The organism is Dyella sp. A6, assembly GCF_036320485.1.
In the GTDB taxonomy this organism is placed as follows: domain Bacteria; phylum Pseudomonadota; class Gammaproteobacteria; order Xanthomonadales; family Rhodanobacteraceae; genus Rhodanobacter_A; species Rhodanobacter_A aluminiiresistens.
On sequence record NZ_CP132911.1, the window covers coordinates 1,087,911 to 1,142,967 of the forward strand.

A 55,057-nucleotide genomic window follows, 5' to 3' on the forward strand; every position below is an offset into this window, starting at 1 on the left:
GCCGGCCAGCTGGCGGCCGAGGTGCTGGCGCTGCTCAAGGAACACGTCAAGCCGGGCGTCACCACCGAGGAGCTGGACCGCATCGCCTACGAGCACATCGTCAATGTGCAGAAGGCGATTCCCGCCAACGTGGGCTACCACGGGTTCCCCAAGACGCTGTGCACCTCGGTCAATCACGTGATCTGCCACGGGATTCCGACCCCGGGCAAGGTGCTCAAGGACGGCGACATCATCAACCTCGACGTCACTGTCATCAAGGACGGCTGGCACGGGGACACCAGCCGCATGTATTTCGTCGGCACCCCGTCGGTGCTGGCCAAGCGGCTGGTCGAGACCACCCACGAGGCGATGATGCGCGGCATCCAGGCAGTACGCCCCGGCGCGACCCTGGGCGACGTCGGGCATGCCATCCAGAAGCACGCCGAAGCGGCGGGTTTCTCGGTGGTGCGCGAGTACTGCGGGCACGGCATCGGCAAGGTCTACCACGACGAGCCGCAGGTGCTGCATTACGGCAAGCCGGGTGCGGGTATCGAGCTGAAGAAGGGCATGACCTTCACCATCGAGCCGATGATCAACGCCGGCAAGGCGCAGACCAAGCAGCTGCCGGACGGCTGGACCGTAGTGACCAAGGATCACTCGCTGTCGGCGCAGTGGGAGCACACCCTGGCAGTCACCGACGACGGATTCGAGATCCTCACCCCGTGGCCGGACGCCTGAGGTCGCACGCGTGGCCCTGCCGCGGGTGACGTCATGAGCGTCGTGCTTGTGGTCTCCATGGCGCTGATCGCGCTCTGCATCCTGTGGCTGCCGACCTATTCGATGGCCCTGCTGCTGCGCGGTCTGGGCGTGGCCGGCTCCTTCGCCGGCCTGCGGGTGATCATGCCGCTGCAGCTGCTGGCCGTCGTCGTCACGGGCTGGCTGGCCCATCAGTTGGGACTCGCCAACCCCGCCGGCTACGTGCTGGCGATCCTGCTGGCCTCCAGTTTCGTCGGCGTCTTCATCGTGTGGCGTCGTCGGCATCGGGGCGTTTGATTCGCGGCCAAGCCGTGCTGTACTGGTCGGCATGACGACCGAAACTGCCCGACTGCGTTTGCCTCCCTTGCCGCGCCTGCCCACGGCGGTGCCGCGCTCCGGTGTGTCCGTCGATGCCCGTCGTGCCCTGCGGCAATTGCTGGGGGACGTCGATCGGCAGCTGGCTAACGCCTTCCGCGATGGCATGGATGCTGGTGCGCTTGCCAAGCGGCGTGCCGAGTCGGTGACGCGCATCGTGGCGCATGTCTGGCATGCCTGCCTGGGCGAAGTGTCCGGCGCCGCGCTGTTCGCGGTCGGCGGCTTCGGCCGCGGCATGCTGTTTCCCTGTTCCGATGTCGACCTGCTGGTGCTGGCCGAACATCCCGAGCCCTCGCGGCTGCGTGCACTCGAACAGTGTTTCGCGACCTTGTGGGACATCGGCCTCAAGGTCGGTCATGCGGTGCGCGAGCCGGCCCAGTGCCGCGCCCTGGCGGCCGAGGATGTGAGCGTTTTCACCAGCCTGCTGGACGCGCGGCGACTGGCCGGCGACCCGGCATTGGACGCCGTTCTGCGGGATATCGTCGATGATCCTGCGCTGTGGCCGCCGCGTGAGTATCTGGCAGCGCGGCTGGCCGAACGCGATGCGCGGCATGCGCGTTTCGACGACACCGCCTACAACCTTGAGCCCAACCTCAAGGACGGTCCCGGCGGTCTGCGCACGCTCGATTCGCTGCGCTGGCTGGGGCGTCGCCTTGCGCATGCGGGCGGTTTTGGCGACATGCAGCTGGAGGGGCTGCTGGACCCGGCCGAGCGCGAAAGCCTGTGCGAAGCCGAGGAAACCCTGCGGCGCTACCGGTTCGCCCTGCATCTCGAGGCCGGGCGGCCGGAGGAACGGCTGCTGTTCGACTACCAGCGGGCACTGGCGGCACGGCTCGGTTTCGAGGACGAGCACGAGAAGAACCTGGGTGTCGAACAGTTCATGCAGGGCTACTACCGCGCGGCCAGCCAGGTCGAGCGGCTTGGCGTGCAGATTGCCGAGCGTTTCGTCGAAATGCTGGAGCCGCCGCAAGTGGCGCAGCCGGTCGGTGACGACTTCGTGCGTTACGGATCGCGTGTGGCGGCCCGCGATCCGGAGCTTTTCATGCGCCGGCCGGCGGCACTGGTCGAGATCTTCATCGCACGGCTCGACGAACCCGGACTGATCGGTTTCACCGCCGACACCATGCGGCGCATCCATCAGGCCACCGCCGTGCATGGTGCCACGCTGGGCGAGGACCCGCAGGCGCTGGACGCTTTCCTGCGCCTGCTGCGGCGTGGCGCGCGGGCGGTCGATGCGCTGTGGAGCATGAACCGGCATGGCCTGCTGGCGGCGGTGCTGCCGGCCTTTGGCACCGTGTTCGGACGCATGCAGTACGACCTGTTCCATGTCTATACGGTCGACGAGCACACCCTGCGCGTGCTGCACAACATGGCACGCTTCGCCGACCCGGAGGCACGCCGCGACTTTCCGATCGGCTGCGAAATCTGGCCCACTCTGGACAAGCCCGAGCTGATGCTGCTGGCGGGCCTGTTCCACGACATTGCCAAGGGGCGGGGCGGCGATCACTCGGTGCTGGGCGAGGACGACGCGCGGGCGTTCTGCGGCAAGCTGGGGCTGCCGGAGGAAGACGTCGAACTGGTTGCCTGGCTGGTGCGCTGGCACCTGCTGATGAGCGCGACCGCGCAGCGCCAGGACATCACCGATCCGGCCGTGGTGCAGCGTTTTGCCGACCAGGTCGGCGACTGGGCGCGGCTCGATCACCTGTACCTGATGACCGTGTCCGACATCATCGGTACCAGCCCGCGCCTGTGGAATGCCTGGAAGGATCGCCTGCTGGCCGACCTCTACACCTCGACGCGCTATGCGCTGCGCAGCGACGTGCAGCTGCCCATGCATGCCTCGGCACGCGTGCGTGAATGCCGCGAACGTGCCTTGAGTCTGCTGCGTGCCGAAGGCGTCGGAAGCGATGCGATCGCCACAATATGGGCCGACTTCCCCGACCTCAGCTTCCTGCGTCACCGGCCCGAGCAGATTGCCTGGCAGACCATGGCGATCTTGCGCGCAGGCGGAGCCACGACCCTGGTCGAGGTACATCCGTTCTCGGTGCGCGGCAGCACCGAGCTGTTCGTCTATGCGCCCGACCGCGACGGTCTGTTCGCCACTGTCACGGCCATGCTCGACCGCATGCGCTTCTCGGTGGTCGAGGCGCGGATTCTCAGTTCGCACACCGGGCGCGCGCTGGACACCTTCCTGCTGCTGGAATCGGAAACGCAGGAACCGGCCAGCCTGCCGCGTGCCGAGGAACTGCGCCAGCGCATGCAACGGGCGCTGGCCCAGGCCGCGCCGGTAGCGCCGGCCAAACGCAGCATGTCGCGGCACCTGAAGCATTTCCAGATGCCGCCGAAGATCGTGTTCAGCGCGGCCGGCGATCGCACCCAGCTGGCCCTGGTCTGCACGGATCGACCCGGCCTGCTGGCCGCGGCGGCGCAGGCCATGCTGGAAGCGGGTGTGCGCGTGCACGACGCGCGCATCGCCACCTTCGGCGAGCGGGTGGAAGATTTCTTCGAGGTGACCGATCGACATGACGCGCCGCTGTCGCCGCTGCTGCAGGACCGGCTTCTGCAGGCACTGGTGACGCGCGTCGGCAACGCCAAGGCCAGCGCCTGACGCTGTCTTGCTGTCACATGGGTGTTCGTGCCGGCAGCGATCCGGTTAGCATGCGTCCCCCTTTTTTCATGCATGCCGATAGCGCCGCACCGATGCGGCACCGCGCATGCCGATATCCCCGACTGGAGTATTTCATGACCCGTGTTCTGCTTGTCTGCTCACTGCTGGCCAGCATCCTGGCATTCGTGCCGGCCGCGCGTGCCACCAGCGTCGCATTGGGTGGCGGCGACGGTTCGTTCGCCGTGCATGCGGATACGGCGCTGCTGCCGACGCTGCATGCGGATCTCGACTATCTGCGCACGGGCAGCGGCCATGGCAATGCCGATATTTACGGCATCGGCCTGATGGTCTCGCCGCCCACGCCGCTGGTGCATTGGGCGATCGGTGCGCGCTACCAGTACCAGAGCACCCGCTACGGCAATGGCGGTGGCGTCGAGCTGGGTGCCTCGCTGTTCTTCGATACGCCGCTGCCGCTGCTGCGCGTGGGCGGCTACGGTTTCTACATGCCTTCGGGTGCGGCGAGCGGCGACATCCGCCACAGCGCCGACTATGGTGCACAGCTCCGGCTGGGGCTGACCCGTTCGATCTATGCCTATGCCGGCTATCGCTACCTGCGCACGGCGTTCGACGGAACGGGGACGCATGTGGTCTACCGCGGGCCGGCGATCGGTGTCAGCGTCGGTTTCTGATGACATCGAGGCCACTCGTCGGGCGGCAAGGTTTCGCACGGGCCCGGTCGCAGGCACAATGAGCCTGTTTTTCGTTTTCCATTTGGACGTCCATCCGCCATGCAGAACATCGAATCCCTGATCGACGACGCGTTCGAGCGTCGCAGCGAACTTTCCCAGAACGAGATCGAATCCCGGCTGCGCCCCGCGGTGGAGCACGCGCTCGGCCTGCTCGAGTCCGGCGAGCGTCGCGTGGCCGAACCGGACGGACAGGGCGGCTGGGTGGTCAACCAGTGGCTGAAGAAGGCGGTGCTGCTGTACTTCCGCATCAACGGTAACCACGTGGTGGACGGCGGTCCCGCACAGGCCTTCGACAAGGTGCCGCTGCGCTTCGCCCATGGCAACGACGCTGAACTGCAGCAGCTTGGCGCGCGGGTGGTGCCCGGTGCGCTGGTGCGCCGTGGCGCGCACATCGCGAAGGACGCGGTGCTGATGCCGAGCTACGTCAACATCGGCGCCTACGTGGGTGCCGGCACGATGGTCGATACCTGGGCCACGGTCGGTTCCTGTGCGCAGATCGGCGCGGGCGTGCACCTGTCCGGCGGCGTCGGCATCGGCGGCGTGCTGGAGCCGCTGCAGGCCGGCCCGACCATCATCGAGGACCATTGCTTCATCGGCGCGCGCTCGGAAGTGGTCGAGGGCGTGGTGGTGGAGATAGGAAGCGTGATCGGCATGGGCGTGTTCCTGGGCCAGTCCACCCGTATCTACAACCGCGCCACCGGCGAGGTCAGCTATGGCCGCATCCCTGCCGGCAGTGTGGTGGTGGCCGGCAGCCTGCCGGCCAAGGACGGTTCGCACAGCCTGTACGCCGCGGTGATCGTGAAGCAGGTTGACGAAAGGACCCGTGCCAAGACGGGTATCAACGAACTCTTGCGGAGCGCCGAATGAGCGTCGTGCTGTACGGCCTGAAGACCTGCGACACTTGCCGCAAGGCGCGCAACTGGCTGGACCGCTTCGAGCAGCCGTACAGCTTCGTCGATTACCGCGAATCTCCGGTGCCGGCAGCCACGTTGAAGGACTGGGCACAGCAGCTCGGCGGCTGGGAGAAACTGATCAACAAGTCGTCCACCACCTGGCGCAGCCTGCTGCCGCAGCGCAAGAACCCGGGTTCCGACCCGGAGTGGACCTTGCTGCTGAAGGAATACCCCGCGCTGGTCCGCCGGCCGGTGGTGGTGCAGGACGATGGCTCGGTCAGCGTGGGCTTCAGCGACAACGGCTTCAAGAAGCTGTTCGGGCACTAACCACCGTGATGGCCATGCCGCTGGCGGGAATCACACGCCGGCAACAGTGTGGTCTTGCAACCATGACATGATGGCCTTCGGCCGGTGGCGAAGGGGATCCATTCCAGCCGCGCGCCGGGCCTGGCCAACGCACGGCTGGTGATGCTGGCGCGAACCGGCCGGCGTGACGAAGAACTGGACGATTGACGGTGTACCCATGACCAAGCGTCACATCCGCCGCTACCGCGACAATCTGCGCATCGAGCGCGACAACGCGTCGCTGTACGACATGCTGGCCACGCTGACGGACGACGCGCGCCTGTCGATGGCCTATCGGCGCATCGCCGATGGCGAGCGGACCAACGCCCATTTCTGGGAGTCGCGCCTGCACGAGGCGGGTGCGACGGTACCGTCGCCGCGGGTCGGTCTGCGCGTGCGCGTGCTGGGCGTGTTCGCGCGCGCCTTCGGTACCGGGTTCGTGATGCCGACGGTGGTGCGACGCGAGCATGCCGATCATGCCGCCACGCCGGTGGACCGCGAGGCGCATCGCGATCATTTCGCAGGACCCGACGTCGCTGAGTCGACGCACCGGCATCGCGTGCAGAGCGGCAATACGCTGCGCGCCGCGGTGCTGGGTGCCAACGATGGCCTGGTTTCCAACGCCAGCCTGGTGATGGGTATGGCCGGTGCGGCCACCAGCGATCGCGCGATACTGCTGGCCGGTCTGGCCGGAATGGTCGCAGGCGCCTGTTCGATGGCGCTGGGCGAATGGTTGAGCGTCAACAGCTCGCGCGAGTTCTATCAAGCCAGGATCACCGAACGTGCCGAACGGCTGGCGGTGTCGCCGGAGGACGGCGCGCACCATATCGCCACCATCTACCGTGACAAGGGCATGGCGCCCGAAGCGGCCGAACACCTGGCCGGTCACCTGGCCGAAAGCCCGCGCACCGCGCTGGACACGCTGGTGCGCGAGGACCTGGGCATCGACCCCGCCGAACTGGGCGGTTCCGCCTGGGGCGCCGCGGTATCGTCGTTCTGCCTGTTCGCTTCCGGCGCGCTGTTCCCGGCGGCGCCCTACCTGTTCCTGAAGGGGCATGCCGCGCTGCTGGGCTGCATGGTGACCACGGCCTGCGGGCTGGCGCTGATCGGTGCCGGTACCTCGCTGTTCACTGGCCGCCGCATGTCCTTTTCCATCGCCCGGCAGTTCGCCATCACCCTGGTGGCGGTGGCGATCACCTATGGCATCGGACACGTGCTTGGAACGCTCGTCACCGGCTGAGTGGGCCGTTGACGCTTGCTATGCTGGCGGTCCCGAATCGCTGCGGTTGCCTGTGCCATGTCCGATGTCCTCGATCTTGCCTGTGACCTGATCCGTCGTCGTTCGGTGACGCCCGACGATGCCGGTTGCCAGGCCGCCATCGCGGCGCGGCTCGCCGCAGCGGGCTTCCGCATCGAGCACATGCGCCATGGCGAGGTGGGCAATCTGTGGGCGGTGCATGGCGAAAGCGGCCCGACACTGGCGTTCCTTGGGCACACCGACGTGGTGCCGAGTGGCCCGGAGGCGGCCTGGCATAGTCCGCCGTTCGAACCGACGGTCATTGATGGCCGTCTATACGGCCGTGGTGCCGCGGACATGAAGGGCGGGGTGGCGGCCATGGTGGTGGCGCTGGAGCGCTTCGTGGCAGAGCATCCCGGGCACGCAGGGCGCGTGGCGCTGCTGCTCACCAGCGACGAGGAGGGGCCGACCAATCTGGACGGCGTGCGCCGTGTGGCCGAGCAATTCCGGCTTGCCGGCGAGCGGGTCGACTGGTGCGTGGTGGGCGAGCCGTCGGCGAAAGAGCGACTTGGCGACCTGATCCGTGTGGGTCGCAGGGGCTCGCTGTCCGGCACGCTGGTGGTGCGCGGCGTGCAGGGGCATGTGGCTTATCCGGAAAAGGCGCTGAATCCGATCCATGCTTTCGCGCCGGCACTGGCCGAACTGGCTGCCGAGCGCTGGGACGAGGGCAACGCGGACTTTCCGCCGACCTCGTTCCAGGTCTCCAACCTCAACGCGGGCACCGGTGCCAGCAACGTGATCCCGGGCGAGCTGACCGCGCTGATCAACTTCCGCTACTGCACCGCCAGCCGGGCGGAGGACCTGCGCGCGCGCGCTGAGGCCATCCTGCAGCGGCACGGGCTGGACTTCACGCTGGACTGGAACCTGTCCGGCGAGCCGTTCCTGACGCCCCCGGGTGGGCGTCTGCGCGAGACCGTGGCGGCGGTATGCCGCGAACTCTGCGGCATCGAGCCGGAGCAGAGCACCGGCGGCGGCACCTCGGACGGCCGCTTCATCGCGCCGCTGGGTGCCGAAGTGGTCGAGCTGGGCGTGGTCAATGCCACCATCCACAAGGTGGACGAGTGCGTGGCCGTCGCTGATTTGGAGCGTCTTCCTGCTCTCTACGAGGCTGTCTGTCGCCGATTGTTTCTCTGAAGTATCCATTAGTGTGACATGAGTCACACTTCATTCTGCGCCGGCGTATGCTTATGGGTCTTCGCTTTTTGGCGAAGCCCTTCGCGTTGCGGAGAGAGTTTGGGGCCCTATTCCACATCTAGTGCAGGGCGTTCAGCCCTGGAGGGAGACTCTCATGAAACGCATCACCGCATGGCTGGCCTTTTTCGCCGGCGTGTTCTGTGTTCTGGGTGTACAGGCTGCCGACAAGGACGGTCCCAACATCATACGCAGCTACACCGATTGGGTGGCACCGGCCGACCAGCAGGCCTACGAGAGCGGCATCAAGGCGTACAACAAGTGCCTGGGTGCGCACGGTTTCAAGTACGCGTGGGTCGCGTTGAACCGCGAGACCGGCAACGTCTATGCCTATTCCTACGTCAGCGATCCGCTCAGCTGGGCGGATTTCGACGCGATGCGCGAGGCCGGAAAGGCTTGCGATACTTCCTTCCGCCAGAACGTGAATCCGCATCTGAAGGGCGAAAGCAGCGGCTTCATGAAGCGCGAAACGGCGATGAGCCACATGCCCAAGGGAGCAAGTCTTGGCGAAGGCTACTTCAGTGTCGTGCTGTTCACGCTCAAGCCCGGGCATGAGATGTACAAGAGCTTCGGCGATACCGTCAAGAAGCTCGCGGCGGCAGCGGACAAGTCGAACTGGCCCGGCCGCTGGCAGATGATGCGCGTGATTGCCAGCGGTAGCGATGCCCCGGATTACGTGATGGTCGACCCGTCGAAGGATTGGGCCGACTTCGGCACCCACATCAATCCCACCTTCTGGAAGATGGTGTCCAACGTCTATGGTGACGCGGAAGCCCAGGCGCTGCGCAAGTCGCTCGACGCCAGCCTCAAACACGTGTCCTCGCACGTGGACCATTACAACGCCGGGCTGACCTATCGCCCCGGCAAGTAATCCGCGCCTCGCGCGTTTCCCCGCGGCCCGCATTCGCGGGCCTCTTTTTGCCCGGCGGCTTCACGTGTCGCCGCCGGCCTGCACGGTGGCTTTGCGCTCCTGCTTGCCCCAGGCCACCGACGGTCCGCGGAGCGCCGTCCACACCGAGCGCACCACCACGTAGTACATCAGCTGGCGGTAGCCGAAGCGTTGCAGCACCAGCCACCACAGCAGGCTCCACTGTTCGCGCTTCTCCATCACGAAGGCGAGCACGCTGGCGGCCAGGTCCACGGCCATGAAGATGGCGTAGAAGATACCCATCTTCACCAGGTTGTCGTAGTTGAAGTGGCCGCGATGCTGCAGGTAGTCCAGGCCGGTGGAGAACAACTGCCAGACCATCAGCAGGTCGACCAGCGGCGAGACCACCGAGAACACGATCTGGAACAGCCATACCTGCGGCAGCGCGATCATGCCGAGCGCACCGTAACGCGGGTTGAAGGTGGCGCGGCGGTGTTTCCACAGGCACTGCAGCGTGCCGAAGGACCAGCGGAAACGCTGCTTGGCCAGGCCGCGGGCGGTATCCGGCGCCTCGGTCCAGGCGATCGCGCTGGCGTCAAACAGCGCGCGGTAGCCGGCCCGCTGCACGGCCAGGGTCAGGTCCTGGTCCTCGGCCAGGGTGTCGCCGGGGAAACCGCCCAGCTGTTCCAGCGCGCTGCGGCGCCAGGCACCGACCGCACCGGGCACCACGGTGATGGTGTCGAGCGCGGCCAGCGCGCGGCGTTCCAGGTTCTGCGCGGTGATGTATTCCAGCGCCTGCCACATGGTGATCAGGTTGATGCGGTTGCCGACCTTGGCATTGCCCGCCACGGCACCGACCTTCGGGTCGGCGAACCAGCGCACCAGGCGCGGAATGGTCTCGGGCTCGAACTGGGTATCGGCATCCAGCGCCACCACCACCTCGCCGTGCGAGGCGCGCAGCGCGGTGTTCACCGCATTGGCCTTGCCGCCGTTGGGAATGCGGATCAGCTGGACACGCGGCTCGTCGGCGTAATGCTCCGTCACCACCTGTGCGGTGGCATCGGTGGAGCCGTCGTCCACCACGATGACCTCGATATGGCCGTGCCGGCTCTTGAGGATGCGCCGGATCGAGCTGGCGATCACCTTTTCCTCGTTGTAGGCGGGAATCAGCACCGACACCAGCGGTTCGCCCTGCATCGGCACCGGCTGGCGCCGGCGGTCGCGGAACCAGTTGACGATGGCCAGCCCGCCCAGCACCAGCAGCCGCGCCACGCCCAGGCACACCGCGGTGATGAACAGCCAGCGCAGGAAGTGGCCGAACCAGCCCACGGTGAGGAACACCGAGCGGTCGGCCCAGCGAGCCAGCGAGCCGGGCGGCAGCGGCGGCATCACCTGGTCGCGGCTGAGCCCGGCCAGCTGGCCGACGGTGACGAAGTGGTAACCCTGCGCGCGCAGCCCGTCGATGATCCGTGGCAATGCCAGCACCGTCTGCTCGCGGTTGCCGCCGCCGTCGTGCAGCAGCACCACGCGGCTCTGCCGGTCGGGGCTCTGGTGCGCCACCTGGGTCAGCACGCTGTCGACGATCTGGTCGGCCGGCGGGCGCTTCCAGTCGTCCGGGTCGATGTGCAGCCCGACCGAGATGTAACCCATCTTCTGCGCGATCTGGATCGGCACCAGTTCGTCGGCCGTGGTCGGCTCGGCGTCACCGAAATAGGGCGCGCGGAACAGCCGCATCGAGCGACCGGTCAGCGCCTCGAACAGACGTTGCGTCGCGTTGAGTTCCAGCGTCACGATGCCGGGCGGGATGTTGCCCATGTTCGGATGGGTGAAGCTGTGGTTGCCGACATCGTTGCCCTCGGCCACCTCACGCTGCACCAGCCCCGGCGACATCTCGGCCTGCTCGCCGATGATGAAGAATGTGGCCGGCACGTGCTTGGCCTTCAGGATGTCGAGGATCTTCGGCGTCCACTCCGGGTCCGGACCGTCGTCGAAGGTCAGCGCGATCTCGTGCGGCGCGGTGCCCACGCGCTGGATCACGTAGGAACTGGGGAACGCGGTGTAGTGCTCGTCGTCGATCAGGCCGTTGCTCTTGTCGACGGCATAGGTGCGCGCACCGGACGAGGGTGTGCTGGCGATCTGCAGGATCTCGCCCTGGTTCTCGATGTCGATGTCCTCGCCCTGGCCGATGGTGTGCAGGCTGTCCGGCGGTGGTGCGCCATAGGGCTTGCCGACCAGTGACCACACCGAGGGGTCTTCCGAGCCCAGGCGCCACACGGCGTAGCCCCAGGGCTTGTAGCTGTCGGCGACGTGGATCTCGTTGTAGGCGGTCACGCTGTCCAGGAACCACACCTGGTGCACGGTGCCGTCGTCCTCGCTGTACGAGTAATGCGGATTCTCCGTGTCGTGGTCGAACGAAACGTCGGCCTGCGCGTCGCTGGCGCGGTCCATGGCGTCCTGGAAAGTCAGCGTCTCGGCGTTCTGGCCCTGCGCCCAGTCATAGCCGTAGCTGCCCAGCGCGATGATGGTCTGGTCCGGGTCCAGTTCCTTCATGCGCTTGTCCAGCGTCTGCTCGAACCATGACTGGCCGGCGATGCTGCCCGGGTCCTTGCCGGCCCAGTGTTCGTCGTAGGCCATCAGCAGTTCGAAATCGACGATGTCGGCGTAGCCCTTGTAGTCCCAGTCCGGATCGTCGAACGGCACCGACAGCACGATGCCCCAGCCGTGTGGGCTGAACGCGTCGGACAGCTCGCCGAGGAAGCTCTTCAGGTCGGCTTGCGCGGTGTCCGGCACTTCCTCGAAATCCACCGTGAGGCCCTGGAAGTTGTGCGCGGCGATGAAGCCGACCAGCTCGCTGACCAGCGCCTTGCGTCGCTGCGGATCGGCCAGCAGGCGGGCCAGGCCGGGGCCGTCCCAGTTGCCGTCGGCGGCGTTCTGCAGCAGCGGCAGGATCGGCGTCGACGGCTTGCGCCGGCGGATCAGGTCCAGCGCCTTGCTGTCGATGTCTTCGTGCAGCGCCATGTCCGGGCCGCTCAGGCGCAGCCAGGTGGGAATCACCCAGTCCAGTGAGGGCAGCGCCCGCTTCAGTGCGGGATAGCTGTTGTCGTCCCAGTTGACGTAGAAGCCGATCGCCAGCGGCCGGCCCTTGGGGCGGTCCAGCGACGGCGGCGGCGTGCGCGTGTTGCCGTTGCGCATGGCGGGCGTGGCCGGTCGCAGTTGCCGCTGTCGCGCACGCACTTCCGCGGCCAGCCGTTCGGCCGGCCGCAGCAGTTGCGGTTCGGCCGCCTTGACCTTGGCCAGGGCATGCAGGCCGTGGTTGCGGTGCCACAACTGCACGGCTTCCAGGTTCGGCGCCACGAACAGGCTGATCGCGCACGCCACCGCGAACAGGGTGCTGACCACGGCAATGGCCAGCCCCAGCCGCGAGACGCGGCTTGCGCGTCGGCCCGAGGGGTCGAAGAAGATCGGTTTCTTGTGCATGCGCGTCTGGAGGGTGGAAGCCGGCAGCGCGGATTGTCGCCGTTCCCGGGCCGGCTGTGTCGGTTCCGCAGACGTCTGGACGGCTTTTTGCGTGCGGTCGTTGCCGGCGAGTCAGCTAGCCGGTTGGCGTGCCGGGTGCGCCGCAGTAGGCGGCGCGCTCTTCCATCAGGCACTGCTCGCGGGCATTGGCGGTCAGCCGGGCCGCTTCGCGGAAGGCCGCAGCGGCTTCATCCAGACGGCCGAGCTTCTGCAGCAGGTCGCCGCGAACGGCAGGCAGCAGGTGGTAGCGCGCCAGGGCCGGCGCCTCGCACAGCGCGTCGACCAGGGGCAGTGCGGCCGCGGGGCCTTCGGCCATACCGACGGCGACGGCGCGGTTCAGTTCGATCACCGGCGAGGGAGTGACCCGGGCCAGTTCGGCATACAGGGCGGCGATGCGCGCCCAGTCGGTGTCCCCGGCGCGCAGGGCGCGCGCGTGGCAGGCGGCAATCGCGGCCTGCAGCGCATAGGGTTCGGCAGCGCCGCCCAGTCGTTGCGTAAGCTCCAGTTCGGCCAGGCCTCGCTGGATCAGCAGCCGGTCCCAGCGCGCCCGGTTCTGCGCCATCAGCAGCACCGGGGTGCCGTCGTCGGCGATGCGTGCCGGCATCCGCGACGCCTGCATCTCCATCAGCGCGAGCAGCCCGTGTACCTCGGTTTCGTGAGGCATCAGCGCGGCCAGGGTGCGCCCCAGGCGGAGGGCTTCCTGGCACAGCGCGGGGCGCATCCAGTCGTCGCCGGAGGTGGCGGCATAGCCTTCGTTGAAGATCAGGTAGATCACGCCGAGCACGGCGGCAAGGCGCTCGGCCAGCGCCTCGCCGCGCGGCACCTCGTACGCCACCTTTGCGCTGGCGAGGGTGCGCTTGGCGCGCACGATGCGCTGGGCGATGGTGGGTTCGGCGGCAAGGAACGCGCGCGCGATCTCTTCGGTGGTCAGGCCGCCGAGCAGGCGCAGGGTGAGCGCCATCTGCGCCTCGGCCGACAAGGCCGGGTGACAGGCGGTGAAGATCAGCCGCAGCAGATCGTCGCCGATGTCGTCATCGAGGGAATCGAAGTCGGGCATGACGAACGCTTCGTGCTCCGGATCGCTGCCCAGCACAGCGTGCTTGCGCTCGATCAGCTGGCGCCGGCGCAGCTGGTCGATACCCCGGCGCTTGGCGGCAGTCATCAGCCAGGCGCCGGGGTTGTCCGGCACGCCATCCGAGGGCCAGTGCTCCAGCGCGGCGACCAGCGCGTCCTGCGCCAGCTCCTCGGCCAGGTCGATATCGCGGACCACGCGTACCAAGGCACCGATCAGCCTGGGCGCCTCGAGGCGCCAGACCGTGTCGATGCGACGGCGGATCTCGTCGTGTTCCATGGGCCGGATCAGAGCACCGCCGACGCTGGACGGCAAGCACGATCATGGACAAGGCGGACGGGGGCGGAACATCGCTCCCCGGCTCGTGGCCGATGCATGCCGATGCGCAGGGTCACGGGGTGGGCCGCGCGAGGTGCTCGCGCAGCGCCGTTTCCGAGGCACGTGTCTCCGGCGTCATGGCATCGCCGAAGTCCTCCATTTCGTAAAGCGGCCGGATCTCGATCTCGCATTCGCCCGCGAACGGTGCCGGGCAGCGATGCGCCCATTCCAGCGCCTCGTCCATCGAACGCACCTGCCACAGCCAGAAGCCCGCGATCAGCTCCCGGGTCTCGGTAAACGGGCCGTCGATCACCAGGCGGCTCGTCCCGGCAAAACGCATGCGCTTGCCGTCACGGCTGGGCCTGAGGCCCTCACCGGCCAGCAGCACGCCGGCTTTTGCCAGCGCCTCGTTGAAGCGGCCCATCGCCGCCATGATCTTGGTGTCGATGGTGTCCGCCGTCTGCGTTTCGGACTCGGCCGTGGCCCGGACCATTACCATGCATCGCATCGTCGTCTCTCCGTGGATGGACTGCCGCAAGGGCATCGTTGTCATGACGACGAACTGGCAAGCGCCAGATCGACATGGCCGTCGGTTGCTGACGCAAGCAACGACATAAGTGATCATTCAAAGTCGCTCGGAGCGCTGGTCTGTATGGGCAGGGTGTGGACTGGCTTGATCGTCAGCTTTCTCCTGCTGGTGCCTGACTTCATTTACATTGCTTCCAGCGCGACGTAACCGAGGTTCGCCTTCCGACCCGGAAGGGACGTTCACAGGCCCGGCTCTCCGCACGGCTATACGCTTGGTTGTTAGCCGGACCAGGCAAAGATAAGCTCTCTTCAGAACAATGGGTTGCGTCAGAATTTCTTGACGCGAGCGTGTATGTATATCCGGACCCACGGGTCCGCATATTCAGTAGTTATACGTGAGGGTCTATGCATCGCGCGATCGCGCTCGTCTTCTGCATCATTGGTTTGGCTGGCTGCCAAATGAGCCAGCCGTGCCAAGACATGCGATTCGAGCGGCTAAAGCAAACCGACCAGATAAAGATCACTGACGCAAGCAATACAACGCTTCGAACCATCACTGACAAGAGCGAAATCAGAAGGTTTACTGCCTTTGCCATGACGCACGATGCCGATTGGAGCACTCCCGTAACGGGAACGCCCGTAGCCATGGTCAGAGCCAATTTCTATGCGGCAGGAAAGTTTATCGGTGATCTAGGAGTGGGCAGTAATTTCCTCACGGCACAGGGCTGTGGCTACTTCCAAAGCAGAAGCGTCACTACGAAAGACCGCCAGATCATCATGGAGCTTTTTGGCGTCAAAGACCCGTATGTCAGCGAGTAGTGCTGCGTATAACTACTCATTCAAGCGGACGGCGCCGCCGCTTAACTCCAGCGTTAGGCTGCGGACCTTGCCATGACCGAACTCACCGATGGCACCCACGATGATCTCGACTACATCGCAGTCTCTCGCGAAGCTCACCAACTCGCGACGTCCCTGGGTAATCGGGCCCGCTTTTCGGCGTTAGGCTTGGCGGAAAAGGCCAAAGAAGCGGAAGATGCTGAGGCCGCAAAATTTTGGCGCGCGGTGTATGACGCACTTCGTCCGAGATAACTTTCCGCAAGTTGCTTGCCCGGGGCATCGACTGTTGTCGCCGCCTAACATCGTTCCAGCGGACGCCGTACCGCCGCCGCTAAATTCAAGCGTTGACCGTCCGCTTCTGGCCGATCTCTGCCCGTGACGTTAGCTTGATCGAGGTGCTGGCAAGCTGATCGTGGCAAATTGCTATAGACGATCCATCATGCCGGTTGCGCACCGGGTTCCGGGGCCGGTCGCGCCAGACTGTCAATTGGCCTGATTGCGGTGATCGATGGCCACACCGGCGTTCGGCATGTTGTGTTTGCGTTCGCCCGTCGTGTCCTTGTGGTTGAATGGCGCTACTTCAGGCGACCCGGGTGCACGGTTCACACGGCACGGCGGGCCACCATCCACGGAGACCGAAGCGATGTTGGCCAAGGGCATGTTCGAGGTGAAGCTGGAGCCGCAGGCATCCGCACCGAGTCTGGTCAAAACCGGGCTGGGCCGGATGACCATCGACAAGGTGTACGAGGGCGACCTGGTCGCGCATAGTCTGGGCGAGATGCTGGCCTTTCGTACCGCGACCGATGGTTCCGCCGGTTATGTGGCGCTGGAGCGGGTAAGCGGCAACCTGCATGGGCGGCACGGCAGTTTCGTGCTGCAACACGACGGCAGTATGGAACGCGGCCATGCCGGCCTGTCGGTCAGGGTGGTGCCCGACTCGGGCACGGAGGAACTGGCAGGCTTGCGCGGCTCGATGACGATCGAGATCGAGGGCGGCCAGCACTTCTACGCGTTCGAATACACGGTGTCCTGACGGAAATCGCGGGCGCGATCAGTGCAGCGGCGCCAGCGTCAGCGTGTGCTGGGTCTGCCCGGGGAGCAGCGGGGTCGGACGGCCGTGTACCCAGTCTTCCTGGCCGGCACCGTAATAGGGCGACAACGGGTTGTCGCTCTGGCCACCGGGCATTTCCAGGATGCCGTGCGCTTCGTGGCCGGGCTCCACGTCGAATCGCTCCGAGGCGCCGAAATCGGGCGACGCCACGCGCGGCATGTCACGGTCGCCGGGCAGCGGCTCGTGCGGCATGTCGAGGAAGTGGGCCAGGAAGCCGGGCAGGGCGCGCGACAGCGGGTGATCGATCTGCGCGCGGTTGACTTCGCCCCAGGTGCGCGCGGCCAGCCCGCCCGGCTCGCGCCCCAGGGTCACCGCCACATGCCGGGCGGCGGTGACCAGCAAGGCATGCCAGCTGGAGTAGCGCGGGTTGAGCAGGTTCGCCGGTTGCCGCTGGATCATGCTCCACACCGCGGCTTCCGGATCGACCAGGTGCGGCCATGCGAAATCGGGGAAGCGCTGCTGCACGCGCGCCACGAACGGGGCCAGCGCATAAGCGACGACCTGGTCGTGGAAGGCTCGCACCAGCCGGTAATCCACACTGTCGGGGGCGGCCTGTTCGTGCCAGGTCGCGGTGAGCTGGCGTAGCTTGGCCAGTGCCGGATCGCGGGTGCCGGCCAGGGTCCGCTGCAGCACGCCTTGCCAGCGGGTCAGGAATACGGCGCGATCGTCCAGCTGGATGTCGAGCAGGTTGCCGGGACCGAAGCCTAGCCGCGCATGCAGGTCGGCGCGGATCTGCTGCGCGCGGGCGCCGAGGTCGTAGCCGCCGTTGCCGAGCAGGGCCAGCGCCTTGCCGCCGACGGTGCGGTTGTTGGCGGTCCACAGGCGCGCGTCGGCGGGGTCTTCGATACGCGGGTACTGCGCGGCGGCGGCCCAGCCGGTCCAGCCGGTGCCGGGCGTCGACCAGTCGGCCGGCCGTTGCGGATCGAAGCCATGGCGCAGCGGAATCGCATTGCCGGCGATGGTCCAGCCGATGTGCCCGGCGCTGTCGGCTACCAGCAGGTTCTGCGGCGGTATGCCGAAGTCCGGCGCCAGGTCGAGCGCGGCCTTGACCGTTTGCGCGTGCTCCAGCCGCATCAGCTGCAGGTTGTAGGCGTGCGGATGCTGGGCGATCCAGTCCAGCGCGAGCGGCGTGCCGTCGACGTCGGTGCCCATGATCGGACCCCAGCGGGTGTCTTCCACCTTCAGCGTATAGGGCTTGGCACCCTTGATGCGGATGATCTCGTCGTGGACGTGCAGGTTGGCCCAGCCGCCGGGCGCCTTGTAGCGCGACGGGTCGTACGGGTCGCGCTGCACGCGCACCCAGTCCAGCCAGTCGCCGTAGCTGTTGGTGAAGCCCCAGGCGATCTGGCCGTTGGAGCCGACCACCATCGCCGGCGTACCGGGCAGGCTCACGCCAACCACGTCGCGCTGACCGTTCGGCGCTGTCGGGTCGGGGTAGCGCAGCTGTGTGCGAAACCAGATGTCGGGCACGCGCAGGGTCAGGTGCATGTCGTTGGCGAGTGCCGCCGCGCCGCTCTGGGTGAGCCGTCCGCCGACGGCGAAGTTGTTGCTGCCGGGGCGGTTGGTGTTTACCGCCGGAGCCAGTGCCGCGGCAAGCTCGGTCATCTGTGCCGATGTCGTATGTGCCGGTGTCGTGGTGTGGTGCAGGTCGAACACGCTGGCCGAGGCCGGGTAGGGTGGAATGGACAGGCCGCCCTGCAGTGGTGCTTCCCAGGTGGGGTCGGGTGCGGTCAGGAAATCGACCACGCTGGCGGGCAGCACGGCGCGCATCTGGGCGATGCGCAGCTCGCGCAGGTCGCGGCCGTCGCTGTTGAGGTCGAGATACATCGCGGCGATCACCAGCAGGCTGTCTACCGGCTTCCACGGGCGTGGCTTCGTGCGCAGCAGCAGGTATTCCCATGGCCGCACGCGCAATGCGGCAAGCCCCGCGTTCACGCCCGCGCTGTAGAGCTGTAGGGCGCGCTGGCTGGCCGGAGGCAACCTGGCGTAGGCGGCTTCGGCCACGGCGCGTAGGCGGTGGCGGCGGTGGTCGATGTCCACCTTCAGGGCGGCCGGGCCGAGCAGTGCGGAAAGTTCGCCGGCGGCGAGCCGCCGCATCAGGTCCATCTCGAAGAAGCGTTCCTGCGCGTGGACGTAACCCAGCGCGAAATCGAGATCGTCGCGTGACTGTCCGGTGAGCGTGGCGGTGCCCAGGGCATCGCGCTGGATCGTCACCGCATGCGTCAGCGCGGCGACGTGCCGGGTGCCGTCCAGCTGCGCGCGACTGCCGGAAAGCAGCCACCAGCCGCCAGCCAGCAGCGCGAGCAGCACGGTCACCACGATCAGCGCCAGCCGGCGCAGCCAACGGAAACGTCGGGCGGCAGCCATCACCGCGAGAAGACCGCGAAGATGCCGGCATAGGGCTTCACCAGAAAACCCGGTGTGCCGGCGTAACCCTGGCCGGCCACGTAGATCTGCGAGATGCTGCCGTCCAGGTACAGTGCATCGCGGCAGCCCAGCTTGTCGCGGAACAGTTGCGCGAAGTCGTGGAAATTCACCGGCGATTCGCTCACCGCGAACACCGCTTCGTGCGGTGACGGCGCGCACACGCCGCTGCGCCATTTCAGGCTGGTGGAGGTGCCGTCGAAGTGCGGATTGATGTGGCCGTCGATGACCAGCATCGGCCCCGATTGGGTAGCCCACTGCGCGGCCTTGCCGTCGTGCTTGAAGTCGTTGCTGGCGCGCACCGCGGCGTGGCCGTCGGGATAGATCGCGAACACGCCATTGGGCAGCAGCGAGAAATTGCCCGCGGCCGGGTTGCCGTGCGCCAGGTTCAGCGGCACCAGGGTGTGGCCGTTCTCGACATACAGGCCCAGCGGAGCGTTGGCATGGTCGTAGATGCCGGCGTTGGCGGCGAACAGCAGCCGTCGGCCATGTGCCTGGCCCCACTGGCGCAGCGTGTCGATGTCGCCGAATGGCTTGCCGGTAGAGGGGTCGCGCCAGTACAGCCCCAGCGACTGGTGGCGCAGGTCGATGTGCACCACGCGGAAGCTCACGCCGTGCAGCTGGATTTCATGGCTGTCCACCGCACCGGCAGGCGAGGAACAGCCGGCTAGCGCGCATGCGGCCAGCAGGGAAACGGCCGCACCACGCAGGAGACGGACGATGGACGTGCGAACAGGCATCCGCCGATGGTCGCCGCCCGGGACGGTCGGATGCAACCCCGTCACGGGACATCGCGCCGGCGGGTGCTTAAAATGAGACTTTTGGCCCGCATCGAATCATGCCCTACACGCCGATAGTCGCCACGCTCGGGTACGTGCTCTCGCCGGATCGCAGCCAGGTGCTGATGATCCATCGCAATGCGCGCCCCGATGACCAGCACCTGGGCAAGTACAACGGCCTCGGCGGCAAGATGGAGCCGGGCGAGGACATCGCCGCCTGCATGCGTCGCGAGATCCTCGAGGAGGCCGGCATCGAATGCGGGGCGATGCGCCTGCGCGGGACGCTCAACTGGCCCGGTTTCGGCAAGCAGGGCGAAGACTGGCTGGGTTTCATCTTCATCATCGACAGCTTCAGCGGCGAGCCGCACGGCGGCAATCACGAAGGCACCCTGGAATGGGTACCGCGCGAGAAGCTGATGGACCTGCCGATGTGGGAAGGCGACCGTCATTTCCTGCCGCTGGTGTTCGACGAAGACCCGCGTCCGTTCCACGGCGTGATGCCGTACCAGGGCGGACGCATGCAGTCGTGGTCGTACACCCGACTGTGAGCGCCGCGCCTCGCGTCCGTATCGTCGCGGCGGTGATCCGCGATGCGCAGGGACGTTCGCTACTGGTGCGCAAGCACGGTTCAACGGTGTTCCAGCAGCCCGGCGGCAAGCGCGATGCGGGCGACGCCGACGACCTGCACACGCTGGCGCGCGAGTTGCGCGAGGAGTTGGGCTGCGAGCTGGTGCAAGGCTCGTCGCGCTTCCTCTGTCATGCCTCCGCGCCGGCCGCGAACGAGCAGGGTCACGTGGTCGAGGCCGAGGTCTACGAAGTCGCGATCCGCGGTACGCCATGCGCCCGGGCGGAAATCGCTGAACTGTACTGGGTCGATCCGGCCCGGCCGGGCGAGCTGTCGATCGCACGGCTGAGCCGCGAGCACATCTTGCCTTTGCTGCTGCCCGGCGCGTGACACCGGCTCAGTGGCCGTGGAAGTGCCCGTTGCTGGCACCGATCGAAATGCTGATGCCGCCTTCGGGGTCGTCGCAGCTGCCGAATGCCTTGCTGATGTTGACCATGCCGCTCTGGTAATTGCCGCTCATGTGGTTGCCGGCCACCACGCCTGCGCCCACGCTGCCGTGCATCTGGGTCTGGTTGTAGGTGGAGTCGTCGCAGGCTGGGCGCGAGCGTGCGGTTTCGCCGGTATTGCCCATGCGGCCACTGGTGTCGCCGTAGTAGACGCCCGGTGCGCGGCTGGCCGGTGCGGCAGCGACGCTGCCGGCATGGGCCGGGGCCGCGGCCGTGCTGCTGCTGGCAGGCAGGGTCTCGGGCGGCAGCTTGAGGTTCAGCGGCTTGCCGTCGCTGGAGGTCTGGGCGAGCACCGGCGCGGCAAGCAGGGCGGCGGCGAGAACGAGGGCTGGACGCAGGGGCATGGGGAAGGCTCCGGAACTTGGTGTATGGAACGCACAGGCGGCGCCGGCGTGCACACAATCCACTTGGAAAACCCGTGCCGGGCGAAGTTCCGGACGGCACGCCGTCGGCGGCGCTCCGTCCGGCACCGGCCGTGCCGTCAGCCGGTGGTCTCGATCCGTTCGACCCGGCGCAGGCCGCGCGGCAACAGGCCGCCGCGGCTGGCGCGGTTGCCGCCGTATTCGACCAGGTCGGCCCACTTCAGGGTGAGCTTGCGCTGGCCCGCATACAGTGTCACCTCGCCCTTGCCCTCGGTGACCACAGCGATGCCAGCCACGCGTTCGTCGCCGCTGGTCAGCCTGGCCTTGGGAATCTCGATCAGCTTGTTGCCCTTGCCCTTGTCCAGCTCGGGCAGTTCGGCCACCGAGAACATCAGCAGGTGGCCTTCGGTGGTGACCACCACGATACGGTCGCGTGCCGGTTCGGCGGTCGGCTGTGGTACCAGCACCCTGGCGCCGTCGGGCAGGTTGAGAATCTGCTTGCCGGCCTTGTTGCGACCGGTGAGCCCCTCGAAGCGGGTGACGAAGCCGTAGCCATGGTCGGTGGCCAGGATCAACCGGGTGTCGTTGTCGCCGGTGGCCATGGCCTCGAAGCTGGTGCCTGCGGGCGGGCTGAAGCGGCCGGTGAGCGGCTCGCCGTTGCCGCGGGCGGAGGGCAGCGTGTGGGCGGGCACCGAGTAGCTGCGGCCGGTGGCGTCGATGATCGCCACCTGCTGGGTGGTGCGTGCCCGCACCGCGGCCAGCAGGCCGTCGCCCTCGCGGTAGTTGAGCCCCTCGGCATCGACATCGTGGCCCTTGGCCGCGCGGATCCAGCCTTTCTGGCTCAGCACCACGGTAACCGGTTCGCTGGCGACTAGCGCGCTCTCGTCCAGCGCCTGCGCGGCCTCGCGCTCGACCAGCGGGGAGCGGCGCTCGTCACCGTACTTGTCGGCGTCGGCCTTCAGTTCCTGCTTGATCAGGCTCTTGAGCTTGGCCGGCGATTTCAGCAGCACGTTGATGCGGGCGCGTTCCTCTTCCAGTTGGTCGCGCTCGGCATTGATCTTCATTTCCTCGAGGCGGGCCAGCTGGCGCAGCTTCGTCTCCAGGATGTAGTCGGTCTGTTCCTCGCTGAGGCCGAAGCGTGCCATCAGCACGGCCTTCGGTTCTTCCTCGGTGCGGATGATGCGGATCACCTCGTCCAGGTTGAGGTAGGCGATGCGCAGGCCTTCCAGCAGGTGCAAGCGACGTTCGACCTTGGCCAGCCGGTGGTTGAGGCGGCGCGTCACCGTATCGGTCCGGAAGTTCAGCCACTCGGCAAGGATTCGCCGAAGGTCCTTCACCTGCGGGCGACCGTCCAGGCCGATCATGTTCAGGTTGACGCGGAAGCTCTTCTCCAGGTCAGTGGTGGCGAACAGGTGCTGCATCATCTCGTCCGCGTCGACGCGGTTCGAGCGCGGCACCAGCACCAGCCGGATCGGGTTTTCGTGATCGGACTCGTCGCGCAGGTCTTCCAGCATCGGCAGCTTCTTGGCGCGCATCTGTGCGGCGATCTGCTCGAGGATCTTCGACGGGCTGACCTGGTGCGGCAGCGCGGTGATGACGATGTTGCCGTCCTCCCGGGTGTAAACGGCACGGGCGCGCACCGAGCCGTTGCCGCTCTCGTACATCGCCAGCAGCTCGCGCCGCGGGGTGATGATCTCGGCCTTGGTCGGATAGTCGGGGCCGCGCACGTGTTCGCACAGGTCGGCCACGCTGGCATCGGGTTCGTCCAGCAGGCGGATGCAGGCGGAGGCGATCTCGCGCAGGTTGTGCGGCGGAATGTCGGTGGCCATGCCCACGGCGATGCCCATCGAGCCGTTCAGCAGCACATGCGGCAGGCGTGCCGGCAGCCAGCTGGGTTCTTCCAGCGTACCGTCGAAGTTGGCCACCCAGTCCACCGTGCCCTGGCCCAGTTCGCCCAGCAGCACGTCGGCGATCGGGTTGAGCTTGGACTCGGTGTAACGCATCGCCGCGAAGCTCTTCGGATCGTCGGGCGAGCCGAAGTTGCCCTGGCCGTCGATCAGCGGATAGCGGTACGAGAACGGCTGTGCCATCAGCACCATCGCCTCGTAGCAGGCGCTGTCGCCGTGCGGATGGAACTTGCCGATCACGTCGCCCACGGTGCGCGCGGATTTCTTCGGCTTCGCGCTGGCGGCCAGGCCCAGCTCGCTCATCGCGTAGACGATGCGCCGCTGTACCGGCTTCAGGCCGTCGCCCACGAAGGGCAGGGCGCGGTCCAGCACCACGTACATCGAATAGTCGAGGTAGGCGCGCTCGGCGTATTCCTTGAGCGGTATCTGTTCGTAGTTGGCTTGCAGGTTCATGCGGTAACGTCGATGGATGAAAGGCGCGCATATCGCGCGAGCAGCCGGACGATGGTGCCAGAACGGACCGGCAAGGGACAATTTGCCGGCGCCGGGCCAGGCCGGATCGCTGCTGGGGTGCGATCAGCTCATGGCAGTCGCTGGACCCGGATGCCCCGGGCGGCAAGTGCGGCCTGCACGCTGTCCGGCCCGGCAAGGTGGGCGGCGCCGACGGCGACGAAGATGGTGCCGGGCTGCTTCAGCATGCTGGCGATCTTGACCGCCCAGGCCTGGTCGCGGCGGACGATCAGGATGCGATACAGACGTGGGTCGTGCTGCCTCAGCTCGGTGCTTTCCAGGCGCGCGATGGCGTCGGTGTCGCCCCGCTTCCAGGCATCGATCAGCGTCTTCAGTTCGGTGGCGGCGTTCTCGGTGTCGTCCAGGGTCTGGCGCAGGAACGAGAGCTGCAACGACGGCGACATGTCGGCGAAAAAGCGGATCTGCTCCGCGGCATTTTCCAGGCCGTGCACCGGTTTGCCGTCGGCGCTCATCTGCGCCTTCAGCTGCTTGTCGACACCTTGCCTGGGGTCGAGTCCGGCTTTCAGCAGTGGCGCCACCGAGAGCGTGAGCGCGGCCAGCCAGGGATGCATCACGTTCAGCGTGGCGCTGCCGCCGGGTACGCCAGCGGTCTTCGCGGCCGCCGCCAGGCGGACCTGTTCCTGCTGGGTGAGCAGGCTGGATAGGGGGTGTGCGGGATCGAGGCCGTAGCGCAGCACCAGCGCCGTCATGTGCGCCTGACTGTCGTCGGTGATTTCGATGTACAGCGCTTGGCTCTGGTCGAGCGCCTTCTGCAGTGCCGGGAACCGCCAGTCTGTGTCGTGCGGCAGCAGGTGCACGGTGCCGAACAGGTAGACCGTGCTGCTGCCCTGCCTGGCTACCCAGAGTGCGGGATGTGCCAGTGCGCTGGCGGACAGACTCAGCAGCAGCGCGCCGAGTAGCCGAATGAATGGACGGCGCATGTGCAATGCCTCAGCGCGGTACGCGGTAGCCGCCCGGCACGCCGTTCGGGCTCAGGGTGAGCTGCCACAGCTGGTCGCGCCTGCTGCGGAACACGGCTGCGGAACAGCCCAGGTAGAAATGCCACATGCGGCGGAAGCGTTCGTCGTAGGTCGCCGACAGTTCCGGCCATGCGGCATCGAAGTTGGCGCGCCATGCCATCAGCGTGCGGTCGTAGTCGGTGCCGAAGTTGTGCCAGTCCTCGACCACGAACAGGCCTTCCAGCGCGGCGGCGACCTGGCTGGCGGCAGGAATCACCGAGTTCGGGAAGATGTACTTCTCGATCCACGGGTCCGGTTGCGCGGGTTCGCCGTTGCTGCCGATCGAGTGCAGCAGGAACAGGCCGTCGTCGGGCAGGCAGCGGCGCGCCACTTCGAAATAGCTGCGGTAGTTCCTGCCGCCGACGTGTTCGAACATGCCGATGGACATGATCGCATCGAAGCGCTCGTCCAGTTCGCGGTAATCCTGCAGGCGGATCTCCACCGGCAGGCCCTTGCACAGTTCGCGGGCGAACTCGGCCTGTTCCTGCGACACGGTGACGCCGACGCCGCTGACGCCATAGTTTTCGGCGGCGTATTTCAGTGCCTCGCCCCAGCCGCAGCCGATGTCGAGAACGCGCTGGCCGGGCTTCAGGCGCAGCTTGCGGCAGACCAGGTCGAGCTTGGCGGCCTGCGCGTCGTCGACGTTGTCGGCTTCGGCCCAGTAGCCGCAGGAGTACACCAGCCGCTTGCCCAGCATGGCGCGGAACAGGTCGTTGCCGAGGTCGTAGTGGGCCTTGCCGATCTCGAACGCATGCTCGCCGCGCTGCAGGTTGATGAAGCGCGCCTTGAGGTGCGCCAGCAAGGTATCCAGCGTCTTCAGGTGTTCATCGAGATGGGAAACAAGGATGCGCGTGAACAAGCCGGCCAGATCGTCGACGTCCCACCAGCCATCCATGTAGGCCTCGCCCAGGCCCAGCGAGCCGTGGGCGAACACGCGTGCGTAGAGGCGTTCGTCATGCACGCGGATGTCGGTGGGGCTGTCGCCGTCGATCTGCACGCCGGCATAGGTCAGCAGGTCGATGGCGCGCTGCTTCAGCGAATCCTGGCTCATTCCGTCACTCCTTGCCGAGTACGCCGAGAAGTGCCGGTTCGCGGGCGTAGACCAGTTCCACGCCGGCCTGGCGCACCAGTTCGAGCAAGGTGTCGGCTTCGCTGTCGCGCAGCAGGAATTCCACCTTCACCGGCAGGTCGTCGGCCAGTTCGAAAAAGGCCTCCTGGTGCAGTACGCCGTGTCGGCCGAAGCCGGCGATGGCGCGGAATACCGAGCCGCCTCCCAGTTTGTGCCGCTTGGCCAGTTCGAGCAGCCATTGGGACAGCAGCATGCCGTCGTGCTTGGTATGGGCATGGGTGTAGAAGCGCAGGAACGCGCCCTGGATCGTGGTCTCCCGGGTCATCGTGCAATCTCCGTGGTCAATGGCGCAGCAGGCCGCGAGTGAGGAAGATACCCAGCATGGTCATGCTGAGCGTGCCGACGAGGTGAACCAGCACATGCGTGCCGAACCACAGGTACTGCTGGCGCAGCAGCAACGTGTTGGCCTCGGCCGAGAAGGTCGAGAACGTGGTCAGCCCGCCGAGGAAGCCGGTGAGCACGAACAGCTGCAGTTCGCGCGGCAACCCCTGGATGTTTGCCAGCACGCCCATCATGCAGCCCATGATGAAACCGCCCAGCAAGTTGGCGGCCAGGGTGCCCAGTGGCAGGGTGGGGAACAGCGGGTTGAGCAGGATGCCGAGCACCCAGCGTATCCAGCAGCCGATGGCGCCGCCGAGGCCGACGGCGAGGAATCCAGTTGCGTTCACGTCGTAAAGTCTCCTGTCTGCGATACGGTAGAGCCGTGGCGACAGGCACGCCTGCGCCGCCGGAATCCGGTGGTGCAGGCATCATCAGCCCGTAGCCTTGGCGGGCTGGGCGGTTCGTTCCGGGGCGGAACGGGAGGTATGCCATCTCCCTCATTGCCGAAATGCTAGCGGATAGTCCGGTGGCCTTGCCACGGGGCCGTCGCGTTTCAGGGAGTGGGAAGGATCGTTTTCAGCTGCTCGCAGATCGATCCTGCCGCGGCTTCCGGGTCCTTCGGGCGGGCGGGAATCATGTGGTTGCCGGGGCCGTACGGCCCCCATTCGGCGGGATCGGTCACCGTGAAAATGCCGAAGGTGTTGATGCGTGCGGTACATGCCAGATGCATGATGCCGCAGTCGGCACTGATGTAGACGTCTAGCCCGGCCAGCACCGAGGCGAGCTTGCGCAGGTCGCTGGAGAAGTAGGCTGGGTAGCGCGAGTCGAGCATGGAGCGCCCGAAGGCGGGCACGATCTCCACGATCCGGCATTGCGGGTACTGCGCCTGCAGCACGCCGAGGAAGCGATCCCACCAGTCCTGGCCGATCAGCTTGTCGCCGGTGGCATTGGCGAAGATGCCGATGATGCCTTGTCCCGGCGAGTCGATGCCGTGCGCGGCCAGCGACCGCAGCAGCGCATCGCGACCGCGTCGGCGCTCATCATCCGTGATGCGCAGGTCGGGCGGCGGGTAAGCCATCGTAGTGTCGCGCGCGATCGCCTGGCGCAGCAGGTACACGGGCAGCTGGCCCTTGTGCCGCAGGTCCTTGGGCAGCGGCACCGCGTGGGTGATGCGGCCGTGCTTCTTGGGACTGTCGAAGCCCAGTGTCCAGGTCGAATTCGACAGCAGCGTGAGCAGGCGGCCGGTCTGCGACAGCGGGTCGGCATCGATCGCAAGGTCGTACTGAACACGGCGCATCCGGCGCAGCGGGCGCAGGTATTGCAGCGGATGCCCGACGCCATGCGCAGGCAAGCGGAAGATGCGGTTGACTTGGAAGAAATGGCCGAACACGTCGTCGGCGACCGGACTGCGGGTGAGGATGTCGATCTCGGCCTCGGGATAGAGGCGCTCGAGCTCGGCCAGCAGCGGCGTCATCAGCAGCGTGTTGCCCAGGCTGTGGCTGATGCGGCAGACCAGGATGCGGTAGACCCCATGCGTCGGCAGCGGCTGCCCGTCCGGTTGTTCATGCCGGCCCAGGATCAGCCGCATCAGGCGCCGGGCCACACGTCGCCGCAGGTCATGGTGGTCGAAGGAAGACTGCGAGGTACCTGCCACGTGGAGCCTTGGTCTGTACGATAACCGTTGGCGGGGCGGTGGAGCGCGATACCCCGGAATGGGCGGCTATCTTAGCAGGCGTCCGGGGTAGCCTGACGATCCGTCGGCCACGCTCCATCCACATCCAGCAGGCCACGCTGCTGCAGCCATCTGCGGGCGTTTTCGGCGTCCTGTTCGAACCAGCCACGGGTGGAGCCCAGGCGGAAGGAGTAGCCCCAGGCATCCATGTCGGCCATCAGACGGTCACGGCCGACACCCGGCAGGGCATCGGCCAGCACGATCTGCAGATAGCAGGTGGCGTCCTCTTCCTCGATCGAGTCCGTGGCATCGGTGTGCACGGCCGCCCGGCGCTCGGGTGGCAACACGATCAGGTGGCAGGCCTCGTGCAACAGCGAATGGACCGGCGTGTCGGCGCGGGCATACACGGTGGTGCCGATGATGCCGGCCTCGTTGTCACCCCAGTAGCTGCCCGGGATGGCCTCGCCGTCGGCCACACGCTGCAGGGCCAGGCCGTAGCCGGCCAGCAGCGCGGTGGGTGCAGGCATGCCGATATCGGCGAGGCAGAGCACGGTGTTGGCGGATGTGATGGCGTTCATGCTCATGCAGCGCGACCGACGTCACGCGCCGCCAGGATACGGATGCCGGACCACACCCGACAGGGCGGGGTGGCCGGTCGTAGCGTTGACGATCCGGTCAGGTGGCCGGCGTCGTGGCGGCTTTTCCCTCGGGCAGTGCGACCGACAGCTCCAGGATTTCATGGCCGCTGTCGCGTTCGACGTTGATGTTGATTGCGTCGAGGTCCACGTGCACGTACTTCTTGATGACCTCGAGCAGCTCGCTGCGCAGCAGCGGCAGGTAGTCCGGCGCGCCGCGGGTGGAGCGCTCCTGCGCCACGATGATACGCAGGCGCTCCTTGGCGATACCTGCGCTGGGTTCCGGCTTGCGCTTAAGGAAATCGAGGATGCCCATCGTACTCAGCCTCCGAATACGCGCTGGAAAAAGCCCTTCTTGGGTGCGTCGAGGAAGCGCAGCGGGCGGTCTTCGCCGAGCACGCGGGCGACGGTGTCGTGGTAGGCCTGGCCCGCCTGCGAGTTCGCGTCCAGGATCACCGGCACGCCGGCGTTGGATGCGGCAAGCACGTTTTCCGATTCCGGAATGACGCCGACCACGCTGATGCCGAGGATATCCTCGACGTCCTTCACGCTGAGCATCTCGCCGGCCTCGACCCGGGCCGGGTTGTAGCGGGTAAGCAGCAGGTGCTGCTTGATCGCGCCATCGCCGCGTTCCGCGCGCCGGGTCTTGCTGGCGAGCAGGCCGAGGATGCGGTCGGAGTCGCGCACCGAGGACACTTCCGGGTTCACCACCACCACGGCGTGGTCGGCGAAGTACATCGCCAGGTGCGCACCCTTCTCGATGCCGGCGGGCGAGTCGCACACCACGTAGTCGAAGCCGTCGGCGGAGAGGTCGTCCAGCACTTTCTCGACGCCTTCCTGGGTCAGGGCGTCCTTGTCGCGGGTCTGGCTGGCGGCAAGCACATGAAGGTTTTCGTGGCGCTTGTCCTTGATCAGCGCCTGCTTCAGCGTGGCTTCGCCATGCACCACGTTGATGAAGTCGTACACCACGCGGCGCTCGCAACCCATGATCAGGTCGAGGTTGCGCAGGCCGACGTCGAAGTCGATCACTGCGACTTTCTTGCCAGTCATCGCCAGGCCGGTGGCCAGCGAGGCACTGGTCGTCGTCTTGCCGACGCCGCCTTTGCCGGAAGTGACAACAATGATCTCAGCAGTCAAGGGCTCATCTCCATGGAGAATGTTTTTCTTGTAATTGATGGGGCTGCGACGGGAGTCGTCACAGTTTGGCGATCAGCAGTTTCTCGCCTTCCAGCCAGCATCGCACGGATTGGCCTTCCAGGTCGTTCGGAATCTGTTCAAACACGCGGTAGTGGCCGGCAATGGCGACCAGTTCGGCACGGAAGTCCGTGATGAAAATGCGTGCGCCGGTGTCGCCCTGGGCGCCGGCCATAGCACGGCCGCGCAGGCCGCCATAGATATGTATGTCGCCGTCGGCGATGACCTCGGCACCGTTGGCGACGGCACCGACGATCACCAGGTCGCGGTCGCGCGCGTAGACCTGCTGTCCGGAGCGGACCGCGCCGTCATGGTGCATGGCGATCTGCGGCTGGCCCTGTTCGGGCGCGGCGACAGGTGCGACGTTCTTCTGCGGCGGCGGTTCCGTTGCGCTGACGGCTGCGGCCTCGTGGGCCGGCTCGTAGGCGGCACGGAACTTGGCGATCAGCGGCAGGCCCATGCGGATGGCCAGCGCCTCGGTCTCGCTGGTGCCGTAGGCCAGGCCCACGGGAAGCATGCCGGCACTGCGGACAGCTTCGAGCAGGGCATCCACGGTGCCGTCGTCCGGCAGCTCGAGCAGGTGGCTGAGGTCGAGGACCACGGCAGCCCGCGAGAACAACTGCGGTGCGCTGTGCACGCGGCGTTCGAGCTCTTCGCACAGGGCGGCGGCATCGGCACGGCGCACGCGCACGCAGGCCAGGCCGACCTGGCCGAAACGCAGGTCGCAGGCGTCTTCGTTGGCGGTCATGCGTGCATTCATGGGTGTTGATCCCCGGCAAGGCGGCGGTTCGTGGCCGGGTGCTGCGACAGTGGCAGTCGTTCGGCCAGCCAGGGTTCGCGCGGTAGTCCGCTCTTTTCGAGGTAGGTCTCGCGCACGTAGGTGAAGGTCGGCAACTCCTTGGCCAACAGGCTCACCAGCCGCTGTTCGGGGCCGATCCGCTGCTGACCGACTTCCTGGAAGCCGTAGGTGCCGTGGAACAGGACGATGACGTCGTCACGGGGTTCCAGGAACACCTCGCAGGCAAGCAGCGGTACGCGCACATCCGCGTAGCTATTGACGTCGCAGTAGAAGACCCGGCCCAGGCCGTGACGGTGGTAGGCGCTGGCAATGACGATGCGATCGACGTACACGAACTGCGGATAATGCTCACAGAACCAGCGATAGTTGTCGCTGGCGTAGTCGCTGCCCTCGCGCATGGCGATCAGGAACCCGGCCAGGTGACCGTCGATCTCGGCTACGCGGAAATAGTCGGCATGCTCGAAGAAATAGCGCAGCTGCGCGTTGTCCATGGGAAGGATGGTGCGACCGGCGGCGTTGTTGATCGCCAGGACGGCATCCAGTTCGTGCTCACGCACGTCGCGGATGGCAAGAGCCATTCGTTGCTCCGCTTGGTAGGGGTTGTTTCGAGGCAGGGCCGAACGTCTGGCCCGGATATCTTATTATGACATGCACACCCGGTCGGCACATACCGCGTTGCGCCATGTAAAGGGTTCGTAAAGGCGGAACGTGCGTGCCTTTCGGCAGGGGGTGACTTCCCGCGCATTGCGCGGGGGAGGCGTGGACCTATGATGCGCGGTATGTCGTGGACGAATTTCAGTCATATCCGGCTGCTTCGCTATACCGGGTTGTTCACCTGCGTGTGCGTTTCGCTGCCGCTGCTGCAGCTGCTTCCCAGCAGCTGGGGCGGTGATGCGGGGGTGCGCTCGCCGTGGGGCTGCCTGGCCTCGAATGCGGTGTTCGCGCTGACCTACCTGGCGCTGACCAGCCGCACCGGTATGACCGCGCAGGGCTGGCGTGCCCAGCTGGTGCGCCTGCTGGGATTGGTGGTGCTTACCGGTTCGGCGGTCACCATGGGCTGGGCCAGCCGCAGCGGCCTCTCGGCCATGCTGATGGTGGTGATTTCGGTCGTTCTGCCATGGCAGCTGCCGGTGCTTGCAGGACTGGTCTGGATGCTGGGACAGAACCTGATGCTGATTCCGGTGATCTCCAGCTACATGGGCTGGACCATCGTCACGGCCTTCTTGCAGGTCTGCATGTACCTGGGCATGTCGGCGCTGGCGTTTTTCACCTCGCTGGTGGCGCGCCAGCAGACCGAGGAACGCGAGATACAGCGGCGTCTGAACTCGGAACTTCGCGCCACCCGTGCGCTGCTGGCCGAGTCGACCAGGATCGCCGAGCGCATGCGTATCGCGCGCGAGCTACATGACCTGATTGGGCACCATCTCACCGCGCTCAGCCTGAACCTGGAAGTGGCCAGCCACTTGGTCAACACGCCAGCGGCTGATCATGTCCGCAAGGCCCAGGCAACCGCCAAGCATCTGCTGGCGGATGTGCGCGAGGCAGTCAGTGAACTGCGCCAGGACGATGCCGTGGATCTTACCCAGGCATTGCGCAGCCTGGTCGAGGGCGTGCCGGGGCTGATGGTCCACGTGGTGACTCCACCGCGTTTCAGTGTGGAAGATCCGCGTCGTGCTCAGGTACTGCTGCGTTGTGCGCAGGAAATCATCACCAACACCGCCCGGCATGCCAATGCACGCAACCTGTGGTTGAACTTTGCCTACGTCGAGAACGACCTGCTGTGCCTGAATGCGCGTGATGACGGTCGTGGTACCAGCCAGGTTTCACCCGGCAACGGGTTGTCGGGCATGCGTGAGCGTCTAGCCGAGTTCGGCGGCAGCGTGGCGGTGGAAAGCCAGGCCGGCCGCGGTTTCGAGCTGACCGTGCGCATGCCGCTGGGCGAAACGCCGGCGCTGGCACATGCGCCGGCCCGCTTCGACCCGCCCGCGTTGAGCATGGGTTGATGGCCTGCAAGAATGCACGGCCGACGTTATCTGTTGTTCGTCCGCGACACATGACGTGTCGCTTCTGCTTCGAGGACCCGCGATGATTTCCGTCTGTCTCGTCGATGACCAGAACCTGGTGCGCCAGGGCATCCGCTCGCTGCTTGACCTGGCCGAGGATATCCGCGTGGTGGCCGAGTGTGCCGACGGCGCCCAGGCTGTACAGGACATTCCGCGGATCAAGCCCGACGTGGTCCTGCTCGACCTGCGCATGCCCAACATGAGCGGGCTGGAAGTGCTGCAGTCGCTATCGGCACGCAATGAATTGCCGCCGACCATCATTCTGACCACGTTCGATGATGACCAGCTGGTGCTGCAGGGGCTCAAGGCCGGTGCGCGCGGCTACCTGCTGAAGGATGTGTCGCTCGAACAGCTGGTGGAAGCCGTGCGCACAGTGGCCGGCGGCGGTTCGCTGGTGGCGCCGATGGTGACCCAGCGCCTGCTTGCCGGTGTGGGGCGCATGCAGAACCAGTTCACCAGCCTGGAACAGCCCGATCCGCTGACCGAGCGCGAGACGGAAATCCTCCGTCTGCTCTCCGGCGGCTATTCCAACAAAGAGATCGCCAATTCGCTGAAGGTGGCGGAGGGGACGGTCAAGAACCATGTCTCCAACATCCTCTCCAAGCTCGGTGTACGCGACCGCACCCGTGCGGTGCTCAAGGCGCTGGAGTTGGGGATCGTCTGATACGCGCTACCACCGACGCGCTGCGCCAGTCCCGACATGCGCCAGCGCATGGTCGCAAGGGGACGTCCGGACGGCCGAATCATGCCGGCGGATGCCGATTCCGGAGTGTTCGCCAAGCCCGTAGCGTTCAGGCGCGCGAGCAAGTAACATCGGTGGCTTAGGTGTCGTTTCGATCGCGCCAGGGCGCATTCCCACGGGATTTTTCCCGCGCCTGGCGGATGGCGGCACATCATGTCGAGAAAAAGACGTTCGGAGACCCCTGGAATGACGCGTGTTCTGGAAATCATAGTGGCCCTGATCATCGTCGCCGTCCTCGGCGTCGTGGCGGGGTTTGTCATGCCCGGCACGGGCCACGTGGAGCGCTCGCTGGTGGTCGGCAAGGACCTCCGTCAGGTTTATGACGTGATGGACAACCTGCGCCGCTTCCCCGACTACAGCAACCTGGGAAGCGACGACCCGAACATCAAGTACACGCTGTCCGGTCCGGCTTACGGCCCGGGCGCCGCGCTGTCGTGGACCAGCAACGTCGACAAGGTCGGCGACGGCAAACTGACCATCGCCAGCGCCACGCCGGACTTCAGCAAGATCAATGCGGCCGTCAACAACGCCCAGATCGTCTGGAACCTGGACAACGACTGGCACGGCACCGACAAGCACTTCACGATCGATCTGGAGCGTCACGGCCGCACCGGCAAGCTGACCAAGATCACCTGGTCGTATGACGTGGCCTATGGCTTCAACCTGATCAGCCGCTACTCCCGCCTGTACATCCATGGCGCGCCCGATACGCTCATCCAGTACAGCCTGAGCAACCTGGAGAACGTGCTGGCGGCGGTGCCCAATGTGGATTACAGCGCCCTGATTCCGTACATCGTGCAGACCAAGCCGACGCCGGTGCTGCTGATCTCCGATTCCAGCCCGCGCAAGAACGGCCTGGCCGGCCTGGACGACGTGATGTCCACCGACATGAAGCAGCTGCAGGCCGCGGCCAAGAAGCTGGGTGTCAACATCACTGGTCCGCGCATCACCTTCACCACCAACTACGGTGACGAGACCTACAGCTTCGACATCGCCCTGCCGATCGACTCGAACACCCTGACGGTCGATGGCCAGAGCTATACGCTGACCGCGCCGACCCAGCCTGCGCTGAATGCCGACGGTACCCCGGTGGCGGCCAGCTCCAGCGCCCCGGCCTCCAGCTCCAGCGCCCCGGCTTCGTCCAGCTCCAGCAGTGCCCCGGCTGCCGCGCCGGTGCTCAAGCCCGGTGACCATGACATGTACGGTCGCCTGGTGGTGAACGACAAGGTGCGTGCCACCCTGGCATTTGGCGGTCCCGCGCTGGAGGGCGTGTGGAACGGCACTGCTGCCGGTGTGCCGCAGACCCGCGACATGCTGAAGGCCTACGCGCAGACCCACGGTTACAAGTACGACGCCGTGGTCCACCGTCAGTACGACATCCAGGTCCGTCCGGAAGTGCAGGACGACAAGGGCAATGTCACCACCTACGCCAAGTACGACGTGTACCTGCCGATCACCGACACGCCGAACGACGGCGGCACGCTGCCGGCGCAGACGCCTGAGCAGGCCGAGGGCATCGCGCAGCCGAACCTGGACGCCAACGGCAACCAGATCCCGGCTTCGTCGAGCTCGGCCCCGGCGGCTGCCGGTTCCAGCGTGGCCCCGGCTGCCGCCAGCAGCGCGAAGTAAGGTCGTCAGCTGTCTCTTCGAAAGGCCCTCCCGAACGGGAGGGCCTTTTTGTTTGCCTGCCGATTGGCATGCGCGGGCCGAACTTTTCCGGCGTCATGCGGTACATTGCATGACGCTGCGGCTGCGCCGCGTGCCCTGTTCATAAACACGACACTGCATGATCGAGACCGAACAGCTCACTCGACGCTACGGCCACCTCACCGCGGTGGACAGCTTGAGTATCCGCGCGGAGCCGGGCCAGGTGCTGGGGCTGCTGGGGCCAAATGGCGCGGGCAAATCCACCGCCATGCGCATGATCGCCGGCTTTCTCGCGCCCAGCTCGGGTACGGCCCGCGTCTGCGGACACGACGTGCAGCGCGAGCCGATGGCGGCACGCCGCGCCCTGGGTTATCTGCCCGAGGGCGCTCCCAGCTACGGCGAAATGACGGTGCGCGAGTTTCTTGTGTTCATCGCGCGCGTCCGCGGCCTGAAGGCCGAGACGGGGCGCCGCCGTTTCGATGACGTGGTGGGCTGGCTTCAGCTCGAGGACGTGCTCGAACAGTGCATCGAGACGCTTTCGAAGGGGCTCCGGCGCCGGGTGGGTCTGGCCCAGGCGATCCTGCACGATCCGCCGGTGCTGATGCTGGACGAACCGACCGACGGTCTCGATCCCAACCAGAAGCATGCCGTGCGCCAGTTGATCGATGCGATGGCACGCGAACGCACCATCCTGATTTCCACGCATCTGCTGGAAGAGGTGCATGCGCTGTGCAACCGCGTCGTGATCGTGGCCCGCGGACGCTTGCTGGCCGATGCCACGCCGGCGGAACTGGAGGCGCGCTCGCGCTATCACGGCGCGGTGTCGTTTAGTGCGGCGGGCAGCGGTGTGTCCCAGGACATGCTCGGGCGGTTGCCGCAGGTGGCCGGTGTCGAGGTCGATCCGCTCGATGGCCGGGTCACGGTCTTTCCGCGGCCGGGCGAGCGGATCCTCGAACCGGTGGAAACCCTGTTGCGCGCGCAGGGCCTGGAGGTGTCCGAGATCCAGCTGGAGCGTGGCCGCCTGGACGAGGTCTTCCGCCAGATCACCCTGGGCGAAGGAGCGATTGCATGAGCCCGGTGATGGCGGTGACTCGCCGCGAACTGCGCAGCTTTTTCGTGACGCCGGTGGCTTATGTGTTCCTGGTGATCTTCCTGGTGCTTGCCGGCATCCTGACCTTCTACGTGGGTGATTTCTACGAGCGCGGCCAGGCTGACCTGCAGCCGTTCTTCGCCATGCATCCGTGGCTTTACCTGATCCTGGTGCCCGCCGTGTCGATGCGCATGTGGGCCGAGGAATCCAAGAGCGGCACGCAGGAGTTGCTGCTTACGCTGCCGGTGAGCCTGGTGCAGGCCATGCTCGGCAAGTTCCTTGCGGCCTGGCTGTTCGTGGGGTTGGCGCTGCTGCTGACCTTCCCGATCTGGGTGACGGTGAATTACCTCGGCTCGCCGGACAACGGCATCATCGTTGCGGGTTATCTGGGCAGTTGGCTGATGGCGGGCGCCTTCCTGGCGATCGGTGCCTGCATATCCACCTTCACGCGCAGTCAGGTGGTGGCCTTCATTCTCACCGCGCTGGTGTGCGTGCTGCTGATTCTTGCCGGACAGGCGCAGGTGATGGATTTCTTCCAGGGCACGCTGCCGCGCAAGCTGATGAACGCGGCTGCACACCTGAGCCTGCTGCGCCACTTCGAGGCGATCGCGCGTGGCGTGCTCGACATACGCGACCTGCTGTACTTCGTACTCACCATCGTGGCGTGGCTGACGGCCGGCGTGCTGGTGCTCGATCTGAAGCGGACACGCTGACATGAGCAGCACGAATTTCCGGCGCGGTACGACCACGTTCGTCGCCCTGATCTTGCTCGCGGTGGTCTATGTCGGCCTGGTGCTGGCCAGCAGCCGCTGGGTCGGGCCCACGCGCATCGACCTGACCGCCGATCATCTCTACACGCTGGCGCCGGGAACGAAGAAGATCATCGACGATCTGCGGCGCCCGCTGCGTCTCACGCTGTATTTTTCGGAGCACTCCACACGCGACTTGCCGCAGTTGCGCAGCTACGAGCAGCGCGTCAACGAGATGCTGCAGGAAATGGTGGCGCGCTCGCACGGGAAGATCCATCTGCGTGTGGTCGATCCGGTGCCGTATTCCGATGACGAGGCGAGTGCCGAGGGCAACGGCCTTACCGCGGCGACCGGCGGCAGCAACGGCGAACGGGTGTTCTTCGGGTTGGTCGGCAGCACCATGCCAGCGGGCAGCGACGCTGCTGCGGAGCCGGACGATGCGTCTGTGACGGGAGGCCGTACGCTGGCCATTCCGTTCTTCGACCCCTCGCGCGAAACCTTCCTGGAATACGACATCGCCAAGCTGCTGTACGAGCTGAGCGAGCCGTCCAAGCCGCACATCGGCGTGATCAGCAGCTTGCCGGTGATGGGCAATCCCATACTCGGCAAGCCGGCATGGACGGTGATGCGCCAGCTGCAGCAATTGTTCGATGTGAAGACGATCGACCCCGACAAGCTGAAGCGGGTGCCGGCCGACATCAAGGTGCTGCTGCTGATCCACCCCAAGCATCTGTCCGACGATGCGCTGTATGCCATTGACCAGTACGTGCTGGGTGGCGGCCACCTGGTGGTCTTCGTCGATCCGGATGCGGAGTCGGACACCACGCCCTACATCAACGGGGATACCGGGGCGACCGATGACCACAACTCGGATCTGCCCAGGCTGTTTGCCGACTGGGGCGTGGTCTACAACCCGAAGCAGGTCGTGCTGGACCGCTCGCTGGCCTTGCCGATCGAGCTGGCCGGGGTGAACCTGATGCATCCGGCCATGCTGGGACTCGGTCCCGAACAGCTGAACCACGACGATGCGGTCACGGCCAGCCTGCAGCGGATCAATGTATCCAGCGCGGGGCATTTCGACCTGTCGCCGCACGCCACGACCCGTCTGATTCCGCTGCTGCAGAGCAGTGCCGATGCCGAGCTGGTGCCGGCAAGCCGTGTCGTCGAGGCCAGTGGCGATCCGACGTCGCTATTGCAGGGCTATCAGCCGGGTGATCAGCCCTACGTCATCGCCGCACGCCTGCGCGGCACGCTGAAGAGCGCTTTCCCGGACCGGGCCAGACAGCCGGGCCACTTGTCCACGTCCAGGCCCGACAGTGAAGTGATCCTGGTCGCCGACACGGACCTGCTGACGGATCGCCTGTGGGTGGATACGCAGACCTTCCTCGGCCAGCCCACGCTGGTGGCGATCGCCAACAACGGCGATTTCGTCACCAATCTGGTCGACAACCTCAGCGGATCGTCGGCGCTGCTGTCCATCCGTGGGCGGACCACGTCGCAACGTCCGTTCACGCGCGTGCTGGCATTGCGCCGTGCGGCCGACCGGAAGTTCCTGCAGAAGGAACAGGAGCTCGAACACGAGCTGGCGGACACCAAACAGCGCCTGGCGGAGCTGCAGCCGGCCAAGGGCGACAACGACAGCACCGTCAACAGCGAGCAGCGGCAGGAAGTGGAGCAGTTCCTCAAGCGCAAGCTGGCGATCAGTAAGGAGCTGCGGGACGTGCAGCATCAGCTCAACGCCGAGATCGACGCGCTGGGGTTCCGCCTGAAGGTGATCAACATCGTGCTGGTGCCGTCGCTGGTAGTGCTGATCGGCCTGCTGTACGGCCTGCGTCGTATGCGCCGCAACCGTCGCGCACGAGTGTAGTCGGCGGCAAACTGCCGCAACGGGGAGGGTGTGGCCCGGGCGCTATGCTTGGGCCTTGCCGACAATAGGGGATCAGGAAGGGGTGATGCTCGCGATCTTGCTGAAATGGCTGGTGCCATGGGAATTCTCGTGGACGTTTCTCACGGTGTTCCTGCTGACCTGTGTGCTGTACTGGCGGGGTTGTCGCCGCTTGCGTGTCGGCTTCGGTCGTCGGCTGACCTTCTGGTGCGGCATGGTGACCATGTACCTGACGCTGCACACCTACCTGGACTTCTACGCCGAGCATGAATTCTTCATGCATCGCCTGCAGCAACTGCTGTTGCACCACATTGTGCCGCTGGTGCTCATCGCGGCCTATCCGGGCACGGTACTGCGCGCCGGCCTGCCGCTGTCGTGGCGCGCACGGGTGTTGCGTCCGGCGCAGCGTTCGCTGCCCTGGCGCATGGTCAGCGGCGTGCTGCTCAACCCGACCGTGGCGACCATCCTGTTCGTGGTGTTCATCCTGATCTGGCTGGTGCCGTGGTTCCAGACGCTGGCCATGCTGGACTGGCGCATCTACCGCTTCATGAACTGGTCGATGATCGCCAGCGGGCTGATCTACTGGTGGCTGGTGCTGGACCACCGCTCGCATCCGCCGGGGCGGATGGTGGTCGGGATGCGTGTGCTGTCGCCGGGCATCACGATGACGCCGCAGATCATCGCCGGCGCCATCATCACGTTTTCGCGGCACGACCTGTATCCGATCTTCGAGGTCTGCGGACGCGCCTTCAGCTTCAACGTGCTTACCGGCCAGATGATCGGTGGCCTGATCATCTGGGTCCCGGCGGCAACAGTGGAGAGCATCGGCGCGCTGCTGGCGATGCGGCAGTGGATCCGCCTGTCACGGACCGGCCGGATCAGGCGCGAATGGCGGCAGCGACGCACCGGCATGACCAGGATCGCACCGGTCGAAGGCAAATAGCCGTGTTCAGCCCGGACCTACCGCATTGGCCGGGCGTGCGAGGAAATCCACCGGCAGGCTGCTGCCGTCGGCAAAGCGCAGGATCACCTTCAGCTTGTCGCCGGCTTTAGGCGGACGGATGGCCTTCATCAGCATCAGGTGGTAGCCACCGGGTGCCAGCGTGGCCTGGCCGTGCGCGGGTATGTCGATATGCTCGACCCGCGTCATGGTGCTCATGCCGTCGACCATGCGGCTCCGGTGCAGCATCACGTTGGCGTAGTCGGGGCTGCTGGCCTGGCTGAGCTGCGCGGCCTGCGCGCTGTCGTTGCGCAGGGTGACATAGCCGCCAGCCGGCAGGCCGGCCGGCAACAGGCGGATCCAGGCGTGGCTGGCATGGACATGCTCGGCCTGGGTCGCCAGGGCGCTGCCGCTGGCAAGCAGCAGTCCGGCCAGCAGCAGGGCGGACATGGGGCGCGACATGCTGCTCATTGCCCGCTGCCGATCAGCAGGCTCAGATCGTGCACCAGTTGGCCCTGGGTGTTGGCTGGCGTGGCGAGCAGGCGCGCCCTGCCGGAACGGTCGAAAATGTAGATGCCCGAGCTGTGACTCACCTCGTAGCCGCTGTCGTGCTTGTCGGGGATGCGGGTGAACGAGGCGCGGTAACGTTTCACCACCGTCTCGATGTCGCCGGGTGAACCGGTCAGGCCGATCGCGTGCGAATCGAAGGCATGCACGTAGTCGTGCAGGACCTGGGGCGTGTCGCGGGCGGGGTCGACGGTGACGAACAGGATGCGTACATCGGCGGCCTGCTTGCCGAGTTTCTGCATCACCTGGTGCAGGTGGGCCATCGTCAGCGGACAGATGTCGGGGCAGTGCGTGTAGCCGAAATAGAGCAGTACCACCTTGCCCTTGAAGTCGGCGGCGGTGACGGTCTTGCCGGTATCGTCGGTCAGCTTGAACGCCAGGTCGGGCATGTGCCCGCGGATGCTGGTCAGTTGCCATGGCGGTGGCGCCTTGTGTCCGCAGCCGGCAAGCAGCAGGCCGGTTGCCAGAAGCAGTGGTAGCAGCAGACGTGCGGCGAGACGCGATGGCTTCATGCGAACATCCAGGCGGTGTCGTTCGTGTCAGCATACGCCACACCCCTCATGGGGTCGTCCAATCTGGCCAGGAAACCCACCGCATGCGACAAAGTGCCCCTATCCGTGCCGGTCTGCTCACCGGGCTTGCCGGTGCCAGCGCCGTGCTCTTCGGTGCGTTCGGGGCGCATGCCCTGCGCGGCGTGCTGGACGCTGATCACCGTGAACTCTGGCATGTCGCCGTCGAGTATCACTTCTGGCATGCGCTGGCATTGGCATTGGCGGCAGGGCTCGGCCAGGGGCGGGCCAGGCGCTGGGCGGTCGTCGCCTTCGCCGTGGGCATCGTGCTGTTCAGCGGCAGCCTGTATGCGCTGGCGCTGGGTGCGCCCTACTGGACCGGCATCATCACGCCGTTCGGCGGCCTGTCCTTCATCGTCGGCTGGATTGCCCTGGGCCTGGCCCTGCAGCGCACGCCGCCACGCTGATCCTCCAGGTGGCGCGACCGCGCCTCAGCGCGGGCGCTTCAAGTAGAACGTGGCCGGGCGCGTGGGTGCCGGGCAGATGACGCTGACCAGTTCCCAGCCCGATGCGCCCTCGCGATTGAGCATGGCGACGGTTTCGTCGTCGTCCGGCGTGTACGTGGTGCTCAGCATGCCGCCGTGCTTGAGCGTTACGACCTTGTACTCCCAGTTTGTCGACATCGTCTTGTTCCTCTGGTCAGTCGTCATCGGCCGGTGCAGCCTTGCCGGGCTTCAGTCGTCCCGCTTTGCGCAGTGCATCCCGCAGCACGTATTCGATCTGCGCGTTGAGACTGCGCAGCTCGTCTTCGGACCAGTGCTGCATGGCGTCGAGCACGGCGGCACTGATCCGTAGCGGGTAGGCTTTTTTCTTGTCGCCCGTCATGCTGGGTCAGTTGTAGAGCGTGCCGGTATTCAGCACCGGCTGGGTGCCGCGCTCGCCGCACAGCACCACCAGCAGGTTGCTGACCATCGCCGCCTTGCGTTCCTCGTCCAGCTCCACCACACCCTGTTTGCGCAGCTCTTCCAGCGCCATGCCGACCATGCCGACCGCGCCTTCCACGATGCGGCTGCGGGCGGCGACGATGGCTCCGGCCTGCTGCCGCTGCAGCATGGCCTGGGCAATCTCCTGGGCATAGGCAAGGTGGCTGATGCGTGCCTCGGTGACCTGCACGCCGGCCTTGCCGAGGCGCGCCTGGATCTCGTCGCGCAGATGGGTGTTGATCTCCTCGCCATGACTGCGCAGCGACGGTTGTCCCTCGGCACTGCCGTCGTAGGGGTAGCTTTGCGCCATCTGCCGAAGTGCCGACTCGCTCTGGATGTGCACGTAGTTCTCGTAGTCGTCCACACAGAACACGGCTTCGGCCGTATCCACCACCTGCCATACCACCACGGCGGCGATCTCGATCGGGTTGCCGTCGCTGTCGTTGACCTTCAGCTTGCCGCTCTCGAAATTGCGTACGCGCAGCGAGATGCGCTGCCGGGTGTAGAACGGGTTGGTCCAGCGCAGCCCCTCGTCGCGCACGGTGCCGGCGTATTTGCCGAACAACTGCAGCACCTGTCCGGTATTGGGGGCGACCTGGAAGAAGCCACGGGCCAGGAACACGCCGAGCACTTCAAAGAGAATGCCGACAACCGCGAAGGTGGATTCGCCGAGAATCAAGGCGATGCCGACGACGGCCAGCACCAGGAAAAGCGCGACAAACGGAATGCCGGGAACCGAAAAGCCCTTGTGTTCGTTCATGGCCGATGCTCCTTGTAGGTGCATTCATTAGATATCAAAGTGATATCAATGTAAATGCACTGACCGTCGTCGGCTTCATCGGGGCGGCGACCAGGGATCGGTATTTGCGTGCGTTGCAGGGCACAGGCTTGCGAGGTGCTGCGCGTACAATGCCGATTTGCGCGGAGAGTCCCATGAAGCCGTTCGGCACCCCCCATTCCGATCATGCCCTTCGCGTGTTGCTGCTGGGCTCGGGTGAGCTGGGCAAGGAAGTCGCGATCGAACTGCAGCGGCTGGCGGTGGAAGTGGTGGCGGTCGACCGCTACGCCGACGCACCGGCCATGCAGGTCGCGCACCGCAGCCATGTCATCGACATGCTCGACGGCGCCGCCCTGCGCGCGCTGATCGAAAGCGAACAGCCCGACCTGGTCGTGCCGGAGGTCGAGGCAATCCACACGCCGACCCTGGTCGAGATGGAAAAGCAGGGGCTGCACGTGGTGCCGACCGCGCGTGCCGCGTGGCTGACGATGAACCGCGAAGGCATCCGCCGGCTGGCAGCCGAGGAACTTGACCTGCCGACCTCGCCCTACCGCTTCTGCGACAGCGAGGCGGACTACCGCGCAGCGGTCGAGGCGGTCGGTTATCCGTTCGTGATCAAGCCGGTGATGAGTTCCTCGGGCAAGGGCCAGAGCATCGTGCGCGATGCGGAGGGCCTGCAGCAGGCCTGGGACTACGCGCAATCGGGCGGGCGTGCCGGCAAGGGGCGCGTCATCGTCGAGGGTTTCATCGACTTCGATTTCGAGATCACCCTGCTGACGGTGCGTCATCGCGACGGCACGTCGTTCTGCGCGCCGATCGGTCATCGCCAGGAAGATGGCGACTATCGCGAGTCGTGGCAGCCGCAGCCGATGAGCGACGCTGCATTGGCCGAGGCGCAGCGCCAGGCGGCGGCACTGTCGGCCGCGCTGGGCGGCTGGGGCGTGTTCGGCATGGAGTTCTTCGTGAAGGGTGATAAGGTGATCTTTTCCGAGGTCAGCCCGCGTCCCCACGATACCGGCCTGGTCACCCTGATCTCGCAGGACCTCTCCGAATTCGCGCTGCATGCGCGGGCCATCCTGGGCCTGCCGGTGCCGGCGATCCGCCAGTTCGGTCCGTCCGCATCCTGCGCGGTGCTGGTGGAGGGTGAAGGCAAGGCGCCGCGCTACCAGGGTGTGGCCGAGGCACTGGCCGAACCGGACACGCAATTGCGCATCTTCGGCAAGCCGGAGGTGAAGGGGCGCCGGCGCATGGCGGTGACCCTGGCGCGTGACGCGAGCATCGACGCGGCCAAGGCCAAGGCCGTGCGCGCGGCGCAATGCCTGCAGGTGACGTTGTAGCATCGTGCGCTGGATGCGCGGCGTGCCGCGCGCTGAGGTCACGACGGCGATGGCCGTCCCGGACGGAGAAAAGCGATGGATTCGATGGGTTTCTCGCACTGGCTGGTGGTACTGGTCGAGGCCGTGATCGTGCTGCTGTTGCTGCTGCTGGTCATCGGCCTGGTGGTGGTGTTGATGACCTGGGTGCTGGACCGCAACCAGACCTCGAATTCGGTATTGCGCAACTTCCCGGTGGTCGGGCATTTCCGTTACGGCTTCCTGCGGCTGGGCGAATTTTTCCGGCAGTACCTGTATTCCAGCGACCGCGAGGAGCTGCCGTTCAACCGTGCCCAGCGCATGTGGGTTTACCGCGCCGCCAAGAACAGCGAGAACACCAACGCTTTCGGTTCCACCCGCGACCTGCGCAGCGAAGGCGTGCCGTTTTTCGTCAACGCGGCATTCCCTGCGCTGGATGGCCACCACGTCGAAGCCAGGCCGATCCAGATCGGCCCGTATGCACGTGAGCCGTACGACCATGCCGCCTTCTTCAATATCTCGGCGATGAGTTTCGGTGCGCTGTCGGCGCCCGCCGTGCGTGCGTTGTCGCATGGCGCGGCCAAGGCCGGCGTATGGCTGGATACCGGCGAGGGCGGCCTGGCGCCTTACCACCTGGAAGGCGGCTGCGACATCGTGTTCGAGATCGGCACGGCCAAGTACGGCGTGCGTACGCCCGATGGCCAGCTCGACGAGCAGAAGCTGCTCGAAGTCTGCGCGCACAAGCAGGTGAAACTGGTCAGCATCAAGCTGGGGCAGGGCGCCAAGCCGGGCATGGGCGGCCTGCTGCCGGCGGCGAAGGTCACCGCGGAGATCGCCAGGATCCGCGGCATTCCGGAAGGGCAGGATTCGCAGAGTCCGAACCGGCACCTGGACATCGCCAACGTGACCCAGCTGATGGACCGGTTGAACCATATCCGCGAGCTGACCGGCAAGCCGACCGGGTTCAAGGCAGTGTTCGGCGATATGCGCATGATCGAGGAACTGTGCGACGAGGTGCACCGGCGCGGCATCGAAAGCGCGCCCGACTTCATCATCGTCGATGGTTCCGAGGGCGGTACCGGCGCCGCCCCGCAGACGCTGATGGAAGGTGTCGGCCTGCCGCTGCACGAAGCCCTGCCGATGCTGGTCAACACGCTGATCGAGCGTGGCTTGCGCCAGCGCGTGAAAGTGATCTGCTCGGGCAAGTGCATTACCGCCTACGACGTGGCCTGGGCGCTGTCGATGGGGGCGGACTTCGTCAATTCGGCGCGTGGCTTCATGCTGGCGCTGGGCTGCATCCAGTCGCTGCAGTGCAACCGCAACACCTGTCCGACCGGCATCACCACGCAGAACCTCAAGCTGCAGCGCGGCCTGGTGGTGACCGACAAGACCGAGAAGGTGGCGCACTATGCCCGCAACGTGATGCGCGAAGTGGGCATCATCGCGCACAGCTGCGGGCTGGAGGATCCGCGCCATCTGGACCGCACGCATTGTCGCGTGGTCGGCGACGACGGACTTTCGGTGCCGCTGGTGCAGCTGTTCCCGTACCCAGAGGCACCCAGACAGGCAGGTTGAGCGCCTTGCGCTCGGCGCTGATGCGGTCGTATCAGGGGACCGTGGTCCAGCCCTCGGCCGTACGCAGCTGCAGGGGACGGAAGCGGCGCTTGTAGTCCATCTTGGGGTGGCCGTCGATCCAGAAACCCAGGTACAGCCAGGGCAGGCTACGACGGCGCGCCAGTTCCACCTGCTGCAGGATCGCGAAGGTGCCGAGCCCGCGCGCGGTCTCGGCCGGATCGAAAAAGGTGTATACCGCCGACACGCCGTTGGCGCAGACATCGGTGACGGCCACCCCGAGCAGGCGCTCCTCGACGCGCAGCTCGAGGAACAGCGTGGGGCTCCATGGCGCGGTCAGAAAGCGCCGGAAATCGCTGGCATCGGCCTCGTCCATGCCACCCCCGGCATGGCGGCTCTGCAGGTAGCTGCGATAGAGCGCGTGACGCTCGTGGCTGTAGCTGGGGGTTACCTCGGTCACCTTCACGTCGGCATTGCGCTTGAGGCAGCGTCGCTGCGAACGGTCGGGCCGGAACCGCTCCACGTCGATGCGACACGGCACGCAGGCGCGGCAGTGCGGGCAATGGGGGAAGTACAGGTGTCCGCCGGCACGCCGGAAGCCATGTTCGAGCGCCGAGCCGTACAGGCGATCGAGGTGCGGTGCGGCCGGGTCGAGCACCAGATTCTGCGCCGTGCGGTCGGCGTAGTAGCCGCAGCCGTGCGGCAGGGTCTGGAACATGCGGACGCGGTCGGAGTGCATGCCCTGATTCTAGGCGCAGGGACCACGTATTCCGCAAGCGCTGCGCACGTGCGGGCGGGGGCTGGTCAGAGCATGTGGAGCGACTTCAGCATCGATACGACGAACACCGCCAGGATGGCAAGCAGCACGATCCGTCGCACCCGCTTTACCGTATGTTCCCGGCGTGCGGTTGGCGACGGGTTGCGCATCGCTTCCAGTTCCTCGGCATGGCGGGTGACCGGCTCGATGCCCAGCCCACGCAGCAGCGCGCGGGCCCGGGTGTAGTCGTCGGCATGGCAGATCCACACCTGGGCCCAGTTGTCGCGGTCGTTGTCGGTCCGGTTGCCCCGGCGCGCGTAGCTGAAGCGCTGGTAGGTCGGGCGGTTCCAGTTCGACTGGTTCATGACCTTGGTCTCGATGCCCTCGGAGGTCATCAGTGCGACCACTCGGTCGATGTTTTCCTGACGTGGAGAGGTGTAGATCTGGCGCATGCGTCGATTGTACAGCTCAGTCCCCGCGCAGGCGGATCAGCCCTTCCTGGGCGGTGGACGCCACCAGCCGGCCATCACGGCTGAAGATCTGCCCTCGGGCCAGGCCACGACCGCTCTGGGCGGTGGGGCTGTCGAAGGAATACAGCAGCCATTCGTCGATGCGGAACGGGCGGTGGAACCACAGTGCGTGGTCCAGGCTGGCCATCTGCACGTTGTGCGTGTAGTACGAAATGCCGTGTGGCAGCGTTGCCGTGCCGATCAGGTTGAAGTCCGAGGCGTAGGCGAGCAGGGCCTGATGCAGCTCGGGGGCGTCGCCTACCGGTGCAGCAAGGCGAAACCAGATGTGCTGGTAGGGCGGTCGCTTGACCGGGTTCAGCTTGTCCTGCGGCCAGACGTGGCGGAACTCGATGGGCGAGTCCACGCCCAGCCAGCGCTGCAGCTTGACCGGAAGCTTGGCCAGCCGCTCGGGCGGTACCGGCAGCATCGGGTCGATGTCTTCCGGTGCGGGCACGTCCGGCATCGAGCTCTGGTGCTCGAAACCCTTTTCCGGCACCTGGAAGGAAATCGCTCCGTTGAGGATCGGCTGGCCGTGCTGGATCGCCACCACCCGCCGTGCGGAAAAGCTGCCGCCATCGCGGGCCCGTTCCACGCTGTAGACGATGGGAGCGTCAATGTCGCCCGCGCGCAGGAAATAGGCGTGCAGCGAATGGGCCACGCGGCCCGGATCGACGGTCTGCTGCGCCGCCGACAATGCCTGGCCCAGCACCTGTCCACCGAACACGAAGCGGGTGCCGATATCGCGGCTCTGGCCGCGGAACAGGTTGTCCTCCAGCCGCTCGAGGTGCAGCAGGTCGACCAGTTCGTTGACGTGTTCTTCGCGCATGGCGTGCCCTTGTTTCGAGATGCGCAGTATACCGGCGGCTGCGGGCGTATCGGCAGTCGGCCAGCATGCCGGGTGGCTTCGGCCGGACAGCCCGTGACGGGTCAGCGAAGGTGCCGCAGGCCGCAGGCGGGCACGATGGCATCCCACGGAAAAAGCGGGCCGGGGTCGCGCTTGCGTGGCACTGACAGGCCTGCGTCGTCGCTGGCGGCTTCCATGGCGGTGTCCAGCGCCTCGTGGCCCGCGATTTCGCGAAGGTTCGAGAAACGCTGCCGCAGATCCGCCAGCAGGTCGCGCAAGGCGTCGATCTGTGCAGTCGGGTAGGCCTCGGTCATGGTCTGGTGACGCGAATCGAGCCAGTGCGGATAACGTCCGCGGTTGACCAGCTCGATACCGATCGAATCCGCGTTGTGGCCGCGCACGTGGTGGGCAACGCGGGTGCCCGGCACATAGCGGTAGATCGTGCCGTCGCGGTCGATGTAGTAGTGCCCGCTGTTGCCGGTGCCGCTGTCGTACAGCACCTTTTCGCCATAGCCACGGGCAGTCTCCAGATCGGGCAGCTCGGTGCAGTGGATCACCACCAGGGTCACCGCCGAGGCGGGGCGTTCGGGCAGCCGGTCGACGTAGGGCAGGGGCTGGTCGTGGATGACGGTCGGCATGTGCGGGCCGGATATGGGCGGAATCCGGAGTCTCGCACGGTTGCCGGCTATCATGGGCGCCTTTGCAGTACGTCATGGAGACCGCGATGCGCGGCCGGATCATTCTTTCGCACGGCTCGGATTCCAGCCCCGAAGCCACCAAGGTCAGCCTGCTCGCCACGCTGGCCGAGTCGCTGGGCTGGCAGACCTACCGTACCGACCATCGCAGCGACGATGCACGCGGTCTGGCCGGTTCGGTTGCGCCGCGGATCGCGCGGCTGCGGGCCTGTATCGAGGATTGCGTGGCGCCGCCGGTGCTCGTCGGTTCCAGTCTGGGTGCGTTCACGGCCGGGCTGGCCTCGCTGGACGTGCCGGTGGCTGGCCTGTTCCTGCTGGCCACGCCCAGCGGAATCCCGGATTACCCGCGGCCATTCGATATGCGCCCGGGCGTGCCCTCATTGCTGATCCACGGCTGGCGCGACCAGGTGTGTCCGCTCGACGGCGTGCGCGCCTATGCCGAGCGGCATCGCCTGCCGCTGTTGATGCTCGACGACGATCACCGGCTGGCTGCCAGCCTCGACATGATCGCGGCGCAGTTCCGTCACTTCCTCGATACCGTGGCGGTTGCGTCATGACCGACTTCTTTGCCACCTGCCCGAAAGGGCTCGAATACCTGCTGCGCGACGAGCTGACGGCCATCGGCGCCAGCGATGTGCACGAGGCGCTGGCCGGCGTGCATTTCAGCGGCAACCTGGAAACCGCCTACCGCGCCTGCCTGTGGTCGCGTCTGGCCAGCCGCATCCTGATGCCGTTGGCCGAGTTCGACGCGGCCGACGACGAGGCTTTGTATGCCGGCGTGCAGGCCATCGACTGGTCACAACACCTGGCGGCACATGCCACGCTGGCAGTAGATGCGCATACGGCGCAAAGCAAGCTCGTGCATAGCCAGTTCATCGCCCAGCGGGTGAAGGATGCGGTGGTCGACCAGTTCCGACAGCAGGGTGGGACCCGGCCGGGCGTCGACACCGACGAGCCCGATGTGCGTATCAACCTGCGCCTGCGTCGTGATCGTGCCACGGTGTCGCTGGATCTCGCCGGTTCGCCGTTGCACCGTCGTGGCTGGCGCGAGATGCAGGGCGAGGCGCCGCTGAAGGAAAACCTGGCCGCGGCGATCCTGTTGCGTGCGCGCTGGCCGGAGACCTACGTCGCTGGCGGTGCCCTGCTGGACCCGATGTGCGGTTCCGGCACGCTGCTGATCGAGGGTGCCTGGATGGCTGCCGACGTGGCACCTGGATTGCACCGCGACTATTACGGTTTCCTGGGTTGGAAGCAGCACGACATCGCGTTGTGGCGCGGGGTGCTGGATGAGGCACGACAGCGTGCCGAGGCCGGCCTGCGTGCGCTCCGGTCCTGCTTCTTCGGCTCGGATGCCGATGCACGCATGGTGCAGACCGCCAAGCGCAATGCCCAGGCCGCCGGCGTGGCGGGCTTCGTGACGCTGGAGAAGCGCGATGCGGTGCATGTCGAGCCACCGCCCGGGGTGACCGCCGGACTGGTGGTGACCAATCCACCGTATGGCGAACGTCTGGGCGACCGTGCGGACATGCCGATGTTGTACCGCGCACTGGGCGAAGTGCTGCGCGCGCGCTTCACCGGTTGGCGTGCCGCGGTGCTGGCTGGCGACGCCGAACTGGGACGCGCGCTGGCCCTGCGTGCGGACAAGAAGTACGCGCTCTACAACGGTGCCCTGGAAACGGTGCTGCTTACCTTCGAACTGCATGCGCGCGATGAGAAGCCCCGCGAGGCGAAGCCGCTCTCGCCTGGCGCGGAAATGCTGAAGAACCGGCTGGAAAAAAATCTTCGGCATTTGCGCAAACGGCTGCAACGCGAAGAGATCCGGTGTTGGCGCGCGTATGACCAGGACCTTCCCGAATACGCCGTGGCGATCGATGTCTACGGCGATGTGCGGGAGCACGATCACCTGCATATCCAGGAATACCGTGCGCCCGCCGATATTCCTGTCGATGTTGCCCGCGCACGCCTGCGCGAGATCGTGCGGGTGGCCGGCGAGGTCTTCGGCGTGCCGCGTGACCGCATTGCGCTGAAGACCCGCGAGCGCGGCAAGGGCGGTTCGAAGTACGGTCGTTTCGACCAGCGCGGCGAATTCGTCGAGGTCGAAGAGGGTGGTTTGACGTTCCTGGTCAACCTGACCGATTACCTCGATACCGGTCTGTTCCTCGATCACCGTCTGGTGCGTGCCAAGCTGCGTGAACTGGCCGCAGGGCGCCGTTTCCTGAATCTGTTCGCCTACACCGCGACGGCTAGCGTCTATGCCGCGGCCGGCGGCGCGCGCGATACCACCAGCGTGGATTTGTCGGCGACCTACCTGGACTGGGCCTCGCGCAACCTGGCATTGAACGACTTTTCCGGAGCGAAGCACCGCCTGGCACAGGCCGATGCACTGGCTTTCCTGAAGGCCGACCGCTCGCGTTATGGGTTGATCTACGTCGATCCGCCGACGTTCTCCAATTCCAAGCGTGCTGACGACTTCGACGTGCAACGCGATCACGTGAAACTGCTCGAAGCCTGTGCCGAGCGGCTCACTGATGATGGCGTGATCGTCTTTTCCAACAACTTCCGCCGCTTCCGTCTCGATGGCGATGCGTTGTCGCAGCATTTCACCATCGAGGACTGGAGCGCTCCCAGTATCCCATTCGACTTCACTCGCCGTGCCGATATCCATGGTTGCTGGCTGCTCCATCCGCATCGCGCTGATGAAGATGTGAATCCGTGGAGCAGCGCACGCATCAAAAAGTGAACCCTTCAGTTCGGATTAAGTGCCCTGGCGTCAGCATCGATCTTACGAAGAAGCGGAGGTGTGTCATGACCAAGCGATCTCTCAGCAAATGGATGGCGGTCGGCCTGGGGCTGGCGGCGGCAGTGGCCATGCCGCTGAGCGCGTCGGCGCACGGCTGGGGACATGGTTGGGGGCATGGTGGCGGGTTCCATGGCTATCACGGTCACTACTACCGTGGTGGGCACTGGGACGGTGGTCGCTGGATCGCGGGTGCGCTGATTACCGGTGCGGTTGTCGGCCTGGTCAACAATGCGTTGAATCCGCCGGTCGTGTACAGCCAGCCGCCTGTCGTCTATAGCCAGCCGCAAGTGGTCTACGGCCCGCCGACGACTGTGGTCTACGAAGAGGGTCCGCCGGTGGTGTACGAAAATGCACCGGTCACCCGTCGCGTGGTCACCACCCGCACCGTGGTGTACGACAACGCGCCACCGACGCGGTATATCCGTGATGACGGGTACGACGGCAACTGACACCCGATCGAACGTTTCATGCAAACACAAAGCCCGGCCTTGGCCGGGCTTTGTGTTTCTGATCAGCCTGCTTCGAATTCAGTACAAGTCGACTCAGTTCATGCGGGTTGGCTGGTCGGCACCGCTGCCGTGGCGGACGGCATGCTTGCGCAGGCGATCGAATTCGGCCTTGTCGATTCTGCGGACCGACTGGATGGCGCAGGGCGGCTGACTGGACGAGCTTACGGTCTCGCCGACTTCGCCGCAGATTGCGCCGGGACGTACCGCCTCGTTGGCGCGGTTGGAATGGAAGTGCAGTGACACGGTCGACGGGTATTCCAGCCGGGTGCAGGCATTCTGCAGTTTCACCAGGTAGCGATAAGGACCCGTGCGGGCAATGATCGTGCGTGCATTGACGACATGCCACTCGTTGATGCGGTCCGAACGCAGACACGAGGATACCGGACGCATCGGGTGGTAGCGGGTGTCGGTGGCATGGGCGGCCGCTACAGGCGCGCGTACTGCGAAGGCGACGGCGAGAACGGACAGGACGAGCGTGCTGAGCTTCATGGTGATACCTCTCCGACTGAAAGGGGCGTGGCGATGACGGCGAAGACTGTGCTTTGCATCGCACATCAGATGATCTGACATCTACGCATCACGCGATCTGAACAGGCGCTGCGGCATCGTATGGGAATACTTCTTCCACGTGCACGCCACAAGGCCGCTCCAGCAAAAATCCATGATGGATCCGACTGCGATGAATGTTCTGGTGCGGCAAGGCCATGACGATGCCACGGTCGACCGATTCCATCGCGTACGCGGACACACACTGGCGCTTTGTGCCGGCCTGCATGCGGAAGACATGCAGGTGCAGTCGATGCCCGACGCGAGTCCGGGGAAGTGGCACCTGGCCCATACCACCTGGTTCTTCGAGCAGTTCGTGCTCGACCGTGATCCCGCATGGCATCCGCTTCATCCCGAATGGCGCTACCTTTTCAATTCGTATTACCAGACGGTCGGGCCGATGCATGCCCGCCCGCAGCGTGGACTGCTGACGCGCCCCACGCTGGCGGAAGTGATCGCGTATCGCCGGCAGGTGGACGAGGCGATCGACGAGCGACTGGCGCGCGGCGCTGATCCGGAAATCGCCCGACTGGTCGAGCTGGGCCTGCAGCACGAGCAGCAGCACCAGGAACTGATACTCACCGACATCAAGCATGCCTTCTGGTGCAATCCGCTGAAGCCTGCCTACCGTGCCGCGCCGCAGGACACGGCCACGGCCGAGGTCGCATTGCGCTTCATGCCGGGACGCGAAGGCATCGTCGAGATTGGACATGCGGCCGATCAAGGCTTCGCCTTCGACAACGAGATGCCGCGGCACCGGGTTCTGTTGCAGCCGCATGCGCTGGCCAACCGGCTGACCACCAATGCCGAGTACCTCGCCTTCGTGCGCGATGGCGGCTATCGGGATGCGTCGCTGTGGCTGTCCGATGGCTGGGCGACGGTGCAGCGCGAAGGCTGGGAGCGTCCGTTGTACTGGCAGCCGGATCTGTCCAGCGAATTCACCCTGGCTGGTGTACGCGAGCTTCAGGCATGCGCGCCGGTGTGCCACCTGAGTTTCTACGAGGCCGAGGCCTTCGCGCGCTGGGCCGGCGCGCGGTTGCCGACCGAAGCCGAGTGGGAGCACATCGCCGTGGACCTGCCGGTGCAGGGCAATCTGCAATATGCGGGGCGCCTGCATCCCTCGTCGACGGTCGGCGATGGCTTCATGCAGATCTATGGCGATGTGTGGGAATGGACCTCGTCACCCTATGTCGGCTATCCGCGATTCAAGCCGTTGGCCGGTGCGCTCGGCGAATACAACGGCAAGTTCATGTCAGGCCAATGGGTGCTGCGTGGCGGCTCGTGCGCCACGCCGGACGACCATATCCGCGCCAGTTACCGCAATTTCTTCCCACCCCATGCACGCTGGCAGTTCGCCGGTATCCGGTTGGGACGTGACCGATAAACAGCATTCTGTGAGTATGAAGACATGAACGTGCAAGCCTGTGTCCTGCGCGACGACGATCGCCGCCCGCCCGTCAACGAACTGCTGGAAATCGTGCAGCGAGGCCTGCAAGGACGCATCAAGCGTCTTCCGTCCTGGCTGTTCTACGACGAACGCGGTTCGGCGTTGTTCGAACGTATCTGCGAGCAGCCCGAGTATTACCTCACCCGCTGCGAGATAGCCTTGCTGGACACCCATGCAGCGGCCATCGGTGATGTGCTTGGGCCGGATGTGCGACTGGTCGAGTACGGCAGTGGGCATGCGCACAAGACGCGCCAGTTGCTCGGTCATCTCGTATCGCCGGTAGCCTGGGTGCCGGTGGAGATCTCGCCCGAACCGTTGCGGCTCAGTGTGCAGCGCATGGCGGCGAGCTTCCCCGACGTGCCGATGCAACCGTTGTGCGCGGACTTCACCCGGCCGTTGCGATTGCCGGTGGCGCCCCGTGCGACACGACGCACGGTGATCTATTTTCCCGGCTCCACCATCGGCAATTTCGATCATGCCGATGCGGTGGCACTGCTGCGCAAGATGCGCAGCGAGATGGGCGAAGGTGGCGGCATTCTCATCGGGGTGGATCTTAAGAAAGACCCGTCCGCCATCGAGGCGGCCTATAACGACCAGGCTGGTGTCACCGCCGAGTTCACGCTCAACCTGCTGGCAAGGCTCAACCGTGAGCTGGGCTGCGACTTCGATCTTTCCGCCTTCCGCCATCGGGCCCGTTACAACAGCATGGCCGGGCGCATCGAAACGCACCTGGTCAGCCTGCGCGAGCAGAGCGTGCAGGTCGGTCGCCGGCAGTTCGCCTTTGCCTGCAACGAAGCGATGCTGGTGGAATACAGCTGCAAATACTCGCGTGAAGATTTCGCCGCGCTCGCCGCACGAGCTGGCTTGCGGGTAGAGCACATCTGGCTGGATCCCGACGAAAAATTCAGCGTGCAGTACCTGCTGAGATCCTGACCACACCGCGCGCGCCGCTGCACACCGCTTGCTGACGACGGCCGCTGTCACGTGCGGTCGACTGCTCTTGGTGCAACCCGTATCACGATCAGCCGGTCGCAGAACCGGCAGTTGATGCCGGGTGCACCAGGCTCACACCTATCGTCCCTGGCGCCCCCTTGCCGGAAGCCGATTCCAGTGGCCATGAACGATGGACGGTCGATGGCGTGACGGCACACACGAGCGATTGCGACAAAGTGGTGCTGGATAGCCACAGAATGGTGCAATGCAAAATGCTGGTCTAGGCGATCCGCTGGCGTGCCGTGGCATGTCGATGTGCGCGGGAAATTTGTGCTTTATTGCGCATGCTTATGCGCGAATTTGCACAAGACTTCATCAATCTGTAACGGCAGGATGGAGTCGAGTCCAGGTACCTGTATTGCTGGTCTGCAGCATGAGTGGGGCTTAGGGGCCATTGGGCATTGCCCATTTGCCGGCGTCACGGGGTGTCGTCCGGCTTTCTCATGCACTTGTCCATGCCGGGGAGCAAACCGGGATGGGCTCAAGGGGCACTCGGACAGTCGCGCAGTCTACAACGCCGGACTCGGCGGCAGCACAAGACGACGAATTATCCAGAACCAGAAACGTGCGAAACCGCACGCATTCCGACACACATTGGGGTTGAGGCTCTCGGGAGGGCTTGGTGATATGAAGAATGACGTGAACCGATTGTCTTCGGCCCTTCGCCTCGCATTGGCGATGGGCATGATGACTGGTGCCTTTGGCGCATACGCGCAGACGACTTCTGACGGCACGACGACGGCGCCGACCAAGTCGACCAGCGCACCGCCGAAGCCGAGTCAGGCCAAGCAGCTTACCGGTGTGACCGTCACCGG

General features: G+C 65.9%; 56 protein-coding genes, 1 pseudogene and 1 riboswitch (2 of these 58 only partly in view). Of the genes and pseudogenes, 30 read left to right on the forward strand and 27 right to left on the reverse strand.

Going from position 1 to position 55,057, the window contains the following annotated elements; translation table 11 throughout:
* The 9 genes from map to RA164_RS04725 all read left to right on the forward strand — a co-directional run.
* Window positions 1–717, forward strand: the 3' portion of a protein-coding gene (gene map, locus RA164_RS04685; protein WP_329742806.1) for a type I methionyl aminopeptidase. It extends 48 nt beyond the left edge of the window; only the last 717 of its 765 coding nucleotides appear in the window; the start codon falls outside the window, past its left edge; the stop codon is at window positions 715–717.
* A 33-nt stretch (window positions 718–750) separates the two neighbouring features.
* The gene (locus RA164_RS04690) at window positions 751–1,032 is read left to right on the forward strand and encodes a hypothetical protein (protein ID WP_329742807.1); all 282 of its coding nucleotides are present in this window, start codon (window positions 751–753) and stop codon (window positions 1,030–1,032) included.
* Between the two features lie 31 nt (window positions 1,033–1,063).
* On the forward strand, window positions 1,064–3,718 hold the full coding sequence (glnD, locus tag RA164_RS04695; RefSeq protein ID WP_329742808.1) for a [protein-PII] uridylyltransferase: 2,655 nt from the start codon (window positions 1,064–1,066) through the stop codon (window positions 3,716–3,718).
* A 134-nt stretch (window positions 3,719–3,852) separates the two neighbouring features.
* Complete coding sequence (locus tag RA164_RS04700) at window positions 3,853–4,407, forward strand: YfaZ family outer membrane protein (RefSeq protein WP_329742809.1); 555 nt, start codon at window positions 3,853–3,855, stop codon at window positions 4,405–4,407.
* Window positions 4,408–4,506: 99 nt separating this feature from the next.
* The gene (gene dapD, locus RA164_RS04705) at window positions 4,507–5,334 is read left to right on the forward strand and encodes a 2,3,4,5-tetrahydropyridine-2,6-dicarboxylate N-succinyltransferase (RefSeq protein ID WP_329742810.1); all 828 of its coding nucleotides are present in this window, start codon (window positions 4,507–4,509) and stop codon (window positions 5,332–5,334) included.
* Window positions 5,331–5,687: a Spx/MgsR family RNA polymerase-binding regulatory protein gene (locus RA164_RS04710; protein WP_329742811.1), complete on the forward strand. Its 357-nt coding sequence runs from the start codon at window positions 5,331–5,333 to the stop codon at window positions 5,685–5,687. The genes dapD and RA164_RS04710 overlap by 4 nt, the downstream gene beginning before the upstream one ends.
* A 196-nt stretch (window positions 5,688–5,883) precedes the next feature.
* Window positions 5,884–6,945, forward strand: a complete 1,062-nt coding sequence (locus RA164_RS04715; RefSeq protein ID WP_329742812.1) for a VIT1/CCC1 transporter family protein — start codon at window positions 5,884–5,886, stop codon at window positions 6,943–6,945.
* A gap of 57 nt (window positions 6,946–7,002) precedes the next feature.
* Entirely contained in the window at window positions 7,003–8,136 is a 1,134-nt protein-coding gene (gene dapE, locus RA164_RS04720; RefSeq protein ID WP_329742813.1) for a succinyl-diaminopimelate desuccinylase, read from the forward strand.
* Between the two features lie 154 nt (window positions 8,137–8,290).
* Entirely contained in the window at window positions 8,291–9,064 is a 774-nt protein-coding gene (locus RA164_RS04725; RefSeq protein ID WP_329742814.1) for a hypothetical protein, read from the forward strand.
* 60 nt (window positions 9,065–9,124) lie between these two features.
* Here the strand turns inward: RA164_RS04725 and RA164_RS04730 are convergent, their stop codons facing one another.
* The 3 genes from RA164_RS04730 to RA164_RS04740 form a co-directional block, all read right to left on the reverse strand.
* Window positions 9,125–12,538: a glycosyltransferase gene (locus RA164_RS04730; protein ID WP_329742815.1), complete on the reverse strand. Its 3,414-nt coding sequence runs from the start codon at window positions 12,536–12,538 to the stop codon at window positions 9,125–9,127.
* Window positions 12,539–12,653: 115 nt separating this feature from the next.
* Window positions 12,654–13,928, reverse strand: coding sequence for an RNA polymerase sigma factor (locus RA164_RS04735; RefSeq protein WP_329742816.1), 1,275 nt, complete (start codon window positions 13,926–13,928; stop codon window positions 12,654–12,656).
* 112 nt (window positions 13,929–14,040) lie between these two features.
* Entirely contained in the window at window positions 14,041–14,475 is a 435-nt protein-coding gene (locus tag RA164_RS04740) for a YciI family protein (RefSeq protein ID WP_329743481.1), read from the reverse strand.
* Between the two features lie 425 nt (window positions 14,476–14,900).
* Between RA164_RS04740 and RA164_RS04745 the strand changes: the two genes are divergently transcribed.
* The 3 genes from RA164_RS04745 to RA164_RS04755 all read left to right on the forward strand — a co-directional run bounded on the left by RA164_RS04745 (window position 14,901) and on the right by RA164_RS04755 (window position 16,365).
* Window positions 14,901–15,314: a hypothetical protein gene (locus tag RA164_RS04745; protein WP_329742817.1), complete on the forward strand. Its 414-nt coding sequence runs from the start codon at window positions 14,901–14,903 to the stop codon at window positions 15,312–15,314.
* A gap of 72 nt (window positions 15,315–15,386) precedes the next feature.
* A complete protein-coding gene (locus RA164_RS04750) occupies window positions 15,387–15,584 on the forward strand; it encodes a hypothetical protein (protein ID WP_329742818.1) in 198 nt (65 codons plus the stop codon).
* A 391-nt stretch (window positions 15,585–15,975) separates the two neighbouring features.
* The gene (locus tag RA164_RS04755; RefSeq protein WP_329742819.1) at window positions 15,976–16,365 is read left to right on the forward strand and encodes a DUF3224 domain-containing protein; all 390 of its coding nucleotides are present in this window, start codon (window positions 15,976–15,978) and stop codon (window positions 16,363–16,365) included.
* Between the two features lie 18 nt (window positions 16,366–16,383).
* On the opposite strand, the gene RA164_RS04760 is transcribed toward RA164_RS04755, so the two are convergent.
* Together RA164_RS04760 and RA164_RS04765 are read right to left on the reverse strand one after the other, a co-directional pair.
* Window positions 16,384–18,810, reverse strand: a complete 2,427-nt coding sequence (locus RA164_RS04760) for a penicillin acylase family protein (protein ID WP_329742820.1) — start codon at window positions 18,808–18,810, stop codon at window positions 16,384–16,386.
* Window positions 18,810–19,607, reverse strand: a complete 798-nt coding sequence (locus RA164_RS04765) for a phosphodiester glycosidase family protein (RefSeq protein ID WP_329742821.1) — start codon at window positions 19,605–19,607, stop codon at window positions 18,810–18,812. Before RA164_RS04765 ends, RA164_RS04760 begins: the two co-directional genes overlap by 1 nt.
* 98 nt (window positions 19,608–19,705) lie before the next feature.
* Between RA164_RS04765 and RA164_RS04770 the strand changes: the two genes are divergently transcribed.
* Window positions 19,706–20,194 (forward strand): NUDIX hydrolase, encoded by a 489-nt coding sequence (locus tag RA164_RS04770; RefSeq protein WP_329742822.1) that lies wholly within the window; start codon window positions 19,706–19,708, stop codon window positions 20,192–20,194.
* Window positions 20,191–20,601 carry an NUDIX hydrolase gene (locus RA164_RS04775; protein WP_329742823.1) on the forward strand — a complete coding sequence of 137 codons (411 nt, stop codon included), beginning with the start codon at window positions 20,191–20,193 and terminating at the stop codon, window positions 20,599–20,601. Before RA164_RS04770 ends, RA164_RS04775 begins: the two co-directional genes overlap by 4 nt.
* Window positions 20,602–20,608: 7 nt before the next feature.
* On the opposite strand, the gene RA164_RS04780 is transcribed toward RA164_RS04775, so the two are convergent.
* The 12 genes from RA164_RS04780 to RA164_RS04835 form a co-directional block, all read right to left on the reverse strand.
* On the reverse strand, window positions 20,609–21,061 hold the full coding sequence (locus RA164_RS04780; protein ID WP_329742824.1) for a hypothetical protein: 453 nt from the start codon (window positions 21,059–21,061) through the stop codon (window positions 20,609–20,611).
* A gap of 137 nt (window positions 21,062–21,198) precedes the next feature.
* Window positions 21,199–23,439 carry a DNA topoisomerase IV subunit A gene (gene parC, locus RA164_RS04785; protein WP_329742825.1) on the reverse strand — a complete coding sequence of 747 codons (2,241 nt, stop codon included), beginning with the start codon at window positions 23,437–23,439 and terminating at the stop codon, window positions 21,199–21,201.
* 128 nt (window positions 23,440–23,567) lie between these two features.
* The gene (locus tag RA164_RS04790; RefSeq protein WP_329742826.1) at window positions 23,568–24,437 is read right to left on the reverse strand and encodes a TraB/GumN family protein; all 870 of its coding nucleotides are present in this window, start codon (window positions 24,435–24,437) and stop codon (window positions 23,568–23,570) included.
* 10 nt (window positions 24,438–24,447) lie between these two features.
* Window positions 24,448–25,566, reverse strand: a complete 1,119-nt coding sequence (gene cfa / locus RA164_RS04795; protein WP_329742827.1) for a cyclopropane fatty acyl phospholipid synthase — start codon at window positions 25,564–25,566, stop codon at window positions 24,448–24,450.
* Window positions 25,567–25,570: 4 nt separating this feature from the next.
* Window positions 25,571–25,909, reverse strand: a complete 339-nt coding sequence (locus RA164_RS04800) for a DUF190 domain-containing protein (RefSeq protein WP_329742828.1) — start codon at window positions 25,907–25,909, stop codon at window positions 25,571–25,573.
* Window positions 25,910–25,925: 16 nt separating this feature from the next.
* On the reverse strand, window positions 25,926–26,312 hold the full coding sequence (gene crcB / locus RA164_RS04805; protein WP_329742829.1) for a fluoride efflux transporter CrcB: 387 nt from the start codon (window positions 26,310–26,312) through the stop codon (window positions 25,926–25,928).
* Window positions 26,313–26,380: 68 nt separating this feature from the next.
* A riboswitch (Fluoride riboswitch) is annotated at window positions 26,381–26,470 on the reverse strand.
* Window positions 26,471–26,518: 48 nt separating this feature from the next.
* Entirely contained in the window at window positions 26,519–27,619 is a 1,101-nt protein-coding gene (locus RA164_RS04810; protein WP_329742830.1) for a glycosyltransferase family 9 protein, read from the reverse strand.
* A 71-nt stretch (window positions 27,620–27,690) separates the two neighbouring features.
* On the reverse strand, window positions 27,691–28,221 hold the full coding sequence (locus RA164_RS04815) for a hypothetical protein (protein ID WP_329742831.1): 531 nt from the start codon (window positions 28,219–28,221) through the stop codon (window positions 27,691–27,693).
* 91 nt (window positions 28,222–28,312) lie between these two features.
* Window positions 28,313–28,588 carry a cell division topological specificity factor MinE gene (gene minE, locus RA164_RS04820; RefSeq protein WP_329742832.1) on the reverse strand — a complete coding sequence of 92 codons (276 nt, stop codon included), beginning with the start codon at window positions 28,586–28,588 and terminating at the stop codon, window positions 28,313–28,315.
* 5 nt (window positions 28,589–28,593) lie between these two features.
* Window positions 28,594–29,409, reverse strand: a complete 816-nt coding sequence (gene minD, locus RA164_RS04825; protein WP_329742833.1) for a septum site-determining protein MinD — start codon at window positions 29,407–29,409, stop codon at window positions 28,594–28,596.
* Window positions 29,410–29,467: 58 nt separating this feature from the next.
* Window positions 29,468–30,226, reverse strand: coding sequence for a septum site-determining protein MinC (gene minC / locus RA164_RS04830; RefSeq protein ID WP_329742834.1), 759 nt, complete (start codon window positions 30,224–30,226; stop codon window positions 29,468–29,470).
* Window positions 30,223–30,843 carry a GNAT family N-acetyltransferase gene (locus RA164_RS04835; RefSeq protein ID WP_329742835.1) on the reverse strand — a complete coding sequence of 207 codons (621 nt, stop codon included), beginning with the start codon at window positions 30,841–30,843 and terminating at the stop codon, window positions 30,223–30,225. Before RA164_RS04835 ends, minC begins: the two co-directional genes overlap by 4 nt.
* Before the next feature lie 201 nt (window positions 30,844–31,044).
* On the opposite strand from RA164_RS04835, the gene RA164_RS04840 reads away from it, so the two are divergent.
* From RA164_RS04840 to RA164_RS04870, 7 genes and pseudogenes are all read left to right on the forward strand, one after another.
* Complete coding sequence (locus tag RA164_RS04840; protein ID WP_329742836.1) at window positions 31,045–32,268, forward strand: sensor histidine kinase; 1,224 nt, start codon at window positions 31,045–31,047, stop codon at window positions 32,266–32,268.
* An 82-nt stretch (window positions 32,269–32,350) separates the two neighbouring features.
* Window positions 32,351–32,992: a response regulator transcription factor gene (locus tag RA164_RS04845; protein ID WP_329742837.1), complete on the forward strand. Its 642-nt coding sequence runs from the start codon at window positions 32,351–32,353 to the stop codon at window positions 32,990–32,992.
* A 264-nt stretch (window positions 32,993–33,256) separates the two neighbouring features.
* The gene (locus tag RA164_RS04850; protein ID WP_329742838.1) at window positions 33,257–34,699 is read left to right on the forward strand and encodes an SRPBCC family protein; all 1,443 of its coding nucleotides are present in this window, start codon (window positions 33,257–33,259) and stop codon (window positions 34,697–34,699) included.
* Between the two features lie 202 nt (window positions 34,700–34,901).
* Window positions 34,902–35,789: pseudogene (locus tag RA164_RS04855) on the forward strand (ABC transporter ATP-binding protein); the annotation flags it as partial.
* Window positions 35,786–36,520 carry an ABC transporter permease subunit gene (locus tag RA164_RS04860; protein ID WP_329742840.1) on the forward strand — a complete coding sequence of 245 codons (735 nt, stop codon included), beginning with the start codon at window positions 35,786–35,788 and terminating at the stop codon, window positions 36,518–36,520. The pseudogene RA164_RS04855 and the gene RA164_RS04860, both read left to right, overlap by 4 nt.
* Before the next feature lies 1 nt (window position 36,521).
* The gene (locus RA164_RS04865) at window positions 36,522–38,423 is read left to right on the forward strand and encodes a GldG family protein (protein WP_329742841.1); all 1,902 of its coding nucleotides are present in this window, start codon (window positions 36,522–36,524) and stop codon (window positions 38,421–38,423) included.
* An 85-nt stretch (window positions 38,424–38,508) separates the two neighbouring features.
* Entirely contained in the window at window positions 38,509–39,384 is an 876-nt protein-coding gene (locus tag RA164_RS04870) for a cytochrome c oxidase assembly protein (RefSeq protein WP_329742842.1), read from the forward strand.
* Window positions 39,385–39,390: 6 nt separating this feature from the next.
* Here the strand turns inward: RA164_RS04870 and RA164_RS04875 are convergent, their stop codons facing one another.
* Window positions 39,391–39,831 (reverse strand): copper chaperone PCu(A)C, encoded by a 441-nt coding sequence (locus tag RA164_RS04875; RefSeq protein WP_329742843.1) that lies wholly within the window; start codon window positions 39,829–39,831, stop codon window positions 39,391–39,393.
* A 17-nt stretch (window positions 39,832–39,848) separates the two neighbouring features.
* The gene (locus tag RA164_RS04880; protein WP_329742844.1) at window positions 39,849–40,460 is read right to left on the reverse strand and encodes an SCO family protein; all 612 of its coding nucleotides are present in this window, start codon (window positions 40,458–40,460) and stop codon (window positions 39,849–39,851) included.
* A gap of 83 nt (window positions 40,461–40,543) precedes the next feature.
* Between RA164_RS04880 and RA164_RS04885 the strand changes: the two genes are divergently transcribed.
* Entirely contained in the window at window positions 40,544–40,924 is a 381-nt protein-coding gene (locus tag RA164_RS04885; RefSeq protein ID WP_329742845.1) for a DUF423 domain-containing protein, read from the forward strand.
* A gap of 24 nt (window positions 40,925–40,948) precedes the next feature.
* On the opposite strand, the gene RA164_RS04890 is transcribed toward RA164_RS04885, so the two are convergent.
* From RA164_RS04890 to RA164_RS04900, 3 genes are read right to left on the reverse strand one after another with little or no spacing between them, the layout of a single operon-like run.
* On the reverse strand, window positions 40,949–41,140 hold the full coding sequence (locus RA164_RS04890) for a DUF4177 domain-containing protein (RefSeq protein ID WP_329742846.1): 192 nt from the start codon (window positions 41,138–41,140) through the stop codon (window positions 40,949–40,951).
* Window positions 41,141–41,156: 16 nt separating this feature from the next.
* Window positions 41,157–41,342, reverse strand: coding sequence for a type II toxin-antitoxin system antitoxin (locus RA164_RS04895; RefSeq protein WP_329742847.1), 186 nt, complete (start codon window positions 41,340–41,342; stop codon window positions 41,157–41,159).
* A 6-nt stretch (window positions 41,343–41,348) separates the two neighbouring features.
* Window positions 41,349–42,200, reverse strand: coding sequence for an SPFH domain-containing protein (locus tag RA164_RS04900; RefSeq protein ID WP_329742848.1), 852 nt, complete (start codon window positions 42,198–42,200; stop codon window positions 41,349–41,351).
* 173 nt (window positions 42,201–42,373) lie between these two features.
* On the opposite strand from RA164_RS04900, the gene purT reads away from it, so the two are divergent.
* Window positions 42,374–43,555 (forward strand): formate-dependent phosphoribosylglycinamide formyltransferase, encoded by a 1,182-nt coding sequence (purT, locus tag RA164_RS04905; RefSeq protein WP_329742849.1) that lies wholly within the window; start codon window positions 42,374–42,376, stop codon window positions 43,553–43,555.
* Window positions 43,556–43,630: 75 nt separating this feature from the next.
* Window positions 43,631–45,145 carry an FMN-binding glutamate synthase family protein gene (locus RA164_RS04910; protein ID WP_329742850.1) on the forward strand — a complete coding sequence of 505 codons (1,515 nt, stop codon included), beginning with the start codon at window positions 43,631–43,633 and terminating at the stop codon, window positions 45,143–45,145.
* A 31-nt stretch (window positions 45,146–45,176) separates the two neighbouring features.
* Here the strand turns inward: RA164_RS04910 and RA164_RS04915 are convergent, their stop codons facing one another.
* The 4 genes from RA164_RS04915 to RA164_RS04930 all read right to left on the reverse strand — a co-directional run bounded on the left by RA164_RS04915 (window position 45,177) and on the right by RA164_RS04930 (window position 47,890).
* Complete coding sequence (locus RA164_RS04915; protein WP_329742851.1) at window positions 45,177–45,881, reverse strand: arginyltransferase; 705 nt, start codon at window positions 45,879–45,881, stop codon at window positions 45,177–45,179.
* Between the two features lie 65 nt (window positions 45,882–45,946).
* Complete coding sequence (locus RA164_RS04920; RefSeq protein ID WP_329742852.1) at window positions 45,947–46,351, reverse strand: hypothetical protein; 405 nt, start codon at window positions 46,349–46,351, stop codon at window positions 45,947–45,949.
* Window positions 46,352–46,367: 16 nt separating this feature from the next.
* On the reverse strand, window positions 46,368–47,234 hold the full coding sequence (gene tesB / locus RA164_RS04925) for an acyl-CoA thioesterase II (RefSeq protein WP_329742853.1): 867 nt from the start codon (window positions 47,232–47,234) through the stop codon (window positions 46,368–46,370).
* Window positions 47,235–47,335: 101 nt separating this feature from the next.
* A complete protein-coding gene (locus tag RA164_RS04930; protein WP_329742854.1) occupies window positions 47,336–47,890 on the reverse strand; it encodes an N-acetylmuramoyl-L-alanine amidase in 555 nt (184 codons plus the stop codon).
* Window positions 47,891–47,976: 86 nt separating this feature from the next.
* Between RA164_RS04930 and RA164_RS04935 the strand changes: the two genes are divergently transcribed.
* From RA164_RS04935 to RA164_RS04945, 3 genes are all read left to right on the forward strand, one after another.
* Entirely contained in the window at window positions 47,977–48,504 is a 528-nt protein-coding gene (locus tag RA164_RS04935; protein ID WP_329742855.1) for an alpha/beta hydrolase, read from the forward strand.
* Window positions 48,501–50,687 (forward strand): bifunctional 23S rRNA (guanine(2069)-N(7))-methyltransferase RlmK/23S rRNA (guanine(2445)-N(2))-methyltransferase RlmL, encoded by a 2,187-nt coding sequence (rlmKL, locus tag RA164_RS04940; RefSeq protein WP_329742856.1) that lies wholly within the window; start codon window positions 48,501–48,503, stop codon window positions 50,685–50,687. Before RA164_RS04935 ends, rlmKL begins: the two co-directional genes overlap by 4 nt.
* 65 nt (window positions 50,688–50,752) lie before the next feature.
* Window positions 50,753–51,196, forward strand: coding sequence for a hypothetical protein (locus tag RA164_RS04945; RefSeq protein WP_329742857.1), 444 nt, complete (start codon window positions 50,753–50,755; stop codon window positions 51,194–51,196).
* Window positions 51,197–51,289: 93 nt separating this feature from the next.
* On the opposite strand, the gene RA164_RS04950 is transcribed toward RA164_RS04945, so the two are convergent.
* Window positions 51,290–51,745, reverse strand: a complete 456-nt coding sequence (locus tag RA164_RS04950; RefSeq protein ID WP_329742858.1) for a DUF6491 family protein — start codon at window positions 51,743–51,745, stop codon at window positions 51,290–51,292.
* 190 nt (window positions 51,746–51,935) lie between these two features.
* Between RA164_RS04950 and egtB the strand changes: the two genes are divergently transcribed.
* The 3 genes from egtB to RA164_RS04965 all read left to right on the forward strand — a co-directional run.
* Window positions 51,936–53,186 (forward strand): ergothioneine biosynthesis protein EgtB, encoded by a 1,251-nt coding sequence (gene egtB, locus RA164_RS04955; RefSeq protein ID WP_329742859.1) that lies wholly within the window; start codon window positions 51,936–51,938, stop codon window positions 53,184–53,186.
* Window positions 53,187–53,210: 24 nt separating this feature from the next.
* Window positions 53,211–54,182 (forward strand): L-histidine N(alpha)-methyltransferase, encoded by a 972-nt coding sequence (gene egtD, locus RA164_RS04960; RefSeq protein WP_329742860.1) that lies wholly within the window; start codon window positions 53,211–53,213, stop codon window positions 54,180–54,182.
* Window positions 54,183–54,881: 699 nt separating this feature from the next.
* On the forward strand, window positions 54,882–55,057 hold the beginning of the coding sequence (locus RA164_RS04965) for a TonB-dependent receptor plug domain-containing protein (protein WP_329742861.1). Its footprint extends 2,671 nt past the window's final position; the window shows 176 of its 2,847 coding nt (coding positions 1–176); it begins with the start codon at window positions 54,882–54,884; its stop codon lies off the right edge, out of view.

What these genes read in the sequence shown, in the direction of transcription:
- RA164_RS04690 (WP_329742807.1), top strand. Translation starts at nt 751, where the DNA reads ATGAGCGTCGTGCTTGTGGTCTCCATGGCGCTGATCGCGCTCTGCATC.
- glnD (WP_329742808.1), top strand. Translation starts at nt 1,064, where the DNA reads ATGACGACCGAAACTGCCCGACTGCGTTTGCCTCCCTTGCCGCGCCTG.
- RA164_RS04700 (WP_329742809.1), top strand. Translation starts at nt 3,853, where the DNA reads ATGACCCGTGTTCTGCTTGTCTGCTCACTGCTGGCCAGCATCCTGGCA.
- dapD (WP_329742810.1), top strand. Translation starts at nt 4,507, where the DNA reads ATGCAGAACATCGAATCCCTGATCGACGACGCGTTCGAGCGTCGCAGC.
- RA164_RS04710 (WP_329742811.1), top strand. Translation starts at nt 5,331, where the DNA reads ATGAGCGTCGTGCTGTACGGCCTGAAGACCTGCGACACTTGCCGCAAG.
- RA164_RS04715 (WP_329742812.1), top strand. Translation starts at nt 5,884, where the DNA reads ATGACCAAGCGTCACATCCGCCGCTACCGCGACAATCTGCGCATCGAG.
- dapE (WP_329742813.1), top strand. Translation starts at nt 7,003, where the DNA reads ATGTCCGATGTCCTCGATCTTGCCTGTGACCTGATCCGTCGTCGTTCG.
- RA164_RS04725 (WP_329742814.1), top strand. Translation starts at nt 8,291, where the DNA reads ATGAAACGCATCACCGCATGGCTGGCCTTTTTCGCCGGCGTGTTCTGT.
- RA164_RS04730 (WP_329742815.1), bottom strand. Translation starts at nt 12,538, where the DNA reads ATGCACAAGAAACCGATCTTCTTCGACCCCTCGGGCCGACGCGCAAGC.
- RA164_RS04735 (WP_329742816.1), bottom strand. Translation starts at nt 13,928, where the DNA reads ATGGAACACGACGAGATCCGCCGTCGCATCGACACGGTCTGGCGCCTC.
- RA164_RS04740 (WP_329743481.1), bottom strand. Translation starts at nt 14,475, where the DNA reads ATGCGATGCATGGTAATGGTCCGGGCCACGGCCGAGTCCGAAACGCAG.
- RA164_RS04745 (WP_329742817.1), top strand. Translation starts at nt 14,901, where the DNA reads ATGCATCGCGCGATCGCGCTCGTCTTCTGCATCATTGGTTTGGCTGGC.
- RA164_RS04750 (WP_329742818.1), top strand. Translation starts at nt 15,387, where the DNA reads ATGACCGAACTCACCGATGGCACCCACGATGATCTCGACTACATCGCA.
- RA164_RS04755 (WP_329742819.1), top strand. Translation starts at nt 15,976, where the DNA reads ATGTTGGCCAAGGGCATGTTCGAGGTGAAGCTGGAGCCGCAGGCATCC.
- RA164_RS04760 (WP_329742820.1), bottom strand. Translation starts at nt 18,810, where the DNA reads ATGGCTGCCGCCCGACGTTTCCGTTGGCTGCGCCGGCTGGCGCTGATC.
- RA164_RS04765 (WP_329742821.1), bottom strand. Translation starts at nt 19,607, where the DNA reads ATGCCTGTTCGCACGTCCATCGTCCGTCTCCTGCGTGGTGCGGCCGTT.
- RA164_RS04770 (WP_329742822.1), top strand. Translation starts at nt 19,706, where the DNA reads ATGCCCTACACGCCGATAGTCGCCACGCTCGGGTACGTGCTCTCGCCG.
- RA164_RS04780 (WP_329742824.1), bottom strand. Translation starts at nt 21,061, where the DNA reads ATGCCCCTGCGTCCAGCCCTCGTTCTCGCCGCCGCCCTGCTTGCCGCG.
- parC (WP_329742825.1), bottom strand. Translation starts at nt 23,439, where the DNA reads ATGAACCTGCAAGCCAACTACGAACAGATACCGCTCAAGGAATACGCC.
- RA164_RS04790 (WP_329742826.1), bottom strand. Translation starts at nt 24,437, where the DNA reads ATGCGCCGTCCATTCATTCGGCTACTCGGCGCGCTGCTGCTGAGTCTG.
- cfa (WP_329742827.1), bottom strand. Translation starts at nt 25,566, where the DNA reads ATGAGCCAGGATTCGCTGAAGCAGCGCGCCATCGACCTGCTGACCTAT.
- RA164_RS04800 (WP_329742828.1), bottom strand. Translation starts at nt 25,909, where the DNA reads ATGACCCGGGAGACCACGATCCAGGGCGCGTTCCTGCGCTTCTACACC.
- RA164_RS04815 (WP_329742831.1), bottom strand. Translation starts at nt 28,221, where the DNA reads ATGAGCATGAACGCCATCACATCCGCCAACACCGTGCTCTGCCTCGCC.
- minE (WP_329742832.1), bottom strand. Translation starts at nt 28,588, where the DNA reads ATGGGCATCCTCGATTTCCTTAAGCGCAAGCCGGAACCCAGCGCAGGT.
- minC (WP_329742834.1), bottom strand. Translation starts at nt 30,226, where the DNA reads ATGAATGCACGCATGACCGCCAACGAAGACGCCTGCGACCTGCGTTTC.
- RA164_RS04835 (WP_329742835.1), bottom strand. Translation starts at nt 30,843, where the DNA reads ATGGCTCTTGCCATCCGCGACGTGCGTGAGCACGAACTGGATGCCGTC.
- RA164_RS04840 (WP_329742836.1), top strand. Translation starts at nt 31,045, where the DNA reads ATGTCGTGGACGAATTTCAGTCATATCCGGCTGCTTCGCTATACCGGG.
- RA164_RS04845 (WP_329742837.1), top strand. Translation starts at nt 32,351, where the DNA reads ATGATTTCCGTCTGTCTCGTCGATGACCAGAACCTGGTGCGCCAGGGC.
- RA164_RS04850 (WP_329742838.1), top strand. Translation starts at nt 33,257, where the DNA reads ATGACGCGTGTTCTGGAAATCATAGTGGCCCTGATCATCGTCGCCGTC.
- RA164_RS04860 (WP_329742840.1), top strand. Translation starts at nt 35,786, where the DNA reads ATGAGCCCGGTGATGGCGGTGACTCGCCGCGAACTGCGCAGCTTTTTC.
- RA164_RS04865 (WP_329742841.1), top strand. Translation starts at nt 36,522, where the DNA reads ATGAGCAGCACGAATTTCCGGCGCGGTACGACCACGTTCGTCGCCCTG.
- RA164_RS04870 (WP_329742842.1), top strand. Translation starts at nt 38,509, where the DNA reads ATGCTCGCGATCTTGCTGAAATGGCTGGTGCCATGGGAATTCTCGTGG.
- RA164_RS04875 (WP_329742843.1), bottom strand. Translation starts at nt 39,831, where the DNA reads ATGTCCGCCCTGCTGCTGGCCGGACTGCTGCTTGCCAGCGGCAGCGCC.
- RA164_RS04880 (WP_329742844.1), bottom strand. Translation starts at nt 40,460, where the DNA reads ATGAAGCCATCGCGTCTCGCCGCACGTCTGCTGCTACCACTGCTTCTG.
- RA164_RS04885 (WP_329742845.1), top strand. Translation starts at nt 40,544, where the DNA reads ATGCGACAAAGTGCCCCTATCCGTGCCGGTCTGCTCACCGGGCTTGCC.
- RA164_RS04890 (WP_329742846.1), bottom strand. Translation starts at nt 41,140, where the DNA reads ATGTCGACAAACTGGGAGTACAAGGTCGTAACGCTCAAGCACGGCGGC.
- RA164_RS04895 (WP_329742847.1), bottom strand. Translation starts at nt 41,342, where the DNA reads ATGACGGGCGACAAGAAAAAAGCCTACCCGCTACGGATCAGTGCCGCC.
- RA164_RS04900 (WP_329742848.1), bottom strand. Translation starts at nt 42,200, where the DNA reads ATGAACGAACACAAGGGCTTTTCGGTTCCCGGCATTCCGTTTGTCGCG.
- purT (WP_329742849.1), top strand. Translation starts at nt 42,374, where the DNA reads ATGAAGCCGTTCGGCACCCCCCATTCCGATCATGCCCTTCGCGTGTTG.
- RA164_RS04910 (WP_329742850.1), top strand. Translation starts at nt 43,631, where the DNA reads ATGGATTCGATGGGTTTCTCGCACTGGCTGGTGGTACTGGTCGAGGCC.
- RA164_RS04915 (WP_329742851.1), bottom strand. Translation starts at nt 45,881, where the DNA reads ATGCACTCCGACCGCGTCCGCATGTTCCAGACCCTGCCGCACGGCTGC.
- RA164_RS04920 (WP_329742852.1), bottom strand. Translation starts at nt 46,351, where the DNA reads ATGCGCCAGATCTACACCTCTCCACGTCAGGAAAACATCGACCGAGTG.
- tesB (WP_329742853.1), bottom strand. Translation starts at nt 47,234, where the DNA reads ATGCGCGAAGAACACGTCAACGAACTGGTCGACCTGCTGCACCTCGAG.
- RA164_RS04930 (WP_329742854.1), bottom strand. Translation starts at nt 47,890, where the DNA reads ATGCCGACCGTCATCCACGACCAGCCCCTGCCCTACGTCGACCGGCTG.
- RA164_RS04935 (WP_329742855.1), top strand. Translation starts at nt 47,977, where the DNA reads ATGCGCGGCCGGATCATTCTTTCGCACGGCTCGGATTCCAGCCCCGAA.
- rlmKL (WP_329742856.1), top strand. Translation starts at nt 48,501, where the DNA reads ATGACCGACTTCTTTGCCACCTGCCCGAAAGGGCTCGAATACCTGCTG.
- RA164_RS04945 (WP_329742857.1), top strand. Translation starts at nt 50,753, where the DNA reads ATGACCAAGCGATCTCTCAGCAAATGGATGGCGGTCGGCCTGGGGCTG.
- RA164_RS04950 (WP_329742858.1), bottom strand. Translation starts at nt 51,745, where the DNA reads ATGAAGCTCAGCACGCTCGTCCTGTCCGTTCTCGCCGTCGCCTTCGCA.
- egtB (WP_329742859.1), top strand. Translation starts at nt 51,936, where the DNA reads ATGAATGTTCTGGTGCGGCAAGGCCATGACGATGCCACGGTCGACCGA.
- egtD (WP_329742860.1), top strand. Translation starts at nt 53,211, where the DNA reads ATGAACGTGCAAGCCTGTGTCCTGCGCGACGACGATCGCCGCCCGCCC.